Annotated in this window: 70 protein-coding genes and 2 tRNA genes (2 of these 72 running past the window's edge); 60 read left to right on the forward strand and 12 right to left on the reverse strand. The window is 40.0% G+C overall.

From position 1 onward, the window contains the following. The 37 genes from rpoB to EHQ31_RS02090 all read left to right on the forward strand — a co-directional run. Positions 1-1,799, forward strand: the end of a protein-coding gene (gene rpoB, locus EHQ31_RS01910) for a DNA-directed RNA polymerase subunit beta (protein WP_135569103.1). Its footprint begins 1,888 nt before the window's first position; only the last 1,799 of its 3,687 coding nucleotides appear in the window; its start codon lies off the left edge, out of view; it ends in the stop codon at positions 1,797-1,799. A gap of 14 nt (positions 1,800-1,813) precedes the next feature. Then, positions 1,814-6,115, forward strand: coding sequence for a DNA-directed RNA polymerase subunit beta' (rpoC, locus tag EHQ31_RS01915; protein WP_135569105.1), 4,302 nt, complete (start codon positions 1,814-1,816; stop codon positions 6,113-6,115). 140 nt (positions 6,116-6,255) lie between these two features. Beyond that, entirely contained in the window at positions 6,256-6,630 is a 375-nt protein-coding gene (rpsL, locus tag EHQ31_RS01920; protein WP_135569107.1) for a 30S ribosomal protein S12, read from the forward strand. Between the two features lie 14 nt (positions 6,631-6,644). Further along, positions 6,645-7,118: a 30S ribosomal protein S7 gene (gene rpsG / locus EHQ31_RS01925; RefSeq protein ID WP_015678186.1), complete on the forward strand. Its 474-nt coding sequence runs from the start codon at positions 6,645-6,647 to the stop codon at positions 7,116-7,118. 73 nt (positions 7,119-7,191) lie between these two features. Continuing rightward, positions 7,192-9,138 carry an elongation factor G-like protein gene (locus EHQ31_RS01930; protein ID WP_135569109.1) on the forward strand — a complete coding sequence of 649 codons (1,947 nt, stop codon included), beginning with the start codon at positions 7,192-7,194 and terminating at the stop codon, positions 9,136-9,138. Positions 9,139-9,187: 49 nt separating this feature from the next. Then, a complete protein-coding gene (gene tuf / locus EHQ31_RS01935) occupies positions 9,188-10,393 on the forward strand; it encodes an elongation factor Tu (protein ID WP_002974170.1) in 1,206 nt (401 codons plus the stop codon). 5 nt (positions 10,394-10,398) lie between these two features. Next, complete coding sequence (gene rpsJ / locus EHQ31_RS01940; RefSeq protein WP_002974412.1) at positions 10,399-10,707, forward strand: 30S ribosomal protein S10; 309 nt, start codon at positions 10,399-10,401, stop codon at positions 10,705-10,707. A gap of 11 nt (positions 10,708-10,718) precedes the next feature. After that, positions 10,719-11,342, forward strand: a complete 624-nt coding sequence (gene rplC / locus EHQ31_RS01945; protein ID WP_002974191.1) for a 50S ribosomal protein L3 — start codon at positions 10,719-10,721, stop codon at positions 11,340-11,342. A 15-nt stretch (positions 11,343-11,357) separates the two neighbouring features. After that, positions 11,358-11,993: a 50S ribosomal protein L4 gene (gene rplD / locus EHQ31_RS01950; RefSeq protein WP_002973655.1), complete on the forward strand. Its 636-nt coding sequence runs from the start codon at positions 11,358-11,360 to the stop codon at positions 11,991-11,993. 4 nt (positions 11,994-11,997) lie between these two features. Further along, a complete protein-coding gene (locus tag EHQ31_RS01955; protein WP_100790764.1) occupies positions 11,998-12,303 on the forward strand; it encodes a 50S ribosomal protein L23 in 306 nt (101 codons plus the stop codon). A 2-nt stretch (positions 12,304-12,305) separates the two neighbouring features. After that, a complete protein-coding gene (gene rplB / locus EHQ31_RS01960) occupies positions 12,306-13,142 on the forward strand; it encodes a 50S ribosomal protein L2 (protein WP_100721553.1) in 837 nt (278 codons plus the stop codon). Between the two features lie 13 nt (positions 13,143-13,155). Continuing rightward, positions 13,156-13,434, forward strand: a complete 279-nt coding sequence (rpsS, locus tag EHQ31_RS01965) for a 30S ribosomal protein S19 (protein ID WP_100743125.1) — start codon at positions 13,156-13,158, stop codon at positions 13,432-13,434. 8 nt (positions 13,435-13,442) lie between these two features. Further along, positions 13,443-13,793: a 50S ribosomal protein L22 gene (gene rplV / locus EHQ31_RS01970; RefSeq protein ID WP_004783773.1), complete on the forward strand. Its 351-nt coding sequence runs from the start codon at positions 13,443-13,445 to the stop codon at positions 13,791-13,793. A 3-nt stretch (positions 13,794-13,796) separates the two neighbouring features. Continuing rightward, positions 13,797-14,477 (forward strand): 30S ribosomal protein S3, encoded by a 681-nt coding sequence (gene rpsC / locus EHQ31_RS01975; protein WP_135569111.1) that lies wholly within the window; start codon positions 13,797-13,799, stop codon positions 14,475-14,477. Positions 14,478-14,499: 22 nt separating this feature from the next. After that, entirely contained in the window at positions 14,500-14,913 is a 414-nt protein-coding gene (rplP, locus tag EHQ31_RS01980; RefSeq protein WP_002974545.1) for a 50S ribosomal protein L16, read from the forward strand. Continuing rightward, positions 14,910-15,182, forward strand: a complete 273-nt coding sequence (gene rpmC / locus EHQ31_RS01985) for a 50S ribosomal protein L29 (RefSeq protein WP_100729137.1) — start codon at positions 14,910-14,912, stop codon at positions 15,180-15,182. Before rplP ends, rpmC begins: the two co-directional genes overlap by 4 nt. Before the next feature lie 3 nt (positions 15,183-15,185). After that, positions 15,186-15,455 (forward strand): 30S ribosomal protein S17, encoded by a 270-nt coding sequence (gene rpsQ, locus EHQ31_RS01990; RefSeq protein ID WP_012388932.1) that lies wholly within the window; start codon positions 15,186-15,188, stop codon positions 15,453-15,455. Beyond that, positions 15,452-15,844 carry a 50S ribosomal protein L14 gene (gene rplN, locus EHQ31_RS01995; RefSeq protein WP_002974152.1) on the forward strand — a complete coding sequence of 131 codons (393 nt, stop codon included), beginning with the start codon at positions 15,452-15,454 and terminating at the stop codon, positions 15,842-15,844. Before rpsQ ends, rplN begins: the two co-directional genes overlap by 4 nt. 1 nt (position 15,845) lies before the next feature. Further along, positions 15,846-16,229 (forward strand): 50S ribosomal protein L24, encoded by a 384-nt coding sequence (gene rplX, locus EHQ31_RS02000; RefSeq protein ID WP_135569113.1) that lies wholly within the window; start codon positions 15,846-15,848, stop codon positions 16,227-16,229. 2 nt (positions 16,230-16,231) lie between these two features. Next, complete coding sequence (rplE, locus tag EHQ31_RS02005; protein ID WP_135569115.1) at positions 16,232-16,783, forward strand: 50S ribosomal protein L5; 552 nt, start codon at positions 16,232-16,234, stop codon at positions 16,781-16,783. A 10-nt stretch (positions 16,784-16,793) separates the two neighbouring features. Next, complete coding sequence (locus EHQ31_RS02010; protein ID WP_012476296.1) at positions 16,794-16,979, forward strand: type Z 30S ribosomal protein S14; 186 nt, start codon at positions 16,794-16,796, stop codon at positions 16,977-16,979. 16 nt (positions 16,980-16,995) lie between these two features. Then, positions 16,996-17,394 (forward strand): 30S ribosomal protein S8, encoded by a 399-nt coding sequence (gene rpsH, locus EHQ31_RS02015; protein WP_002973604.1) that lies wholly within the window; start codon positions 16,996-16,998, stop codon positions 17,392-17,394. Positions 17,395-17,408: 14 nt separating this feature from the next. Beyond that, positions 17,409-17,948 carry a 50S ribosomal protein L6 gene (gene rplF, locus EHQ31_RS02020; RefSeq protein ID WP_135569117.1) on the forward strand — a complete coding sequence of 180 codons (540 nt, stop codon included), beginning with the start codon at positions 17,409-17,411 and terminating at the stop codon, positions 17,946-17,948. 6 nt (positions 17,949-17,954) lie between these two features. Then, positions 17,955-18,323 (forward strand): 50S ribosomal protein L18, encoded by a 369-nt coding sequence (gene rplR / locus EHQ31_RS02025; RefSeq protein WP_100743118.1) that lies wholly within the window; start codon positions 17,955-17,957, stop codon positions 18,321-18,323. A 3-nt stretch (positions 18,324-18,326) separates the two neighbouring features. Further along, on the forward strand, positions 18,327-18,830 hold the full coding sequence (rpsE, locus tag EHQ31_RS02030; protein ID WP_002973816.1) for a 30S ribosomal protein S5: 504 nt from the start codon (positions 18,327-18,329) through the stop codon (positions 18,828-18,830). A gap of 13 nt (positions 18,831-18,843) precedes the next feature. Next, entirely contained in the window at positions 18,844-19,023 is a 180-nt protein-coding gene (gene rpmD, locus EHQ31_RS02035; RefSeq protein WP_135569118.1) for a 50S ribosomal protein L30, read from the forward strand. 4 nt (positions 19,024-19,027) lie between these two features. Beyond that, positions 19,028-19,561, forward strand: coding sequence for a 50S ribosomal protein L15 (rplO, locus tag EHQ31_RS02040; protein WP_135569120.1), 534 nt, complete (start codon positions 19,028-19,030; stop codon positions 19,559-19,561). 7 nt (positions 19,562-19,568) lie between these two features. Further along, positions 19,569-20,948, forward strand: coding sequence for a preprotein translocase subunit SecY (secY, locus tag EHQ31_RS02045; protein ID WP_004783927.1), 1,380 nt, complete (start codon positions 19,569-19,571; stop codon positions 20,946-20,948). 3 nt (positions 20,949-20,951) lie between these two features. Continuing rightward, positions 20,952-21,512 (forward strand): adenylate kinase, encoded by a 561-nt coding sequence (locus EHQ31_RS02050; RefSeq protein ID WP_015680141.1) that lies wholly within the window; start codon positions 20,952-20,954, stop codon positions 21,510-21,512. A gap of 13 nt (positions 21,513-21,525) precedes the next feature. After that, positions 21,526-21,744 carry a translation initiation factor IF-1 gene (gene infA / locus EHQ31_RS02055; RefSeq protein ID WP_012476295.1) on the forward strand — a complete coding sequence of 73 codons (219 nt, stop codon included), beginning with the start codon at positions 21,526-21,528 and terminating at the stop codon, positions 21,742-21,744. A 9-nt stretch (positions 21,745-21,753) separates the two neighbouring features. Continuing rightward, a complete protein-coding gene (gene rpmJ / locus EHQ31_RS02060) occupies positions 21,754-21,867 on the forward strand; it encodes a 50S ribosomal protein L36 (RefSeq protein WP_002974084.1) in 114 nt (37 codons plus the stop codon). 6 nt (positions 21,868-21,873) lie between these two features. Beyond that, positions 21,874-22,251 carry a 30S ribosomal protein S13 gene (rpsM, locus tag EHQ31_RS02065; RefSeq protein ID WP_035983662.1) on the forward strand — a complete coding sequence of 126 codons (378 nt, stop codon included), beginning with the start codon at positions 21,874-21,876 and terminating at the stop codon, positions 22,249-22,251. An 11-nt stretch (positions 22,252-22,262) separates the two neighbouring features. After that, complete coding sequence (rpsK, locus tag EHQ31_RS02070) at positions 22,263-22,676, forward strand: 30S ribosomal protein S11 (protein WP_004783964.1); 414 nt, start codon at positions 22,263-22,265, stop codon at positions 22,674-22,676. A 9-nt stretch (positions 22,677-22,685) separates the two neighbouring features. Next, positions 22,686-23,318 carry a 30S ribosomal protein S4 gene (gene rpsD / locus EHQ31_RS02075; RefSeq protein WP_135569122.1) on the forward strand — a complete coding sequence of 211 codons (633 nt, stop codon included), beginning with the start codon at positions 22,686-22,688 and terminating at the stop codon, positions 23,316-23,318. Between the two features lie 25 nt (positions 23,319-23,343). Beyond that, entirely contained in the window at positions 23,344-24,321 is a 978-nt protein-coding gene (locus tag EHQ31_RS02080) for a DNA-directed RNA polymerase subunit alpha (RefSeq protein ID WP_002974165.1), read from the forward strand. A 1-nt stretch (position 24,322) separates the two neighbouring features. After that, positions 24,323-24,838: a 50S ribosomal protein L17 gene (rplQ, locus tag EHQ31_RS02085; RefSeq protein WP_135569123.1), complete on the forward strand. Its 516-nt coding sequence runs from the start codon at positions 24,323-24,325 to the stop codon at positions 24,836-24,838. Positions 24,839-24,942: 104 nt separating this feature from the next. Continuing rightward, complete coding sequence (locus tag EHQ31_RS02090; protein ID WP_135569125.1) at positions 24,943-26,763, forward strand: PAS domain-containing sensor histidine kinase; 1,821 nt, start codon at positions 24,943-24,945, stop codon at positions 26,761-26,763. Here EHQ31_RS02090 and EHQ31_RS02095 read toward each other — a convergent pair. Then, complete coding sequence (locus EHQ31_RS02095; protein ID WP_135569127.1) at positions 26,760-28,775, reverse strand: 1-acyl-sn-glycerol-3-phosphate acyltransferase; 2,016 nt, start codon at positions 28,773-28,775, stop codon at positions 26,760-26,762. The genes EHQ31_RS02090 and EHQ31_RS02095 overlap by 4 nt on opposite strands. Before the next feature lie 122 nt (positions 28,776-28,897). Between EHQ31_RS02095 and EHQ31_RS02100 the strand changes: the two genes are divergently transcribed. The 4 genes from EHQ31_RS02100 to EHQ31_RS02115 all read left to right on the forward strand — a co-directional run bounded on the left by EHQ31_RS02100 (position 28,898) and on the right by EHQ31_RS02115 (position 31,471). Further along, entirely contained in the window at positions 28,898-29,923 is a 1,026-nt protein-coding gene (locus tag EHQ31_RS02100; protein ID WP_135569129.1) for an ATP phosphoribosyltransferase regulatory subunit, read from the forward strand. A gap of 7 nt (positions 29,924-29,930) precedes the next feature. After that, entirely contained in the window at positions 29,931-31,205 is a 1,275-nt protein-coding gene (locus tag EHQ31_RS02105; protein ID WP_135569131.1) for an adenylosuccinate synthase, read from the forward strand. A 79-nt stretch (positions 31,206-31,284) separates the two neighbouring features. Beyond that, positions 31,285-31,357, forward strand: a tRNA-Lys gene (locus EHQ31_RS02110). A gap of 39 nt (positions 31,358-31,396) precedes the next feature. Next, positions 31,397-31,471: transfer RNA gene (locus EHQ31_RS02115), tRNA-Glu, on the forward strand. On the opposite strand, the gene EHQ31_RS02120 is transcribed toward EHQ31_RS02115, so the two are convergent. Continuing rightward, positions 31,450-32,334, reverse strand: coding sequence for a TIGR02757 family protein (locus EHQ31_RS02120; protein WP_244247236.1), 885 nt, complete (start codon positions 32,332-32,334; stop codon positions 31,450-31,452). The genes EHQ31_RS02115 and EHQ31_RS02120 overlap by 22 nt on opposite strands. Then, the gene (locus tag EHQ31_RS02125) at positions 32,324-33,223 is read right to left on the reverse strand and encodes a hydroxymethylglutaryl-CoA lyase (protein ID WP_135569133.1); all 900 of its coding nucleotides are present in this window, start codon (positions 33,221-33,223) and stop codon (positions 32,324-32,326) included. Before EHQ31_RS02125 ends, EHQ31_RS02120 begins: the two co-directional genes overlap by 11 nt. A 71-nt stretch (positions 33,224-33,294) precedes the next feature. Here EHQ31_RS02125 and EHQ31_RS02130 point away from each other — a divergent pair, with 71 nt between their 5' ends. Beyond that, positions 33,295-34,083, forward strand: coding sequence for an ABC transporter ATP-binding protein (locus tag EHQ31_RS02130; RefSeq protein WP_135569135.1), 789 nt, complete (start codon positions 33,295-33,297; stop codon positions 34,081-34,083). Here the strand turns inward: EHQ31_RS02130 and EHQ31_RS02135 are convergent. After that, positions 34,038-35,054 carry a tetratricopeptide repeat protein gene (locus tag EHQ31_RS02135; RefSeq protein WP_135569137.1) on the reverse strand — a complete coding sequence of 339 codons (1,017 nt, stop codon included), beginning with the start codon at positions 35,052-35,054 and terminating at the stop codon, positions 34,038-34,040. The genes EHQ31_RS02130 and EHQ31_RS02135 overlap by 46 nt on opposite strands. An 8-nt stretch (positions 35,055-35,062) precedes the next feature. Between EHQ31_RS02135 and EHQ31_RS02140 the strand changes: the two genes are divergently transcribed. From EHQ31_RS02140 to gshAB, 18 genes are all read left to right on the forward strand, one after another. Next, positions 35,063-35,683 (forward strand): ABC transporter ATP-binding protein, encoded by a 621-nt coding sequence (locus EHQ31_RS02140; RefSeq protein ID WP_135569139.1) that lies wholly within the window; start codon positions 35,063-35,065, stop codon positions 35,681-35,683. Continuing rightward, positions 35,664-36,320 (forward strand): heme exporter protein CcmB, encoded by a 657-nt coding sequence (locus EHQ31_RS02145; protein WP_135569141.1) that lies wholly within the window; start codon positions 35,664-35,666, stop codon positions 36,318-36,320. The genes EHQ31_RS02140 and EHQ31_RS02145 overlap by 20 nt, the downstream gene beginning before the upstream one ends. A 51-nt stretch (positions 36,321-36,371) precedes the next feature. Beyond that, on the forward strand, positions 36,372-37,070 hold the full coding sequence (gene ccsA / locus EHQ31_RS02150) for a cytochrome c biogenesis protein CcsA (RefSeq protein WP_135569143.1): 699 nt from the start codon (positions 36,372-36,374) through the stop codon (positions 37,068-37,070). A 3-nt stretch (positions 37,071-37,073) separates the two neighbouring features. Next, entirely contained in the window at positions 37,074-38,201 is a 1,128-nt protein-coding gene (locus EHQ31_RS02155; RefSeq protein WP_135569145.1) for a PP2C family protein-serine/threonine phosphatase, read from the forward strand. Beyond that, entirely contained in the window at positions 38,198-39,055 is an 858-nt protein-coding gene (locus EHQ31_RS02160; RefSeq protein WP_135569147.1) for a phosphoribosylaminoimidazolesuccinocarboxamide synthase, read from the forward strand. Before EHQ31_RS02155 ends, EHQ31_RS02160 begins: the two co-directional genes overlap by 4 nt. Further along, entirely contained in the window at positions 39,037-39,285 is a 249-nt protein-coding gene (gene purS / locus EHQ31_RS02165; protein WP_135569149.1) for a phosphoribosylformylglycinamidine synthase subunit PurS, read from the forward strand. The genes EHQ31_RS02160 and purS overlap by 19 nt, the downstream gene beginning before the upstream one ends. Continuing rightward, entirely contained in the window at positions 39,282-39,929 is a 648-nt protein-coding gene (gene purQ, locus EHQ31_RS02170) for a phosphoribosylformylglycinamidine synthase subunit PurQ (RefSeq protein ID WP_135569151.1), read from the forward strand. Before purS ends, purQ begins: the two co-directional genes overlap by 4 nt. 54 nt (positions 39,930-39,983) lie before the next feature. After that, a complete protein-coding gene (locus tag EHQ31_RS02175) occupies positions 39,984-41,267 on the forward strand; it encodes a sugar phosphate nucleotidyltransferase (protein WP_135569153.1) in 1,284 nt (427 codons plus the stop codon). Positions 41,268-41,382: 115 nt separating this feature from the next. Beyond that, positions 41,383-42,621 (forward strand): EAL domain-containing protein, encoded by a 1,239-nt coding sequence (locus EHQ31_RS02180; RefSeq protein WP_135569155.1) that lies wholly within the window; start codon positions 41,383-41,385, stop codon positions 42,619-42,621. 94 nt (positions 42,622-42,715) lie between these two features. Next, positions 42,716-43,468: a Fe-S cluster assembly ATPase SufC gene (gene sufC / locus EHQ31_RS02185; protein ID WP_135569157.1), complete on the forward strand. Its 753-nt coding sequence runs from the start codon at positions 42,716-42,718 to the stop codon at positions 43,466-43,468. Further along, entirely contained in the window at positions 43,465-44,622 is a 1,158-nt protein-coding gene (locus EHQ31_RS02190; RefSeq protein ID WP_135569159.1) for a SufD family Fe-S cluster assembly protein, read from the forward strand. Before sufC ends, EHQ31_RS02190 begins: the two co-directional genes overlap by 4 nt. After that, a complete protein-coding gene (locus tag EHQ31_RS02195) occupies positions 44,622-44,936 on the forward strand; it encodes a Rieske (2Fe-2S) protein (protein ID WP_135569161.1) in 315 nt (104 codons plus the stop codon). The genes EHQ31_RS02190 and EHQ31_RS02195 overlap by 1 nt, the downstream gene beginning before the upstream one ends. Next, positions 44,933-46,177, forward strand: coding sequence for a cysteine desulfurase (locus EHQ31_RS02200; RefSeq protein WP_135569162.1), 1,245 nt, complete (start codon positions 44,933-44,935; stop codon positions 46,175-46,177). Before EHQ31_RS02195 ends, EHQ31_RS02200 begins: the two co-directional genes overlap by 4 nt. Further along, entirely contained in the window at positions 46,161-46,583 is a 423-nt protein-coding gene (locus EHQ31_RS02205) for an iron-sulfur cluster assembly scaffold protein (RefSeq protein WP_135569164.1), read from the forward strand. The genes EHQ31_RS02200 and EHQ31_RS02205 overlap by 17 nt, the downstream gene beginning before the upstream one ends. Beyond that, positions 46,580-46,903, forward strand: coding sequence for a metal-sulfur cluster assembly factor (locus tag EHQ31_RS02210; RefSeq protein WP_135569166.1), 324 nt, complete (start codon positions 46,580-46,582; stop codon positions 46,901-46,903). The genes EHQ31_RS02205 and EHQ31_RS02210 overlap by 4 nt, the downstream gene beginning before the upstream one ends. After that, entirely contained in the window at positions 46,900-48,660 is a 1,761-nt protein-coding gene (ggt, locus tag EHQ31_RS02215; RefSeq protein ID WP_135569168.1) for a gamma-glutamyltransferase, read from the forward strand. Before EHQ31_RS02210 ends, ggt begins: the two co-directional genes overlap by 4 nt. Before the next feature lie 13 nt (positions 48,661-48,673). Beyond that, positions 48,674-50,266: a glutamate--cysteine ligase gene (gshA, locus tag EHQ31_RS02220; protein WP_135569170.1), complete on the forward strand. Its 1,593-nt coding sequence runs from the start codon at positions 48,674-48,676 to the stop codon at positions 50,264-50,266. 1 nt (position 50,267) lies between these two features. Further along, positions 50,268-51,275 carry a bifunctional glutamate--cysteine ligase GshA/glutathione synthetase GshB gene (gene gshAB / locus EHQ31_RS02225; RefSeq protein ID WP_135569172.1) on the forward strand — a complete coding sequence of 336 codons (1,008 nt, stop codon included), beginning with the start codon at positions 50,268-50,270 and terminating at the stop codon, positions 51,273-51,275. A 138-nt stretch (positions 51,276-51,413) separates the two neighbouring features. On the opposite strand, the gene EHQ31_RS02230 is transcribed toward gshAB, so the two are convergent. The 8 genes in view from EHQ31_RS02230 to trhO are tightly spaced (at most 15 nt apart) and all read right to left on the reverse strand, a layout consistent with a single transcriptional unit that may run on beyond the window. Beyond that, positions 51,414-51,656: a glutathione S-transferase N-terminal domain-containing protein gene (locus EHQ31_RS02230; protein ID WP_135569173.1), complete on the reverse strand. Its 243-nt coding sequence runs from the start codon at positions 51,654-51,656 to the stop codon at positions 51,414-51,416. A gap of 3 nt (positions 51,657-51,659) precedes the next feature. Further along, positions 51,660-51,968, reverse strand: a complete 309-nt coding sequence (gene grxD, locus EHQ31_RS02235; RefSeq protein WP_135569175.1) for a Grx4 family monothiol glutaredoxin — start codon at positions 51,966-51,968, stop codon at positions 51,660-51,662. Positions 51,969-51,970: 2 nt separating this feature from the next. Further along, the gene (locus EHQ31_RS02240) at positions 51,971-52,195 is read right to left on the reverse strand and encodes a BolA/IbaG family iron-sulfur metabolism protein (protein ID WP_135569176.1); all 225 of its coding nucleotides are present in this window, start codon (positions 52,193-52,195) and stop codon (positions 51,971-51,973) included. Position 52,196: 1 nt separating this feature from the next. Then, complete coding sequence (locus tag EHQ31_RS02245; protein WP_135569178.1) at positions 52,197-52,868, reverse strand: glutathione S-transferase family protein; 672 nt, start codon at positions 52,866-52,868, stop codon at positions 52,197-52,199. A gap of 15 nt (positions 52,869-52,883) precedes the next feature. Continuing rightward, on the reverse strand, positions 52,884-53,165 hold the full coding sequence (locus EHQ31_RS02250) for a BolA family protein (protein ID WP_135569180.1): 282 nt from the start codon (positions 53,163-53,165) through the stop codon (positions 52,884-52,886). Continuing rightward, positions 53,149-53,919 (reverse strand): ABC transporter permease, encoded by a 771-nt coding sequence (locus tag EHQ31_RS02255; RefSeq protein WP_135569181.1) that lies wholly within the window; start codon positions 53,917-53,919, stop codon positions 53,149-53,151. The genes EHQ31_RS02250 and EHQ31_RS02255 overlap by 17 nt, the downstream gene beginning before the upstream one ends. A gap of 2 nt (positions 53,920-53,921) precedes the next feature. After that, positions 53,922-54,839 carry an ABC transporter ATP-binding protein gene (locus EHQ31_RS02260; protein ID WP_135569183.1) on the reverse strand — a complete coding sequence of 306 codons (918 nt, stop codon included), beginning with the start codon at positions 54,837-54,839 and terminating at the stop codon, positions 53,922-53,924. Continuing rightward, positions 54,840-55,198, reverse strand: partial view of an oxygen-dependent tRNA uridine(34) hydroxylase TrhO gene (gene trhO, locus EHQ31_RS02265; protein ID WP_135569185.1) — the final stretch only. Its footprint extends 673 nt past the window's final position; only the last 359 of its 1,032 coding nucleotides appear in the window; its start codon lies off the right edge, out of view; the stop codon is at positions 54,840-54,842.

The raw sequence follows: 55,198 nt of genomic DNA on the forward strand, positions 1-55,198 counted from the left end.
TGGGTTCGAACATGCAACGCCAAGCGGTGCCTCTTCTCACAGAAGAAGCTCCATTTGTCGGAACAGGGATGGAAGCTCGTGCGGCTTATGACGCAGGGGTTTGTATTGTTGCCAAAAAAGATGGTGTGGTTTCTAAAGTGGATGCCACAGGTGTTTGGATCAAAGAAGACCAATCCAAAGAGATTGTTCATTACCCACTGATTAAATTCAAAAAAACCAATCAAGGAACTTGTTTTAACCAAAAACCAAACGTTTCTATGTTACACACAACGACTGGTGGTAAGGTAAGTAAGGTTTCTAAAGAACGTGTGGAGATAACAACTCCTAACGGTGAAAAAGAAACTCATGAACTTTTTCACTCAGAAGAAGTGCAATTTGTCGCAGTAGTGAAGGAAGGCCAAGACTTAGGAATTGGTGCACCGGTTGCTGGACAAATCATCAAAGGGGAAAAATACGGTGAGTTCGGACAAATCCTCCAAAAAGGAACTGTCCTTGCGAACGGTCCTTCCACAGACGCAGGTTATTTGGCACTAGGACGTAATGTTCTTGTGGCCTTTATGCCTTGGGAAGGTTACAACTTTGAGGATGCGATTTTAATTTCAGAACGAATCATCAAAGACGATGTTTTCTCTTCGATCCACATTGAAGAATTCGAAATCCAAGCTCGCGAAACGAAACTTGGACAAGAACAAATCACTCGTGACATTCCAAACCTTTCGGACAAAGCGTTCCGTGATTTGGATGAATCAGGTGTGATCCGTGTGGGTGCAGAAGTAAAACCTGGGGACATCCTTGTAGGTATGGTCACTCCTAAAGGGGAAACTGACCTCACTCCAGAATATAAATTATTACACTCCATCTTTGGAGAAAAAGCAAAAGAAGTAAGGGATTCCTCACTTCGTATGCCAAACGGTTTTGAAGGAACTGTGATCGATATCAAACGTTATTCCCGTGAAACTGGCGATGAACTCGCTGCTGGCGTGGAAGAAATGGTGAAAGTGTATGTCGCTCGTAAACGTAAACTCCTCGTGGGTGATAAGATGGCGGGTCGTCACGGAAACAAAGGGGTCGTGGCTCGAGTGATGGCACAAGAAGATATGCCATACATGGAAGATGGAACTCCTGTTGATATCGTGCTTAACCCTTTGGGTGTTCCTTCTCGTATGAACCTCGGTCAGATTTTTGAAACACAACTTGGTTTCGCTGCAAAAAAACTAGGAATCAATTTTGAAACTCCTGTGTTTGATGGAGCTACCGAAGGTGATGTTCATGACTTCTGCAAAAAAGCAGGATTACCAGAAAACAGCAAATTTCAGTTATACGACGGAAGAACGGGAGAGAAATTCATCAACCAAGTATTCTGTGGATACATTTACATGTTGAAACTGGCCCACTTAGTGGATGACAAAATCCATGCAAGATCTACTGGACCTTACTCACTCGTAACGCAACAACCACTCGGTGGTAAAGCGCAGTTCGGGGGACAAAGGTTAGGGGAGATGGAAGTTTGGGCTCTTGAGGCTTATGGTGCATCACACACCTTACAAGAGTTACTCACCATTAAGTCAGACGACATGTTGGGACGTGCAAGAATTTACGAAGCGATTGTAAAAGGAATCCACTCGATCAAACCGGGAATTCCTGAATCCTTCAACGTTCTTGTGCAAGAACTCCGAGGACTAGCTCTTGATATCATCATCAAAGACTCCGAAGGATTGGAAGTGGATATCTCTGATTACGAAGATGAATTCTCGAAAAACAAAAAGAAAATCAAATTCGAGACCATTGAAAACGTTTAGGGAAGGGAAAAAGTATGAGAAATTACAATAGTTTTGAATCGATTACGATCCGTTTGGCATCACCCGAACGGATCAAAGAGTGGTCGTTTGGGGAAGTTAAAAAACCTGAAACGATCAACTACCGGACCCTAAAACCGGAACGAGATGGTCTTTTTTGTGAAAAAATCTTCGGAACCACAAAGGATTGGGAATGTTACTGCGGTAAATTCAAATCCATCCGTTATAAGGGAGTGGTTTGCGACAAATGCGGGGTTGAGGTAACTCACTCCAAAGTGCGTCGTGAAAGAATGGGGCATATAGAACTTGCGGCCCCAGTTTCACATATTTGGTACTACCGTTCGGTTCCATCTCGTATGGGACTCCTTCTTGATATGACGATCAACCAACTCAAAAGTGTTCTATACTTTGAGAAGTATGTGATCATTGACCCAGCTGATTCCGGAAGGAACAGAGGGGAACTCATCGATGAAGATGAATACCACAATTATTTAGATGAATACGGTGATAAGTTTATCGCAGGGATCGGTGGGGACGCCATCAAAGAACTTCTCGCACGCATTGATGTGGATGCAGAAGCTCGTGTGATCCGCCAAAAAATCCAAGATAAAAATAAAATCTCCGACAAACGTATTTTTAAACGCCTAGAAGTTTTAGAAGCGTTCCGCGATTCCGGTAACCGTCCTGAATGGATGGTTCTGGATGTAGTTCCGGTCATCCCACCAGAACTTCGTCCGATGGTACAGCTAGAGGGGGGACGTTTTGCCACTTCCGACCTTAACGATTTGTATCGCCGTGTGATCAACCGTAACAACCGACTCAAACGTCTCCTTGCATTGAAAGCTCCTGAGATCATCGTTCGTAACGAAAAACGTATGTTACAAGAAGCAGTAGATGCTCTTTTTGATAACAGCCGTCGCAAACGTACTGTGAAAGGAAAAGGAAATAGACCATTAAAATCTATCTCCGATATGCTCAAAGGAAAACAAGGCCGGTTCCGCCAAAACCTACTCGGAAAACGGGTGGATTACTCTGGTCGTTCGGTAATCGTTGTGGGTCCTGAACTTAAATACCACCAAATGGGTCTTCCTAAAAAAATGGCTTTGGAACTTTTCAAACCATTCATTATGAAACGCCTTGTGGATTTGGAACTAGCACCAAACATCAAATCTGCGAAGAAAAAAATCGAAGCAGAAGACAAAGAAGTTTTTGATGTATTGGAAACAGTCGTCAAAGAACACCCAGTTCTTCTCAACCGTGCGCCAACTCTTCACAGACTTGGGATCCAAGCATTTTTACCAGTCCTTGTAGAAGGTAAGGCAATCAAACTCCACCCACTCGTATGTCACGCGTTTAACGCCGACTTCGACGGGGACCAAATGGCAATCCACGTTCCACTGGCTCCAAAAGCACAGCTCGAAACTTGGATGCTTATGTTATCACCGCATAACATTTTGAATCCTGCGAATGGACAACCAATTTGTGGACCTACACAAGATATCGTTCTTGGAATTTATTACCTCACTTCCGAAGTGAAAGACGCGAAAGGAGAAGGTAAATTCTTCACAGGTCTGGAAGAAGTGATGTATGCGATTGAAACAAAAACCGTAGAAATTCGCTCTAAAATTTCCGTTCTACACGAAGGGAAAATCATCGAAACCACACCTGGAAGACTTATCTTCAACCAAGTGATGCCAAAAGGCTATGTTTATATCAACAGAACCCTCGGTGATAAAGAAACAAACAAAATCATTGCAGACGTATACGAGAAGTTTGGACCAGGGATCACTGTTGTGATGCTTGATGAAATCAAACGACTTGGTTACCGTTACGCGACTGTATTTGCTCCTACCATCTCTATTGATGACATCCGAGTTTCTCCTCAAAAAGAGGGACTTGTAAACGATGCCAACAAAGAAGTAGAAAAAGCGGATATGGAGTATCGTAAAGGTATCATTACGAACGAAGAACGTCGTAAAAAAGTAATCGAGATTTGGACGAAAACCAATGACCGCATTACAGACGGGATGTTTAAGGAATTGGAAAAAGACCAAGGTGGATTCAATCCCGTATTCGTCATGGCAGCTTCTGGTGCTCGTGGTTCCAAACAACAGATCCGTCAGCTTGCTGGGATGCGGGGCCTTATGGCGAAACCATCTGGGGAAATCATCGAACTTGCGATTCGTTCCAACTTCCGTGAAGGTCTCGGGGTATTAGAATTTTTTATCTCTACACATGGTGCGAGAAAGGGTCTTGCGGATACGGCATTAAAAACTGCCGATGCCGGTTACCTCACGCGTCGTCTTGTAGATATTTCACAAGATGTGATCGTATCGGAAGATGATTGCGGAACCAAAGCAAACATCACTCTCGGAATCGTAAAAGAAGGGGAAAACGTAATCGTTTCTCTTGCGGACAGAGTGTTCGGTCGTTATACGGCAGAAGACCTTGTGGATCCCGTTTCTGAAAAAGTCGTATTCCCGAAAGACACTCTCATCACAAGAGTCATTGGACAACAAATTGAAAACCTTGGTTACGATAAAATTAAAGTAAGATCACCTCTTACTTGTAGGTCTCGCCACGGAATTTGTACAAAATGTTACGGAATGGACATGGCTCGTCTTGTGCCAGCTGAGATTGGGGAAGCAGTGGGAACCATTGCGGCTCAGTCCATCGGTCAACCGGGAACACAGCTAACGATGAGAACTTTCCACGTGGGTGGTGCGGCCTCTGCTACCATTTCTGAAAGAGAACATAAAGTTCCTTATCGCTCTATCGTAAAATCAATTAACGGACGTCTTGTGACGAATGCAAACTCTGCAAAAGTATTTGCTCGTCGCGGAACCATCATCGTCAACAGGCTGATCCAGGAATTCAATACAGATTCACTTTCCAGTGTTCGTGTTGTGGATGGACAAAGATTGGAAAAAGGGGAAGTATTTGCGACCCAAGTTGGCGAATCAACAGAACAACGAATCACTTCCGACCAAGCGGGAACGGTTTCTCTTGTAGGAACAACTCTTCGTATTCTCGGGGATGACTTTGTAATTCCAGTAAAAATCGGAACCATCTTAAAAGCAGAAGAAGGCCAAATCGTAGAAGAGAACAAGGCACTCGCTGAGTTTGACCCTTTTAACGAAGTGGCAGTATCCGAAACCGCTGGAACCATCCAATGGGAAGATTTAGAAATTGGTAAAAACGTTCGTCGTGACGTAGATCCAAAAACTTCCAATATCATTTTGAAAGTTGTGGAACAAAAGAAAGATCGACTCGTTCCGAAAGTCATAGTTGGATCAGACGGATATTCCGTTCCAGTAGATGCTCTTCTCCAGTTCCAAAATGGAGACAAAGTAAGAGAAGGGGATATTATTTTCAAAATCCCATCGGTTGCAGAAAAAACTCGTGATATCACGGGTGGACTTCCAAGGGTAGATGAACTTTTTGAAGCTCGTCGTCCGAAAGATGCCTGCACACTTGCTGAAATTGACGGAAAGATTGAAGACAAAGGGGAAATCGTAAAAGAAAAACGAATTCTCTACATCATTCCAGAAACGGCAGAACAAGAAAAAGTTAAAGTAGCCATCCCAGTCGGAAAACAAATCCGTGTGCGCCAAGGTGACTTTGTGAAACGAGGAGACCAGTTGGATGAAGGAAACTTTGACCCGCATGATATCCTTGCGATCAAAGGACCAAATGCTCTTCACGAGTATTTGGTTTCTGAAGTGCAAGAAGTTTACCGTCTGCAAGGGGTTCATATCAATGATAAACATATCGAAGTTGTAGTTCGCTCTATGCTTCGTAAAGTGATCATCACTGATAGTGGGGACACATCTTTTGTGAACCAACAACAAGTGGATAAATTCCTCTTTGATGAAGAAAACGACCGAGTGGAAAAAGAAGGGGGATCTCCTGCGCAAGGAACTCCTGTCCTTCTCGGACTTACAAAGGCATCGCTCAACACTGAGTCTTATTTCTCAGCAGCTTCCTTCCAAGAAACCACAAAGGTTTTAACAGATGCTGCCATCAAAGGAAAAACAGACAATTTAGTGGGTCTCAAAGAGAACGTTATCATCGGTCATATGATTCCTGCGGGAACCGGTATGAAAAAATACCGTGACATTGAAGTTTTCAAAGACCTTCCAGGTGATTTGGATTGGGATTTAGAAACCGAAGAAGAGGTAGAAGAAGTTTCGGAACTTTCCGAAGCGGCTCCTGTTTCCACTGCCACACTTTCCAGACTTGTTGCTGAAGAGGACGAGGATGAGGATGAGTTGGAAGAAGAAGCGGACGACTCTGATGATGAGGACGACGACGATTAAATTAAAACTTTGTCCTTAGAGACTTTTCGCGAGTTTCTGGGGACAAAATCATGTTTTCGTTTACAAAATGTCCCTATCTGGAATTTTGGACGAAAACGTCATTATTTTTTTAAAGACAGAGAAGTAGAAGAAGGAATCGAATGCCTACAATTAACCAGCTCATCCGCAGAGGAAGAGAAGACCAAAAGAAAAGAACTAAATCTCCTGCCCTAAAGGCTTGCCCACAAAGACGTGGAGTATGCACAAGGGTAATGACCTTTACTCCGAAGAAACCTAACTCAGCTCTTCGTAAAGTAGCAAGGGTTCGCCTTACTACAGGAATTGAAGTGACTGCTTACATTCCTGGAGAAGGTCACAACCTCCAAGAACACAACGTGGTTCTCATCCGTGGGGGAAGGGTAAAAGATTTACCTGGGGTTCGTTATCATATCATTCGTGGAACACTGGATACACTCGGTGTGGACAAACGTCGCAAAGGACGTTCTAAATACGGCGCTAAGCGTCCTAAAGCGTAATCGGAGAAAGGTATATGTCTAGAAGAAGAGGAAAAGTTGAACCACGCCACATCGAAGGCGATCCTAAATACAATGACAAAGTGATTTCAAAGTTTATCAACTGCCTAATGGTAGATGGTAAAAAGAGTGTTGCTGAAGCCGTTTTCTACGATGCGTTAGAAGTCATTGCGAAAAAAACAGGACAAGATCCTTTTGCGGTTTTCCAAGAAGCATTGGAAAACGCAAAACCACAAGTGGAAGTAAAATCTCGACGTGTGGGTGGGGTGACTTACCAAGTTCCGATTGAAGTTCGTCCAGAAAGACGGTTGGCGCTAGGAATCAGATGGCTTATCAAATATAGCCGTGGCAGAAACGAAAAATCAATGAAAAACAAATTGGCTGCAGAATTCATGGAAGCACAAAAAGGCACGGGATCTGCAATCAAGAAGAAAGAAGATATCAGAAAGATGGCAGACGCCAACAAGGCATTCTCCCACTACCGCTGGTAGTCACATCCATTCGATTCCAATCATTGATAAGCCAGGTTCATACCTGGCTTTTTTATTTTAACCAAACAAATTTATGAAATACCGAACTATTGGAATTTTTGCACATATTGATTCGGGGAAAACGACTCTTACCGAACGGATCTTATTTGAGGCCGGCAAAATTTCCGCTGTGGGCTCCATTGAAGATGGAAATACAGAATCGGATTCCTTACAGGAAGAAATCGAAAGGGGAATTTCCATTCGAACTACCTTTCATTCCCTTAATTGGAAAACTACTTTCGGTGATTTTCAAATCCAACTTGTGGACACACCGGGCCATATTGACTTTCGAAACCAAGTGACAGACCTTTTGCCTGCTATGGAAACTGCGATTGTAGTTTTAGAAGCAGGCACTGTGGTCCAGTCCCAAGCGCGCCTTGTCATTGAAGAACTAACGAAAGCCTCTGTTCCTATGGTATTTTTTATCAACAAACTGGACAGGTTCGCAGATGAATATCTAGATACTCTTGTCTCTTTAGAAGAAATTTTGGGCGGAGCTCCTGTAGCCCTCTTTCAAAAAAATGAATTTGGAAAATTGGAATTCTATTTTCATGAACCATCCTCTTTCCCAAAAACAATAAAAGAAGAATTAATTTCATGGAGTGATGATCTCTTGATTTCCTCCTGGAACGATCTTTCGGCCCAAACGGACTTTTCGCTGATTGGCTTACAAACAGGTCCGAAAGCTGGAAAACTATATCCCGTGTACGGAGGTTCCGCCAAAACAGGGGAGGGTGTTCGGGAACTTTTGGATTTGGTGCTTTGGACGGAACCAAAGGAAACCGAGAATTCCTCTTCTCAGGATCTACCGCTTCTTGTTCTTTCTAGAAGGACAAACCCAGAGTTTGGCCGGTATGCAGTCATATACCCTACACGGGAAATACAATGGAATGAGCTCCACTCGCTTTGGAGTCGTCATGTTACTAATGGCGACAAAGACTTCACGTTTTCCACAAAGGATGATCTTACAGGGGAAAACCCTTTTCATTTCCTAGATCCAGAATCAGAGGAAACCTTAACGAGACTAGAGAAAGGAAAATTGGTTTTCCTAAAAAATCACCCAGGGTTAGTTCTATTGCCAGGCCAAACTGTGACTCATCCAAAAGGCATTCTTTTTGAAGAAGAAGGTCTAATGTCCGGTAGGGCCCAAAGTCCCTTTTCGGTTCTTATGGAACCTGAAGAATCTTCGGAAAAAGAATTTTGGTTATGTCGTTTAGAGGAACTAGTATGGGAAGATCCGGGGTATCGGGTCCAAAAGAAAGAAGATACCGGACAGTTGGTACTTCTAGGTAGGGGGGAACTCCATTTAGAAATCGGAATCCGGCGAATCACCGAGAGAACGGAAAAAAAACTCACAATTAGTTCTATAAACATTGCCAAATTAGAGCATCTTAAAAAAATGTCTCATAAGGTTGCCCTAGAGCATCGTGCCTTTGAAGACCAAAAATCAAGCGGCGCGCTCATCGCAGTCCTGGAAGATACTGCCGACTTTTCGAAGCAAATTGCCTTCGAGGTAAGTCTTCCGGAAGAAGTAAAAAATTCGATAGAAACGTCCTTTTTGGAAGCCTGCTTACACGGGTTCTACGGTGAGGAAGTTGTAGGTCTCAAGTTCCGTGTCCTCTCGTATGAGATGCCGAAGGGAGACTTACAAACCACTTTAACGCTTTTGAAAGTAGCGATACTTGCGGGCGTAAGGGAATTGTTTCCTTCAAACACATATTTGGTCGGACCCCTCACAGAAGTAGAAGTGATGGTGGACGCAGACCATTTAGGTGTAGTTCTTTCTGATCTAAGTCGCAGAAGCGCTAAGGTGGTCTCCATCTTGGAAGCTGTGGCAGGGAAGAGTCACTTAAAAGCCAATGCACCGGCCCAAAACCTGCTTGGCTTTTCAGGGGCTCTTAGAAACATGACCAAAGGCATCGGCATTTCTTGGGAAAGGACTGCTTTTACCTATGAATTTCATGCATTTTTAAAGGAGTAAAGAACCGAGGATCGGGTCTTGCACCACGATTGAGGAGTAGATTCTAACAATGGCTAAAGAAAAATTTGACCGTTCAAAACCACACTTAAACATCGGAACAATTGGTCACGTTGACCACGGTAAAACAACCCTAACAGCAGCGATCACAACGACGCTTGCGAAGTTAGTGGGTGGAAAAAACAAAGCGATTGCTTACGACCAAATCGACAACGCGCCCGAAGAAAAGGCTCGTGGGATTACTATTGCAACGTCTCACCAGGAGTATGAAACTCCAAACCGTCACTACGCACACGTAGATTGCCCGGGACACGCGGACTATGTTAAAAACATGATTACTGGTGCTGCTCAGATGGACGCTGCGATTCTCGTAGTATCTGCAACTGACGGTGCTATGCCACAAACTAAAGAACACATCCTTCTTGCTCGCCAAGTAGGGGTTCCTTACATCGTGGTTTACCTCAACAAAGCGGACATGCTTGCTGCTGATGAAAGAGACGATATGGTTGAGATGGTTAAAGAGGAAATCAAAGACCTTCTTAACAAATACAACTTTCCTGGTGATAAAACACCTTTCATCTCTGGTTCTGCATTAAAAGCTCTTGAAGGTGAAGATTCCGACCTAGGAATGAAATCCATTTTGAAACTTATGGAAGCTGTTGATACTTACGTTCCAAACCCTACACGTATTGTTGATAAACCTTTCCTTATGCCAGTTGAGGACGTATTCTCAATCACTGGTCGTGGAACTGTTGCAACTGGTCGTGTGGAGCAAGGTGTTCTTAAGATCAACGACGAGATCGAAATCGTTGGTATCCGTGATACATCTAAATCAGTTGTTACTGGTATCGAGATGTTCCGTAAACTACTCGATCAAGCAGAAGCAGGAGACAATATTGGTGCTCTTCTTCGCGGAACTAAAAAAGAAGACATCGAAAGAGGTCAAGTTCTTGCGAAACCGGGTACTATCACTCCACACAGAAAATTTAAAGCGGAAGTTTACGTTCTTACTAAAGACGAAGGTGGACGTCATACTCCATTCTTTAACAACTACCGTCCTCAATTCTATTTCAGAACTACAGACATCACCGGTGTTTGTAACCTTCCTGGTGGAATGGAGATGGTTATGCCGGGAGATAACGTTACGATGTCAATCGAACTTATCCACCCAATTGCTATGGACCAAGGTTTGAAGTTCGCTATCCGTGAGGGTGGAAGAACAATTGGTTCTGGTGTTGTTGCGGAGATCGTTGAGTAATCGCAATGGCTGGACAAAGAATTCGCGTTAAGTTAAAAGCTTTCGATCATCGGTTGATTGACCAATCAACCTTTGAAATCGTTGCGACTGCGAAGAGGACCGGAGCTACTGTCTCCGGTCCAATCCCGCTTCCAACGAAAAAAGAAATCTACACGGTATTACGTTCTCCGCACGTGAATAAAAAAGCTAGAGAACAATTTGAAATGAGAACTCATAAGAGACTCATAGATATTTTAAATACGAATGAAGATACGGTAGAAGCCCTGATGAAGCTTCAACTCCCTGCTGGAGTTTCCGTAGATATTAAATCCTAAGGATAGGATCCATGGCTAAAGGTTTAATCGGCGAAAAATTGGGCATGGCCCACATATTCAATAACGAAGGTAAGATGGTTACTGTAACCGTTTTACGCGTGGGTCCTTGTTTTGTGTCCCAGGTAAAAACATCTGCGAATGACGGCTACGAAGCGGTTCAATTAGCATTTGGTGATGCCAAGGAAAAACACATGACGAAGGCCGAAGTTGGACACATTAAAAAAGCTAACATTGCCGCTCCTAAAAAAACTCTGATTGAATTCAAAGGTTTTGAAGATGTAGCAGTTGGTGCTGAGGTAAAACTCGCTGATGTGTTTGCTTTAAACGACACGGTGAAAGTGACCGGAACATCTAAGGGAAAGGGAACACAAGGTGTTGTAAAACGCCACGGTTTTGCTGGTGGTCCTGCTGGACATGGTTCCAGATTCCAAAGACATCCTGGTTCGATTGGTTCTAATACAACTCCTGGACGTGTGTTCAAGGGTTTGAAGATGGGCGGAAGAATGGGTTCTGAACAGAGCACTGTTCGAAACCTGAAAGTAGTAAAAATTGATGCAGACGCCAATTTGGTATTTGTATCCGGTCCAGTTCCAGGAAGGGAACGCGGTATCGTTACGATAGAAAAAATCGGATAAATAGATAGGTAGAACATGAAAGCGCGTAAATACAATAAAGAAGGCGTATTCGTAAGCGAAGTTGAACTTCCGGCAGAATTATTTGCTACCGGCATTTCGCTTGGAGCCATCTATGATGCGGTTAAAGCTGAAAATGCGAACAACAGACAAGGAACACATTCTACTAAGGATCGTTCCGAAGTTCGCGGTGGGGGAATCAAACCTTGGGCTCAAAAAGGAACTGGTCGTGCAAGACAAGGATCCATCAGAGCTCCACATTTCGTTGGTGGTGGTATCATTCATGGACCAAAACCAAGAGATTATTCCTCTAACTTGTCACGCAGCGTTAAGAAAAAGGCTGTTCTCTCTATCCTTAACAAAAAGGCAGAAGAAAACAGAATCGCGATCATAGAAGACGTAGAACCTTCTTCTTACTCTACAAAATCCATCTACAACATTTTGAAGAACATGGAAATTGCAGAGAAGGGTAACGTGGGTTTTGTGGTAGCTGGTGAAAACCAATTCCTCAAAAAATCCACTCGCAATATAGAGAACCTCAAATATGTGAACAGCAAACGAGTCGTTTGCCGAGACATCCTCTATAATAACAATTTAGTAATCTCTGAAAGCGCTTTAAAAGAGCTTCAGGCTCAGTATTCTAAGAAAGGATAAGACAGTGAACCTAGAGAATGTAATCTTATCACCAGTTGTTACAGAAAAGTCGCAAGACCTTCAAACAATTGGAGAACGTATGGGAAAAAGAACTGTCAAGTATACGTTCAAAGTCCACCCGGATGCGAACAAAACTTTGATCAAACAGGCTCTGAAACAAATGTATAACGTCGTTCCAACAAATGTAAACGTAGCCGTTTACCGTGGGAAAATGAAACGTTTTAGAAACATGCCGTCCCCAAGACCTCACTACAAAAAAGCTGTAGTGACCTTTGCTGACGGAGCAAATTTGGATTTTGCTAAGGTTTAATTATGGGAATTAGAAAACTTAAACCCACAACGCAGTCTAGCCGGTATTATTCGGTCCTAGATTTCAAAGAAATCACAGAAGTGGTGCCTTACAAACCGCTCACAGCCAACATTTCTTATAAAGCTGGTCGTGACAATAAGGGACGTATCGCTGTTAGACGCAAAGGTGGACGTAACAAAAGAAAGTTCCGTATCATCGATTTCAAACGTAACAAGTTCGGAATCCCTGCGACTGTAAAAACAATCGAATACGATCCAAACCGTTCAGCATTTATTGCGCTTATCTGTTACGCAGATGGGGAATACCGATACATTTTGGCTCCTAACGGTTTAAAAGTTGGGGACAAAATCGAATCTGGTGCAAATGCAGAGATCAAACTAGGGAACACACTTCCTTTAGATAAAATCCCTGCAGGAACTAACGTTCACAACATTGAACTACATATCGGAAAAGGCGGCCAAATCGCTCGCACGGCAGGATCTTTTGCTGTGATCTCCGCTAAAGATGGTGACTATGTATCTCTTAAACTCCCTTCTTCGGAAATCCGAAAAGTGCGTAAAGAGTGTTTAGCGACTATCGGAGAACTTTCCAATAAAGACCATAACTTGGTAATCATTGGTAAAGCGGGACGTAACCGTTGGTTAGGAAAAAGACCGAAAGTAAGAGGGGTCGTTATGAACCCTGTGGACCACCCACTCGGTGGTGGTGAAGGTAGAACTTCCGGAGGTCGTCACCCTGTGACTCCTTGGGGTAAACCTACGAAAGGATTTAAAACACGTAAGACTAGACCGTCTGACCGTTTTATTGTCCAAAGACGTAAGAAAAACAGGAATAGGTAGGGTCTAGATAATCATGGCTAGAAGCTTAAAAAAAGGTCCGTTCATTGACGACCACCTCATGAAAAAAATTACGAGCCTAAACTCTGAAGGGAAAAAAACGCCCTTCAAGTCTTGGTCCAGAAGAAGTACCATTTATCCAGATATGATTGGTCATACAGTCATGATTCATAATGGCAAAGCGTTTGTTCCTGTTTATGTGAATGAAAACATGATCGGTCACAAACTCGGTGAATTTGCTCCCACTAGAACCTTCAAAGGTCACGGTGGAGACAAAAAAGTAGCGAAGAAATAGGTAGAGAGATGGAAGCAAAAGCAGTAGGAAAACACCTCAGAATTTCTGCCAGAAAAGCTCGCCTGGTTGCTGATGAAGTTCGTGGATACGATTATAAAGAAGCCATTGATATCTTACGTTTTACAAACAAAGCGGCAAGTTCAATGATCATCAACTTGTTAAACTCGGCAGTTGCGAACGCAGTACAAATGAATGAAAGTTTGGATCCAAGTTCACTTTATGTTAAAAAAATCTATGTGGACGACGGCCCAATCATGAAACGTTTCCGTCCGAGAGCACGTGGTCGTGCTTCTAGGATCCGTAAACGCCTAAGTCACATCACTGTTGTCGTATCTGAAATCGAAAAGAAGGTTAGCTAATTTATGGGTCAGAAAGTAAATCCAATCGGACTACGAATCGGAATCACACGTAATTGGGATTCTATTTGGTATTCCAAACAAGATTACATCAAAAATCTTCACGAAGATATCAAGATCCGTAGATTCCTTCAGAAGAAATTTAAAAATGCATCCGTTGTAAAAATCGTAATCGAAAGATTCCCGGAAAAAATCAACGTAAACCTCCATACTTCTAAACCTGGTATGGTCATTGGTCAAAAAGGCCAAAACATCGAAGCGGTAAAACAAGAGCTAAAAAAATACGCTGATAAACCGATTGGGATGAACATCATCGAAGTGAAAAAACCAGAAGTAATTGCTCAAGCGATTGCTGAAACGGTTGCCCTTCAAATCGAACAAAGGATGCCATTCCGACGAGTGATGAAAGCAGAACTTCGTCGTGCTATGCGCGGTGGAGTGGAAGGTGTGAAAATCCAAATCTCCGGACGACTTAACGGAGCAGATATGGCGAGAACTGAGAAGTATATGGAAGGACGAGTTCCCCTTCATACTCTTCGTGCCAAAATTGACTTTGGATTCAAAGAAGCCCTTACCACTTTCGGTCAAATCGGTGTGAAAGTTTGGACTTATACTGGTGACTACTTCCCTACAAATAAGGAAGAGACCGATGAAGATAAATACGCTGTAAAACGTAGAACGAGTTAAGAAGTACTAAAGAGAAACTATCATGTTAGCACCTAAACGAGTAAAATTTAGAAAACGCCAAAGAGGGCGCTTAAAAGGTAAGGACGAAAGAGGTTCTTACGTTGCGTTCGGTGAGTATGGTTTAAAAGCCATTTCTTCCGGTCGTATCACTGCGCGCCAAATCGAAGCTGCAAGGATCACTATCAACCGCCAAGTAAAACGAGGTGGGAAATTGTGGATCAGGATCTTCCCTCATTTACCAATCACTAAAAAACCTGCTGAAACTCGTATGGGTAAAGGTAAAGGTAACCCGGAATTTTGGATTGCTGAAATCCGTCCAGGTCGCGTTCTTTTTGAGATGGCTGGTATTGATGAAGAAACAGCAAGAAAGGCACTTCACCTAGCAGCATTTAAATTGCCAGTAGAAACTTCATTTGTTAAGAGGAACGTTCTATGAAAGACGATTTTAAATCACTTTCTCCAGAAGATTTGAAGAAAGAAATTCTTTCCTCTTCCGAAGAAGTAAGAAAAGCAAGATTCCAATTTGGTGTCACAAGATCACTTGAGAACCCAAAAGTTATCCGCAATCATAAGAAGAGAATTGCCCAAGCATTAACTGTCCTTCGTGAGAAGGAATTATCTGCTAAAGGTAAACTCAAACAAATCGCACCGAAAGCTGGTTCGGCTCCAAAAGTCGCTAAAACAAGCAAAGGTAAGAAGAAGTAGGTTATGGAAGATAAAAACTCTAAAAAGTCTTTAACCATTCAAGGTGTAGTTGTGAGCGATGCTATGGATAAAACTGTAGTGATCGAAATCATCACAAGAAAAGTACACCCACGGTTTAAGAAGATTATGACCAGAACTTCCCGCGTGAAAATTCACGACGAGAAGAACGAGTGTCAAGTTGGTGATCGAGTCATCGCTGTGGAAACAAGACCACTTTCTAAGCAGAAACACCATAAACTTGTAAAGGTAATTGAGAAGGCGAAATTAGTATGATTCAACAAGAAACTATTTTACAAGTAGCCGATAACTCGGGTGTGAAAAAAGTCATGTGCGTGAAAGTGCTTGGCGGTTCCAAAAAACGCTACGCAACGCTTGGTGACGAGATTATCGTCGCTGTGAAAGAAGCACAACCTGCATACGGTCTTCGTGACGGGCAAGGGAAAAAAGTGCATAACAAAGCGGTTCAAAGAGCAGTTGTTGTGAGAACGAAAAAAGAAGTTCGTCGTCCCGATGGAACTTACATTCGTTTCGATGACAATGCCGTTGCCATCATTGATGACAAAGGGAATCCAAAAGGAACCAGGATCTTCGGACCTGTTGCCCGTGAACTACGCGATAAAAAATACATGAAAATTATATCTCTAGCTCCGGAGGTTCTCTAAAATGGCGACTAAGTTAGCATATAGAGGCTCCGAGCCCACTAAATTCAAAAAAACGAAAATCAAAAAGGACGATGAAGTTCTTGTGATTTCCGGTAAAGAAAAAGGAAAAAAAGGGAAAGTTCTAGCAATCGATAAACGCAAAGATCGTGTTTATATCGAAGGTGTGAACAAAAGAAAAAGATTCGTTCGCCCAACCCAAGAGAACCCTCAAGGTGGTGCGATTGAAATCGAATTCCCAATCCATATTTCCAATGTGATGTTTCACGACGCAAAAGCAGAGAACAAAGCGAAGCCAAAGAAGAAAATTAAGGCTGTACGATTGGGCTTTGCCAAGAAGGATGGTAAATCCGTACGAGTGACTCGACCAGAAGGGAAAGAAGTATAGTTATGGTACCTAGGCTTAAATCAAAATACGAAGCGGAAATCCGCCCTACACTACAAAAGTCACTCGGCTTTCAAAGTGTGATGCGAGTTCCCAAACTAGAAAAAATCGTGATCAACGTTGGTATGGGCGAAGCTCACACGAACCCAAAAGCGATGGAAGCATGTCTTATCGAAATTGGTCAAATCACAGGCCAAAGACCAGTGAAAACATTCGCTAAGAAATCCATTGCGGGTTTCAAAGTGAGAGAAGGGATGGTGCTTGGTTGCAAAGTTACCCTTCGTGGTCATCATATGTATGAGTTCCTTGACAGATTCATTAACGTGGCTCTTCCACGGGTTCGTGACTTTCGCGGAGTAAATCCGAAAGGTTTCGACGGTCGAGGAAATTACAACCTGTCCGTAAAAGAACAGATCATCTTCCCTGAGATTCATTTTGATAAAATCAATACTATCTATGGGATCAATATCACTTTCGTAACGAACACGGAAGTGGACAAAGAAGCGTTCGAATTATTCCAAGCCTTCGGTATGCCTTACCGAACGGCAGGTAAGTAGGAGAATTATCATGGCGAAAAAATCAATGATGGAACGCCACGCCAAAGAGCAAAAATTCAAAGTGAGAGAGTACAATCGTTGCCCTCTTTGTGGTCGATCACGCGCTTATTTGCGCCGCTTTGATATGTGTCGTCTTTGCTTCCGGGACCTTGCTAGCAAGGCTCAGATCCCCGGTGTGAAAAAGTCCTCCTGGTAATTAGGTTAAGGTAAGTATGAGTCTTTCAGATCCAATCGCAGATATGCTAACAAGAATCAGAAACGCACAACAAGCTAAACATGAGCTTTGTGTGATTCCTGGTAGCAAAATCAAAAAGTCCATCCTAGATCTTCTTAAAGAAGAAGGTTTTGTAGATGATGTTCAAACTGTAAAAAATGGAAGTTTTGATGACTTCCAAGTGAAATTAAAATACGACACGGAAAAAAAACCGGTAATTCGTATGATCGAGAGAGTATCCACTCCTGGTCGTCGAGTTTATATCCAATCCGGTGAAATCCGCCCGTTCCGAAATAACATCGGAACTCTCATCCTTTCGACTTCGAAAGGTGTGATGACTGGGAAACGTGCTCGCAAACTCAGAGTAGGAGGGGAAGTTCTCTGTAAGGTATTCTAGAGAACGATAACGCCATGTCTCGAGTTGGAAAAAGTATTATCAAATTGCCTGCAAAGGTAGAAGTGAAAGCAGAAGCGGAAGCCCTTACCATCAAAGGGCCATTAGGGGAATTGAAAACTCCTCTATACGAAGGTGTTAGTGCCAATGTGGAAAACGGCGAATTGGTTTTTACTCGTAAAAGCGAAGACCAAAAGACTGTCGCTCTCCACGGTCTAGTGCGTTCCCTTGCGATGAACTGCGTAAAAGGTGTCACCACTGGTTGGGAGAAAAACCTAGAAATTACTGGGGTTGGTTACCGTGCACAAAAACGCGGTAAAGATCTAGTGATGGCTCTTGGGTATTCTCACGAAGTGGTATTCCCTGAGCCTAACGGTATCAAAATCGATGTTGCAGATCAGCTTAAAATCAAAGTATCGGGAATTGACCGACAACTGGTTGGACAAGTTGCGGCTGACATTCGTTCCAAAAGACCTCCTGAACCTTACAAAGGGAAAGGGATCAAATATCAGAACGAATACATCCGTAGAAAGGCCGGAAAAACCGGTAAGAAGTAGAACGTCATGATCAACAAGACAGCTAAAAATACGAAAAGATTGAGAAGAGCGGAACGAGTTAGATACAAACTCCGCTCCACATCGGAAAGACCCCGGTTGGTTTTTAATAAAACAAATCGTTACCTCACCGCACAGATCATTGATGATGCGAAAGGTGTAACGCTTGTTTATGCAACCACTTTAGAGAAAGATTTTCCGAAACATGAAAATTCTAAGAAGAGTAAATCGGCTGCGACCGAACTCGGTAAAGTAGTCGCTGAGAAAGCGAAAAAAGCAGGAGTTTCCCAAGTGGTTCTCGACAGATCTGGGATGGTTTACCACGGAAAGATCGCTGCTTTTGCTGATTCTGCCCGCGAAGGTGGATTGGAGTTCTAAATGATGTTAGAAGAAGAAACAAAAGAATTTACTGAGAAGGTCGTAAAAATCGACCGAGTTGCCAAAGTAGTGAAGGGGGGACGTCGTTTCTCCTTCAACGCACTATCTGTAGTTGGCGACTCTAAAGGAAAAGTAGGAATTGGTTTTGGAAAAGCAAATGAAGTTCCAGATGCCATCCGAAAGTCCATTGAATCGGCAAAAAAGAATTTAAAATCCATTCACTATATCGGTCATACCGTTCCTCACGATGTTGTGGGACAGTTCAAATCCGCTCGAGTGATTTTGAAGCCGGCTTCTCCGGGAACGGGGATCATCGCAGGAGCTTCTGTTCGTTCCGTATTGGAAAGAGCAGGAATTCAAGATGTTCTTACAAAGTCATGGGGTTCTTCAAATCCGATGAACATTGTGAAGGCGACTATGGATGCATTACAACAGTTGGAAACTCCGTCAATGGCGGTGAAACGACGTGGTGTTAGCCTCAAACATTTGTTTGGGCAAGATCTATAAAAGGTAACTGACTATGGAAGAAGTGATCGTAACGCAAGAAAGAAGTTCTATTGGTATCATTCCGGTACACAAAAAAACTCTGATTGCACTCGGCCTTAAAAAGAAAGGTCAATCCAAAAAACACAAAATGACTCCCCAATTGAAAGGGATGTTAAGACAAGTAGGTTACTTGTTGAAAGTGGAAAAGGTATAATTGTATGGCACAAGATAGAATCGAACAAGGCCGTGGATTTGGGGCAAAACGTCCCAAAAAATCCACATCCCTCGGCAACAAAAACTTGGTTCCCGTTCCTGAAGGTGCAAAAACCTCTCCGAAACGAGTAGGCCAAGGTCCAGGATCTGGAATGGGAAAAACTTCCACTCGCGGTTCCAAAGGACAAAGAGCGCGTGCGGCTTCGATGAGACGTGGATTTGAAGGGGGACAGCTTCCTCTTCATAGACGTTTACCAAAACGTGGTTTTACTAATATTTTCTCTGTGGAATTCCAACCAGTCAATTTGATCTCTTTGTCAAAAGCAGGTCTTTCTGGGGAAGTAACTCCTGCCATTCTCAAAGCAAAGTCTTTGATTAAGTCCGAAGTAGGACCAATCAAACTACTTGGGACTGGAGAAGTGACCACTGCCATCACCATTACGGTAGATGCTTTTTCTGTCTCTGCAAAAGAGAAAATCGAAAAAGCTGGTGGAAAAGTCATCATTAGAGAAAAGAAAAAAGAAGAGAAAAAAAACTAGATAACCTATGTTTCAAACCATCGCTAACATCTTTCGAATCCCGGAATTAAGATCTAAAATCCTATTTACCATAGGTATGTTGTTACTTTTTAGAATGGGAACTCATGTGACCATTCCTGGTATCAATAGTTTGATTGTGACGGGCATTACTGCCGATCCGAGCGAAGGTTTCCTCGGAATGGTAGATTTGTTTGCTGGTGGTGCTCTTTTAAAATTTTCGATTTTTGCACTAGGGATTATGCCTTATATCTCTTCTTCGATCATTATGCAACTTGTGATGGTTCTCATTCCTAGTTTGCAAAAAATGCAAAAAGAAGGGGAAGAGGGCAGAAAAAAGATCCAACAGTACACTAAGTACGGAACTTTGATTCTTTGTGCAATCCAGTCTCTTGCTGTGATCCAACTTGCTAATTCTTGGTCTACTGGATCGGGAACTGCGCAAGCGAAATACCCTGGGCTCATCAACCCATCTGTAGAAGGATATTTTTTACCGATTGCGATGTTATCCATCACAACGGGAACAGTTCTTCTTATTTGGCTCGGGGAACAGATCACGGAACGTGGGATCGGTAACGGAATTTCTCTCATTATCTTTGCAGGTATCATTGGTCGTATGCCAGAAGCACTCATTGCTATGTTTACTTCTGATACTTCGGATGCACTTAGTATCCTGATTCTTATCATCATATTTATTGTTCTCATTGCCTTGACTGTGATTTTAACGCAAGGCGTACGCCGGGTACCTTTAAATTACGGAAAACAAATGGTGGGAAGAAAGATGGTTCAGGCACGTAGCCAATCCATTCCTTTCAAAGTGAATAGTGCCAATGTAATGCCAATCATCTTTGCATCCTCACTCATTCTTTTTCCACAAACAATTGTTCAGTGGTTGTCCTCTAAAGGCGGTCAGTGGGCTGGTTGGGCAGTGATTATGGACTATTTTAATCCATTTTCGCAAATTTGGTACCATGCCCTTTTCTACTATGTAATTTATACTTCTCTAATCATTTTCTTTGCGTATTTTTATACAGCGATTCAGTTCAACCCACAGGAGCTCGCTGATAACCTAAAAAAATACGGTGGGTTCATTCCAGGTGTTCGCCCTGGTAGTCAAACCAAAGATATGATCGAGAAAATCTTGAATCGAATCACTTTACCGGGTGCTCTTTTCCTTGCTGGTCTTGCTCTTGCTCCGTATCTTATCATCAAGTTTTTAAACCTCGGTTCTAACACCGGTGGGGGAACTTTGGTGTATACATTCGGAGGAACTTCGCTGCTCATTATGGTGGGTGTGGCTCTTGAAACTTTAAAACAAATCGAAGCCCAACTACTCATGAGAAACTATGAAGGTTTCATGAAGAAGACAAAAATCAAGGGAAGAGTGTAACGAATGAAGAGACTCATATTTATGGGACCTCCAGGTGCTGGAAAAGGGACCCAAGCTGACATCATCAAAGAGAAATACCAAATTCCGCAGATTTCTACAGGAGACATTCTCCGTGCTGCCGTAAAAAACGGTACCCCTATGGGGATAGAAGCAAAAAAATATATGGACGCTGGAGACCTTGTTCCAGATGCTGTCGTTATAGGCATAATTCGCGACCGTTTGGTCGAATCTGATTGTGCAAATGGATTCATTCTGGATGGATTTCCTAGGACGGTGGAGCAAGCAAAGGCTCTCTCGGAAATCCTCAAAGAGCTTCGCATGGAGCTCGACTCCGTTGTCAACCTAGACGTTCCTGACGAAGAACTCGTCAAACGGTTGCTAGGTAGAGCGATCAAAGAAGGACGCTCGGATGACAACGAAGAGACCATCAAAAACCGTCTGCATACTTACAACACCAAGACGTTGCCCCTAATAGACTTTTATAAAGGCTCTGGGATCCTTCGGCAAATTAATGGTTTGGGAAGTATGGAAGAAATCACTAACACTATTTTAAAATCGATCTAGTAGGAGATAGACCCTGGCTAAGGAAGAAGCAATCACGATTGACGGAACCGTTCTTGAACCGTTGCCGAACGCTATGTTCCGTGTGGAACTAGAGAATGGACATAAGGTTTTAGCACATATTTCAGGAAAGATGCGTATGCATTACATTCGTATTTTACCTGGAGATAAAGTCACAGTGGAACTTTCTCCTTATGACTTAACCAAGGGCCGTATTACCTACAGAAAGAAATAGGAAACTATAATGAAAGTTAGAGCATCAGTTAAAAAAATCTGTCCAGAATGCAAAGTCATTCGCAGAAAAGGTGTAATCCGAGTGATTTGCACGAACCCAAAACACAAACAAAGGCAAAGATAGAAAGATATGGCACGTATCGCGGGTGTTGATTTACCATCAAACAAAAGAATAGTGATCGGTCTTACATACGTATTTGGTATTGGCAAGACTTCCTCTCAAAACATCCTGAAAAAAGCAGGAATTGACGAATCTATCCGGGTGAAGGACCTTTCGGACGAACAAGAAGCCGCGATCCGAAGAGTTATAGAAGAATCATACCAGGTAGAAGGGGATCTTCGTTCTGAAGTCAACCTTAACATCAAACGATTGATGGACGTAGGTTGTTACAGAGGTTTCCGTCATAGACGTGGACTTCCGGTTAACGGACAAAGAACAAGAACCAACGCAAGAACCCGTAAGGGAGTCAAGAAAACTGTAGCCAATAAGAAAAAGGCTACTAAGTAGAGGATTGCTTCATGGCTGAAAAAGACGCTAAGAATAAAAAAGATACCAAAAAGGTTAAGAAAAAAGAAAAGAAAAACGTTCCACGAGGTAAGGTTTATATCCAAGCATCGTTTAACAATACAATCGTATCCATTACGGATATGGCAGGAAACGTTCTTTCTTGGTCTTCTTCTGGAATGATGGGTTTTCGTGGATCAAAAAAATCCACTCCGTATGCAGCACAAGTTGCTGCAACAAACGCAGCAGAAAAAGCAATCGAAGCTGCTGGTCTTTCGGAAGTAGATGTAATGGTTTCAGGTCCAGGAATTGGTCGTGAATCTGCCATTCGTTCTTTGACTACGAAAGGGATTGCAATCAAACTCATTAAAGACGTAACTCCGCTCCCTCACAATGGGTGCCGACCACGCAAAAGAAGAAGGGTGTAGGAATTAGATATGGCACGTTACCGAGGTCCAGTTGTTAAATTGATGAGAAGAGAGGGTCTTAACCTCTTTCTCAAAAATAGTCATACATTACATAAAGAAAAATCTTCCCTAGAAAAGAGAAAGTACCCACCAGGTCTTCCTCCTAAGAAAAAAGGAAAGATCACTGAATACGGGGCACAGCTTCGTGAAAAACAAAAAGTAAAACGCGCATACGGTGTTTTAGAAAAACAATTCCGTAGATACTTTGAAGAGGCAGCTCATACTCCGGGAATTCCTGGGGAGAACTTACTACAATTCCTCGAAAGAAGATTGGATAACGTTCTTTACCGTATGGGTTTTGCAGTCACTAGAAGACAAGCTCGTAACTTCGTAGCACATAGACATATTCTTGTGAATGGTCACCGTGTGGACATTTGTTCTTATCGTGTGAATGTTGGTGATAAAATCGAAATTCGTGAGAAATTTCAAAAGTCTCCGTTTATCGAAGAAAATATCAAACTAGCTCAAGCAATCAATCGTACTGCTTCTTGGGTAAGTGTAGATTATATCAAGTTCTCAGGAGAAGTGACTTCACTTCCAACAAGAGAGCATATTGATATTCCTGTGAAAGAACAGGTAATCGTAGAGTTGTACTCGAAGTAAGAATTTAGAGAAGAAGGATACGACATTGTCTCCAAAGAATTTATTAAAAGGTTTTAAAAGACCCAAAAAAATCGAATTCACTACCGATGTGAATACACCAAACTACGGTAAGTTTGTTGCAGAACCTTTCGAAAGAGGAATTGGTACTACGATCGGTAACTCCCTTCGTCGTACGCTCATGTCTTCTATTGAAGGGGCAGCAATCTCCGCGATTCGGATTGAAGGAGTCTCACACGAGTTTTCCTATATCGAAGGTGTAGCCGAAGACGTAACTCGTATCATTCTTAACTTAAAACAAGTTCGAATCAAATACGAGCCTGAAGACAAAGAAGCAAGCAAAGTAATCCACCTTGAACTAAAAGGGGCAGGTTACTTCCGTGCTGCTGATTTAGCTGTTGACTCTTCGATTGAAATCATGAATCCAGATCTTCATATTGCTACTCTCAATGAAGATGCTAATTTGATTATGGATTTGGAAATCCAAAGAGGACGTGGTTACGTTCCTGCGGAAGATAAAAAGAAAGACATCGAAGTTTTGGGAACGATCCCAATCGATTCTATTTTTTCACCAATCCAAAAGGTCTTGTTTGAAGTATCAGAAACTCGTGTGGCTCAACGTTCTGATTACGAAAAACTAACTATGGAAGTTTGGACTGATGGATCTGTTTCTCCAGAAGATGCAGTAGCACAAGCAGCGAAAATTCTAAAAGACCACCTAACTGTTTTTATTAACTTTGAAGAAGAGATTGAAGAAGAAGAAGAAGAGTTGGATGAAGCTGATGAAAAACTCAAAGCAGCTTTATCGAAACACGTAGAAGAATTGGAACTTTCTGTTCGTTCAACTAACGTTCTTCGTAGTTTGGAAATTGACTTCATTGGTGAGCTCGTTAAGAGATCAGAAGACGAAATGACTAAATCAAAACATTTCAGCGAACAAAGTTTACAAGAGTTAAAAGCAAAACTTTCCTCTATGGGGCTTTCGTTCGGTATGAGAGATTTTTAAGATGAATAAACGTAATAAAGTTAAACAACTCAACAGATCCGCAGATCATAGAAAAGCTATGATACAAAATATGGTAATCTCTCTACTTCGCCACGAAAGAATTGAATCTTCAGTAGCGAAGTTAAAGGTGGCTCGTTCTTATGCAGAACGAATCATCACTAGAGCGAAAAAAAATCTAGATGCAAATCTAGCAAACCTTGACGAACAAAAGAAAAATGCAGCGATTTTGCACAATACAAGATATCTTTATAGCCATCTTGGTGATCAGGAAATCGTTACAAAACTTTTGAAAGACTTAGCAAATCGTTATGCGGAAAGAGTCGGTGGTTACACAAGAATCATTCGTTTGGTAAACCGTCCTTCTGACAATACAGCTATGGGAATTTTGGAACTTGTAGATCGCAAAACTCAAGATGAGTTAAAAGCGGAATCAAAAGCAAAACGTGAAGAAAAGAAACCTGCCAAAAAAGAAGATAAACCTAAAAAGGCAAAAAAAGAAAAAGTAGCTACTAAGTAGTCTATTTTCTGGTTCAATTCTTTCGCAAAAGCCTACTTGTATAAGTAGGCTTTTTTTTTATTGCATTCGTCCGATATTCCATTAAAATTCTACATTCCGAACGAATGACTCCTTATCTCTCCACATCAGATTCTATTTGGCACACTGCTTTTAGTTCGAGTCCCATTGGCATGGCTTTGACTGATATGCAAACAGGCCTTTACGTTGAGGCCAATGAAGTATACTGTTCATGGCTTGGTCGGACGAAGGAAGAGGTAATTGGCAAGTCTACCTTAGATTTAGGAATTTATTCGAATGTCAATGATAGAGATTCTATTTTATCAAAGTTAAAGACAGATGGAATTGTGCTCAATTTGGAAGTACCTCTGCTAACCAAACATGGTTCTACTGTAACAATCCTTTTAAGTGGGCGCATTGTCGAAAATGGAAAGTATCTTCTTTCTGCAGGACAAAATATTTCTGCCCTAAAAGAGAAAGAATACCTAGCCGCGGTTTTACAAAGTGAACTTGTGATCAGCAAAGAACTATTCGAAAGTGTTTTCCGTTTAAATCCTGCCGCAGTTAGTTTATCCAATGCGGAAACTGCCGTATACGATGATGTTAACGAAGCATATTGTCGTTTGGTTGGTTTTTCTCGTGAAGAAATTATTGGTCGAACTTCTTACGACCTGAATATATGGATTACCAAATTTGATAGGGAAAGATTAAAATCAGAACTTCTCAAAAAAGGTTGGAGCACTGGAATGGAGGCGAGTATTCGCACTAAGTCTGGCGAAATACGTCATGTGGTATCTGGTAATACCATTTTACAGACGAAAGGTCGACCAACTTTACTTGCGATTCTGATCGATGTCACTGAATCCAAACAAAACAAAGAAGCTCTTGAATATGCAGTGAAAGAAAGGACAAAGGAATTAAATCGAATTCTGGAAGACTTACAGAAAACGCAAGACCAATTGATTTTGTCGGAAAAAATGGCCACCTTGGGACAGTTAGTTGCTGGTGTTGCACACGAAATCAATAACCCACTAGCAGCAATTGCTGCCTTTAGTGATCAAATTTACAATCGAATGGGAAATTTCGGTAATAGGTTATTTCAAATTAAAGAGTGTTTTTCTAAATATTCTGAAAAGGAAATTAATGAAATTATTTCTTGGGTAATTGAATTATTTACGATTAAACCAAAAACCTATGTATTTGCAGAATCAAGAAAGGCCAAAAAAACTTTGGAATTAGAATTTATTGAGTTAGGAATTGATCCTGCTTATGATCTGGCAGATAGAATTGTTGATTTAGGTGTATCCGATTTTATTTTGGAAAATAAAAACCTATTATCACATTTTAAATTTTCCCCCTTACTTGAGTTAGTATTATCGGAATTAAACACACTTCGTAGTGTGGAATCCATTCGTTTAGCGGTTGAAAGAACTTCCAAAATCGTTTATAGCTTGAAGAGTTATGGGCGATTTGACCGACACGAAGCCAAGTCTGAAATTAACTTGGTTGATACTATTGAAACAGTTCTGACTCTTTATCAAAACAAGATGAAATCTGGAATTGAATGTGTTCGTTTGTACAATGCAAATCCAAATATTTCAGGTTATCCAGATGAATTGATTCAAATTTGGACTAATCTTATATACAATGCCTTACAAGCTATGTCCTTTAAAGGCACACTCACCATTCAAATAGATGAATCAGAGAATGAAGTGGTGGTTCGGGTGAAAGATAATGGTCCTGGAATTCCCTTAAACATTCAAAAAAGAATTTTTGAACCATTTTATACGACTAAGGAAAAAGGAGAAGGAACAGGGCTTGGGCTCGGGATAGTCAAACAATCGGTAGAAGAAAGACACCGTGGCCGGATCCAGTTCCAATCAGAACCCGGGCGCACAGAGTTTTCGGTGTATCTTCCTAAATTCTAACGAGCTAGCTGCATTTGTAGTTTTTCAGCAATCAAATCAAAGTCTTCGTTTTGAATCACAGTTCTGTAAGCTGCTGTCACAATCGGATGCCTTTTCTCATCCAGTTGGATTAGGTTTGGTAATACCTTTAATCCGTAAAAACCATTTGTGATTTTTTCTGGTCTTGTCCCATAAGCTAAATCATAACCATACTTTCGATCTCTTGTGTCCGAACCGAAACATGCCAACATAAAATCTGTCATTCCAGAAAGGCCATTGAAAGTAGTAGGATCTCCACCGAGTAAGACGCCAATGGATACCATCTCATTAAAAAACCGGTTACTTAAATGAAAGAGTGTATTATCGACATTGCCACCTAACTCTCGTTTAAAGTATCCTTCCACAAGTCCCATAGCTAATGCATAAACTGTTTTTAAAGCTCCACCTAGTTGAACACCTTTTGTGTCCCGAGAATTGATGGCAGTTCTTGTAAAAACATAATTGTTTGTTAGAAGTTCTTTTAGTTTGGGAATGAGTGAATCTTCAAAGGCAGAAATTTCAAATCCGGAAATTTTTCTTTCCATGATTTGGTCGGGGTAACAAGCACCAGATACAACCGCTAGGCGGTCCCTTTCGATAAGCAGTAATTCATGTAAATCTTCGAGAATTAGCCCTTTTTTAGAGCCAGTGAATCCTTTTATGACATTCACCATCGGTGATTTGTTTTTCTGTAAATGGGTTCTGATTTTAGAATATATTCCATCAAATTCCCAAGGGTTGGTACCTTGGATAAATAGGGTTGCTGTATCTAATACTTCAGGTTTGTCGGAGAATTCAATATTTGGTGGGAGTTTGTAGATTGGATAATGAACTACATCACGTTTCTCTTCATTACTTTGTTTTACCATTTCTGAATCAGGACTGTAGATTGTGACTTTTACATTTTTATTTGCCATCACACAAGCAAAAGCCACTGACATATTGGAAGATCCAATGATGACCACATGTTCCTCTGGTTTTTTGGGGATAGAAATGAGTTGGTTTGTTTCCCTGACATCACCCTTGTAAAGGTTACGATAAGTTCCGTGTTTGTGTTTGTTTAGATTACTTCCTACAAGAAGTGCAAGGTTATCAATGATAAATTGTTTTTTATCGCCTGTTCCTGGAAAGGATATCTGTTCAATATGAGATGGAAAAGATTCCATTTCTCTTTTCGTAAGTTCCCCAACAAGCACAGGTTTGCCGATAACAAGTTTTCCTACGGCTTGGTTAAAAAGAAGTCCTTCGATGGGAAGAATTTTTTCTGTTCCCTCTAGTGAGATTGGAAGAATCACTTTGTTTGCTACATAATGGTACACTGTGTCCACAAATGGCATTAACCTTCCATCCCGCGAACGAGTGCCCTCAGGAAAAATAGAAATCACTTTTCCATCGGATTGTAATTTCTGCGAATTTCGAAAGGCCCGCATGTTAATTTTGGTCATCACATCCGAAAGAGAGGGGTTGTCTGCCATATCCTTTTTGGAACAAACAAGAAGAGTCCCAAACATATAGAGACCAAGGCGAGTGAAGTCAGGTTCAAAAGCGAGCCTTCCCGCAATAAAGACGAGTGACTCAGCAATTTTTCTTCCTTCCGGACCTGAGTTGTACAAAAGAGTAAAGATGGCAGGTGCATCTAAATGGCTCAAGTGGTTAGAAATTAAAGTGACTGGGTATTTGCCAATCACACCATCTAAGAGTTTTAGATTTTCTGTTCCCTCAACCTTGAATTTCTTCATGATGGGGTCTAGAAACTTTAACATAAAGTCACGAGGTTCGGGACGGATGTCGGTGTACACTCCGATTTCTTCCAAACGTTCTGGTTCTTGGAAGATTTCCATAACCTTTGGTTTTGGAGTGCTTTGTGAAAGAACTAAAAACTCTTCTAAAATGGACTTTGCTTCGGACTCGGTCAGTCCCGATTTTACAAATAAGTGGATGTTCTCAAAAAATTCTTTATGCCAGCGTCCCAAAGTGGCTTCTTTTTCTGTCATGTATGCCTCTAAACCGACATTAAATTACTGAAAACTTTCGATTTGTCTATTCGATTTTTACAATTGATTGCGTAAATCCAGGATTTCTCTAAACTGACTTCTTGGGTGATCGAGATCCCGGTATGAATCAAAAAAACAAATCAATTTCCTCGGAACAAAAATGGATTCCGGATGGATTTCATTTTTTAGGCCCCGAAGAAAGCAAAAACCGGCGGATTTTACTACAAAGTTTTTCAGAACTCTTCGAAAGAGAAGGGTATTCTGAAATTACCCTTCCTTCTTTTGATTATTCGAATTCCTTTCGTTCCCATTTGGATCACGGAGTTGAGAGTTTACTTGTTTCAAAGGACTGGGATGGAAACGAACTCTCTCCAGGCGTGGACCTAACACTACAAGTGGTGAAAGGAATGGCCGCACGTTCTCACTGGGAAGAAAACCAAAATGTATTTTATTTTGCACGTAAGATTCGTGACCACAAAAAACGCAATGCGTCAAGACGTGAAATTTTGCAAGTGGGTGTGGAGTCACTAGGTAAGAGCGATACAAACCATATCATTTCCCAAATTCAAATTCTGAATCGACTTTGGAAAGTTGCGGTCCCTACCGAGCCATTTACAATTGTATTTGGTCACTCTTCTTTTTTTCGTTCTATTTTAGAAATTCTTGGTTGGAATGAGGAACAAACAAAAGTTTTACGCCAACTTTTATATACAAAGAACTTACCAGAGTTAGTCTCTCTTGCTGCTAGGGAAAATACTTCGGAGTCTCATATGGAAATGATCCAGATATTACTGCGTCCCATTCCTGTTAGTGAGATGCTGAAATTTCAAAACTCATTACAAAAGACATTAACTAATACCGAATGGGATACATTGAAAGGGGATTTGGAATCAATCACGTCATTTTTTGGTGAGTGGACAAAGGTTCTCAGTGCGATTCCTTGTATTTGGGATCCTTCTCTTGTGAGAGATTTGTCTTATTATACTGGATTTATGTTTCAAGGTTATGTGGAAGCGGATCCAGAACCGGTATTTGCCGGTGGTGTTTATAATGAATTGTTTGAAAGTTTTACGGGAATTAAGAAGGATGCCTGTGGTTTTGCACTGCATCTTGATTCTATTGAAGAAATTGTAAATAAGGTGAAATGAGGGAATTATGCCTGCAAATTTAGTTGTCGGAGCACAATGGGGTGATGAAGGAAAGGCTAAGGTAATAGATTACCTTTCCAAAGATACAGATATTATTGTACGTTACCAAGGTGGCGCTAATGCCGGTCATACGGTGGTTGTGGGTGGGAAAAAGTATATTTTCCATTTAGTTCCATCAGGAATTATCTATGACAATACTACCTGTGTGATTGGAAACGGTGTGGTTCTGGATCCAGAATATTTCTTAAAAGAATGTGCTGATTTAGAATCACATGGATTTAAAGTTAAAGAAAAGCTTTTGATTAGTGATTCTTGTCATATTTTACTTCCATACCATCGTTTGATTGATGAGGCAAGAGAAGCCGGGTCCTCTCCTGAAAGAAAAATAGGGACCACGAAAAAAGGGATTGGGATGTGTTATGCGGACAAAATGCTTCGTAATGGAGTCCGTGCAGGAGACCTTTTAGACAAAGAAAATTTAAAAAGAAAACTCACACATATCTTGGAAGTCAAAAATCAGGAACTAGTAAAATATTATGATTTAGAACCTGTGAATATCAATGAAATGTATGACCACCTGCTTGACTTTGCTGATAAAATCGGTAAAAATATTGTAAACACAGTATACTACCTTAATTCAGAATTGGAAAAAGGCAAACGTGTTCTATTGGAAGGCGCCCAAGGTACAGGACTAGACATTGATTTTGGAACCTATCCATATGTTACCAGTTCCAATCCGACTACCGGAGGTGCCTTGGCTGGTTCCGGAGTGAGTTTTCGGTATTTACAAGATGTAATTGGAATTACTAAAGCCTATGCTACTCGGGTAGGTGAAGGACCATTTCCATCGGAAATTTTAGGAGAAGCAGGTGACGTACTCCGGAAGTTAGGTGGAGAGTACGGTTCTACAACGGGAAGACCAAGACGTTGTGGTTGGTTTGATGTACAAATGATCAAACATGCTGTGACTGTCAACGGGATCAACTCGCTGGTTCTCACAAAAATAGATGTACTCAGTCATTATGATTCCATTCCTGTCGTTGTAGGATATGAATACAAAGGTAAAAAGTTAGATTTTTTTCCATCCCAAGGATTAGAAGACGTCAAACCGTTGTTTGCTGAATATAAAGGTTGGAAAGATGATATTTCAGGAATTAATTCTTTCTCTAAATTGCCAACACTTTGTCAGTCATACATTAAGTCCTTACAAGACCTAGTGAATACAAAGATTGGAATTGTTTCCACAGGGCCTGATCGTGAACACACGATCATCATGGATTAAAAAAAATCAGGAGCTCTAGATCTTTTTTTTAAGTAATTGTTGACCGACAAAGGTGGTTCGATATTCTTGGCTACAGAACGAGTCGTTAGCTCAGCTGGTAGAGCAATTCCCTTTTAAGGAATGGGTCCGGGGTTCGAATCCCCGACGACTCAAAATAGAGTTCCTGTAACTCTTAAACACGTTCTTAAAACGGTGCCATCGTCTAATGGTTAGGACACAAGGTTTTCATCCTTGCAATCGGGGTTCAATTCCCCGTGGCACTACCAAATACCAAACACACTTCCTTCAAAAAACAAACTTCACAGACAACCTTTTGATATTTTGCATTACATCTTTCAATGATTCCAACTCTTGTAAGGTAAAAGTCGTATAACAAAGGATCGTTGGGATTTATTTTTTTAAAAAATTCCTGAATTAGAAATGCTTCTTTTGATCCAAAAGTCTTTCGATCTGTAATTCCTAAAATTTGAATTAGTTTTTGAATGTGTACATCCAAGGGGAAGGGAATTTGGTTTGGATATATCCTTTGGTAAAGTCCAAAATCTGGGTAGGAAGTTCTTACCATCCATCGAAGAAAAAGAGATAATCTTTTTTTCGGAGATTTGGCTGTAGACATTCCGATTAAAAATTGGAGACCGTAACTGAGAGTTTTTTTACCACTTGTCTTTTTGATTTCCTCTTCCCAAAAATTTTGAAACTTTGGTAGAGAATTTTTCTCATTAAATTTTCCAAACTCATCTAAAAGATTTGATTCAAATAGGGGGGATTGAGTCTGCAAGTTTTGCAAAATACGGCTTATTGTTTGGAAGAAGATTTGGTTGTCTTTTTTAGTTTGGAACCTGTAGACATTAAGATTTTTTAAAAAGGGTAATAAGGTTTTGTTTCCTCCACGTAAAGTTTGGTAGGGAGAGGGTCCTAAAGCTTCAAAGATTGGTTTTAAAAAACCTTGGATACTTTTTACATTCCCATAGGCATACAAACAGGAAATGAATGAAACTACTTCTATATCAAGAGGGTCTTTGTATTTTTTTGGAAAACAGATAGGATCGGTATCTAAATACTGAAGATGGTCATATTTGATTCTTAAATCTTCTAACTTGGTGTGAAGGAGTTCTAAATCAATCGGCATTCTTCATGGCTATAAAGGTTCTTGATTCGAGTTTCCTTCCGATTTGTTCTTCCATAAATCGACTGGCAGAGATAAGAGAATCTAATTGGATTCCAGTTTCATAGCCTTCTCTATGAAGAAAATATACTAAATCTTCTGTGGCTACGTTCCCGGCAGCACCTTTGGCATAAGGGCAACCACCGAGTCCACCTGCCGAACTATCAAAACTACGGAGCCCCATCGTGAGCGCTTGTTTGGTATTTGCAATGGCCATTCCATAAGTGTCGTGAAAGTGCCCTGCTAAATTGGTTTTGGGAATCTTTTTCAAGAGGACTTCTAATAATGTTTCTACTTCAGAAGGAACGGCTACACCAATCGTTTCGCCTAGTGAAATTTCATAAGCACCAGCATCGAGCAGCCGTTCGGCGATCTCTAGTGTTTTCTCTGGATTTATTTTTCCTTCATAGGGACAAGCGATCACAGTAGAGATATATCCCCTTACTTTGATTCCATCTGACTTTGCCTGGGTGAAGATGGGTTTAAAAAAATCTAAACTCTCTTGGATGGTCATATTTATATTTTTTTTTGTGAATGTTTCGGAAGTGGCAGTAAAAACAGCGACTTCGGTAAAACCGGCTTCTTTAGCTCCTTCATAACCTTTTGCATTCGGTGTGAGAGCAGAAAACTGGACTTGATTTTGGAACTTAGGAAGGGCGAGTTTAGAGAGTTCGTTGGCATCTCCCATTTGCGGGATTCGATCTTTTCGGACAAAAGAAGTAAGTTCAATATGTTTCACACCGCTTTGTACTAGACGAGATACGAATTCGAATTTATCCTGAGTGGAAAGAATGGTTTTTTCGTTTTGGAGTCCATCTCTTGGTCCTACTTCTGTGATTTTTATTTTTTCCAATTCCCCATTCTCCTTCTTATTTAACATCCAAGTAAAAATGGGAAACGCAATGATTTTATGGACTGAAACTGATGTTTACTCTTAAAAATATTTCGGTAACAGTGGGTGGACGTTCCCTCGTAAAAAATATCAACCTAGTGGCAAAAACCAATGAGATCACTGGACTCATTGGAAAATCTGGATCTGGAAAATCCACCTTGTTTCGATTAGCGTTAGGACTTTTGGATCCAGCAGATGGTTATTTGTGGAGTGGATCGCTCCTTTGGAAAGATACGACTTTACCGAATCGAAAACATCCCAAACTCCAACCGGTTTTCCAGGATCCATTCGGTAGTTTTTCCCATTTGGGGACAATGGGAGAGCTCCTTCTTGAACCGATCAGAATCAAAAATCATTTTTTTTTAAAGGAAACAACGAAAAGAAACGAACGGAATCGAATCGCTACTTTTTGCGATCGCTTTGAATTAGAAAAGGATCTTTTGAATAAAACTAAACAAGAGTTAAGTGGTGGCCAGCTGCAACGTTTTGCAATCTTGCGAGCATTGCTCTCGGAACCTGAATATTTGCTTTTGGATGAACCAGTCACAGCCCTTGATGTTCTTGTACAAAAAAAAATTGCAGAAGAACTCAAACAAATCAACCAAACAGAAAAACTGGGAATGTTTATTGTTTCCCATGATTTAGGTTTTTTATCATATATGTGTGATCAAATATTTGTGTTAGATGGGGGAGAGATTGTGGAATTTGGTAAACCGAAAGAAATACTTTCTAATCCAAAATCAGAGTTATTAAAAACATTAAAGGAAGCAAGAGATCATTCGTTTGGAGGAGCTGTTTCTTCTTCTGAATCATCCAATTGAGTTCGTTTGGCTTCTGCAAATTTTTTCGCAATATCACGCCTTCTTGCGATTACCTTAGATGAAACCGTGGCAAAAAATGGATCATTGGTAAAACTAAGCATCTTTGTATATTGCTCTTCTGCAGTTTCATAGTCAGTGACTTTGGAAGCTGTTTCAGCAAAATAATAATGGAATTTTTTATCATAAGGTTTGGGTTTTCCTTCCGCAGTTGTGAGAGTGGTGCGATTAAAAATTTTGTAAGCGATATGAAAGTTTCCTTTTTCCATTTCAAGTCTTGCAAATCCCAATTTCACATTCGGACTTTCCTCTTCAATTTTCAGTGCTTTGTTTAAATAAAGAAGGGCTCTGTTTTTTAAACCCGTAGCCAAATAATGGTCTGCCAAACGAATTAAAGCTTCTGTATCATAGGGATTTTTTTCGACTGCCAGTTTATAATTCATAATGGCATAATAGACTTGGCGTGTGATTTCAGAAAGAATGGCAATGTGAAGATAGGTTTTGAAGTATTCTGGCATTTCTGCTTTCGCATATTCAAATTCCACTAGAGCTTTTTCGTAATTCATCTCCAATGAATACAAACGTCCTAAATTGTATCGGAAGGGAAAAAATTGAGGATCAAACCGAATCCCAGCTTCCAAACGTTTGATGACTTCGGTTCGCTTGTTTGGTTTTCCTGAGAGTATAAGTTCAATCGTATCGTTATTCCATTTTCCCGAATTGGTGATGGTTTCTTGACCGTAAGTAAAACTTCCGTTGGATTTCGGTGGTTCCCCTTGAAAAAGTTTCCCACGTGCGAGGATAAAGTCGTCCTTATGGTAAATAAAAGATCCATTGGGAAAATCGGAGGTATCAAATTCCTGATCTTTGCCCCAAAGGATTTCTGGATATTCCTTGTTTCCAATCAGTTTTTGCCCCCAATTCAGAGTAGGAAAAAAAAACAGAAGTGCGAGAGTAAAGCTACGGAAGAACATGGTGTAGAATGAACCAAACCCTTTTGGAAACAAAAGCGCTTACTATTACTGTCGGCGAAAAAGTCTTACTGAAAGAGATTAATCTTTCTTTTTTTGAGACAGGTCTTGTGGCTGTGCTAGGTGAGAATGGTGCCGGGAAATCTACGCTTTTAAAAGAAATTTACCACAACTCGCTTACTTCTGATCTTTGGCATTGGAACCAAGGAAAAAAGAAAATTACATACCTCGGTCATGAGTTAGGATTTTATTCCTCTCTCAGTTTAGAAGAAAATTTGGAGTATTTTTCTAAGTTAGATGGAATTTATCCTAACATCCAAAAACGAAACAAACTTTTGGAACTCTTTCGTTTACAGAAACGAATTTGGGATCCTATTCATACCTTTTCAAGAGGGATGAAACAAAAAGTTGCAATATTAAGAGCCATACTTTCTTCTGCTGAAATTATATTATTTGATGAACCTTATACGGGCTTAGATGCAGATGCCTCAAAAGTTCTAAGTGAGATTTTAAATGAAGAATCTAAAACAAAACTCATTTTAATTGTACTTCACTCGATCCCTAAAGAATTACAATGTAATACCCAAATTAAAATTGAAAAGGGAGGTGTGTATGTTACTCACCTTACTTAAAAAAGAATTTTATCTGATTGGTCGTTCGCTTGGTGGTGTTGTCTCTCTTTTTACTTTAAGTGTCTCTGTCGTATTTATTTTTTATACTTCGATTGAGGTAAATGAGATCTTGTCTGCACGAAGTATACGTGGAATCAAATGGGCAATCATTTTTATTCTTAACTTTGTCATCGTAAGCCAAAGTTTATGGGAAGAAAGAGAATCAATGGGTTGGGAAGCGAGTCTTTCTTTTGTTAGTCCCATATCTCTGTATTTGGCAAAATCTTTTGCCATTTGGTTTTGTACAATTTTAGTTAATGGGGCACTTGTACTTGTTCTTTCCGTTTTCTTTCAAAATATGAGTTTGGAGCGATATTGGGGAGAATGGCTTTTTGCAAATTTGGGAAGTGGCTCTTTGGTTTTTCTCGGAGTATCACTCGGGCTCATCGCCTTTGAAAGTCGGTTGAAAGAAATCATCATTCCTTTGTTGCAACTCCCATTTTCCATTCCTTTGTTTCTTTTCGGCTTAGAAGCAGAACACAGGTATTGGCAGGAACCTGGGTTTTACCTACCATCTGTAGGTTTACTATTGTTTTTTATGTTATTTTACGCTACACTTGGTTCGGTGATGATTGAGATTCTAAGGAATGAGCATTAGGACCTTGTTTTCTCCTAGAATTTCTTTCCCACTCTGAAAATCTGGAAAAAAATGGAACGTAAGATTCGGATATTTCACCCTGTTTTCGACATTGGTTTTTATCTCGTCGTTTGTACGTCGCTTGTCATTGCTATCATTACATCGCTTGTGTATCCAAACGTCATTTTGGAACAGGGCCTAAGTCACAGGATTTTTTATCTACATGTTCCTGTCGCCTGGGTGGCGTTATATGGACCGATTCTTTCCTTTATTTTTTCATTAATTTTTCTTTTTACTAGAAATTTACTTTGGGACAGGTTTGCCTTTACTGCCAACCAACTTTCCTTTCTGTTTGCCGTGGGAGTTCTGTTTTCTGGTCCCATTTGGGCCTATAGTGCCTGGGGAGTTCCTTGGGATAAAACGGATGCTAGGTTACAGTCCTTTTTTATACTTTGTATTTCCTTGGTAAGTTATTTTATCTTTCGATATTTGGTTTCTTCTAAGGCAAAAAAAGCAATTCTATCCGCTTACTTGTCTGTGCTTTGCGCAGTGAGTGCCATCCTCACTTGGGGTGCCATCCGTTGGATTGAAAATCCAGGAAACCATCCTAGTAGTGTTTTAGGAAAAGGAGGAATGGACTCTGATATGAAACAGAGTATGTGGCTTGGAGTCCTTGCCTTCCATTTTCTATTTCTAATTCTTTTTCTTGTTTCCAATCGTACAGAAAAAATCCAAGATATCAGATCCAAACTGAAAGCGGAATTAGATTAAAACATGGCAAATGAGGAATCTATACATAAAATCCTAATTGTGGATGATGTTCCAGAAAATGTGGAACTTTTGAAATACCTTTTGCAACAAGAGGGTTTTAAAACCTATACAGCTTTCTCCGCAGAAGAAGCACGATTGGTTTTGTTAAATACTGCTATCGATACACTTCTTTTAGATGTGAATATGCCTGTGCAAGATGGATTTTCTTTTTGTCGGGAACTTAGAGCGATGGACCAGTTCAAACTCCTGCCTATTCTTTTTATCACTTCTATCGAAAGAGAAGTGGGTTTTCAAGAAGCTATGAAGAATGGTGGAGACGACTTTATAAACAAACCTTTTAACAAAAGAGAACTTGTTGCAAAAATCCATTCTGTAATACGTCTGAAAGACTTACAGGATGAGTTGTACAGACAAAAAAGTAAATACGAAAAAGAACTCCAAACCGCAAGACGTGTCCAAGACCAATTGATTCCAGAAAAAAGTTTTATTTGGAACGGAATAAAAGCCCAAACTCTATTTCACCCTTATTTACAAATTGGTGGTGACTTTGTCGATTCTTGGATCGAAGAAAAAAAACTTCATATTGTGATCGCCGATTGTTCGGGACATGGGCCAAGTGCAGCCCTTATTGGCGCCATGTTCAAAATGCAATTGTTTAACTTAGTTTCCACAATGGACTTACGGGAAAGAGTGGCGCACTTACGAAAAAATATGGAGTTAGTCCTTCCTGAAGATTATGCGATCACTTTTTGTTATGCGATCCTTGACCAAGACTTAAAACTTTCTTATATTAATGGGGGACATCCCGCTCCCATTGTTTATATGGATGGCGAAACCAAATTTTTAAAAGGGATGAGTCCCATGATTATGGGAATCAATTTTGCAGCAACTGACGAAGTACAAACGGTTCAGTTAAAAACAGGATCAATGTTTTTTATGTATACGGATGGAGCGAGCGAAGCAATGAACCCAAATTCCGAATACATCACAGAGGAAGGTATGAAAGATATCTTTCATGAATCTGTCAAATCAGGAAAAGATATTCTACAATCTGTCCAAAACAAAATTTTAGATTTTTGTGGTTCTTCCACTCCGAATGATGATATGGCTATGGTGTGTATACAATTATGATTCCAACTCCCAGTTATAAGGGTAAAGTTAGAGATGTTTACGATTTAGGAGATTCACTTCTTCTTGTAGCAACCGATCGTATTTCAGCATTTGATGTAGTTTTTGAAGAACCAGTTCTTGACAAAGGTAAGATTCTAACTCGAATTTCCACGGCTTGGTTTCGTCAGTTTCCGACAATCCCAAACCATTTAATCACTGACGATGTATCAAAATTTCCTCCTCCGTTTCAAAACGAAGAATTATTAAAGGGAAGATCTGTACTTGTAAAAAAAGCAAAACGAATCGATTTCGAATGTGTGGTGCGTGGATATTTAACAGGATCTGCTTGGAAGGAATATAAAACAGAAGGAACCATAGCCCATGTCCCTTATCCCAAGGGTATAGAAGAATCTTTCCGATTTGAAACTCCGATTTTTACGCCAGCCAGGAAAAATGATTCGGGTCATGATGAAAACGTGAGTGAATCCGTGATGGAAGGAGAAGTGGGTAAAGAACTCTTTTCGCAACTAAGAGAGATCTCGCTATTTCTCTACAACACAGCCCATAGTTTAATGGCCAAACAAGGAATCCTACTTTGTGATACTAAATTTGAATTCGGACTCGTGGATGGAAAACCAATCCTCATCGATGAAATCTTAACCCCCGATTCCTCGCGGTATTGGGATGCTTCTACTTACGCACTGGGCAAAACTCCCGCTAGTTTTGATAAACAAATTTTAAGGAATTGGTTAGAATCGACCGATTGGGACAAAAATCCTCCCGCTCCCGCTTTGCCCGAATCCTTGATCCTAGAACTACGTAAAAAATACTTGGAATTGGAAGATAAAATCACGTTATGTTTGTCGCAAAAATAAATGTTACTCTCAAAGAATCCGTTCTTGACCCACAAGGCCAAACGGTTCTCCGCACCCTTCATGACCAAGGGAAAAATTCTGTCGCTGATCTAAGGGTCGGAAAATACATCGAAATGAAAATCGATGGCAAATCCCAATTGGAAGCAGAGGCTTTGGCAAAAGAAATTTGTGAATCTGTCCTTGTGAACCAGGTGATCGAAACCTACCGGTTGGTTGTGGAGAAAATATGAAGGTTCGGGTGGTTACCTTTCCTGGTTCTAATTGTGATAAGGATGTAGGATCGGTTTTAGAATCTGAGTTTGGTGCCAAAGTAGAATACACTTGGTACAAGGAGTCCTTTTCGGATACACCAGAACTTGTTGTCTTACCCGGTGGTTTTTCTTTTGGGGACTATTTACGCTGCGGTGCTATGGCTAAATTTTCCAATGCTATGGATTCAGTAGTTTCCTACGCAAAGAAAGGGGGAAAAGTTTTGGGTGTGTGTAATGGATTCCAAATCCTCACCGAATCGGGACTCCTTCCTGGGGCTTTATTACATAACAGAACATTAAAATACATTTGTAAGGATGTGGATCTTGTTCCTGTTTCCGAAAACAGTATCGGCAAAGAAATGAAAGGAACCCTTTCCATTCCCATTGCACATGGAGAAGGGGCTTACTTTGCAGATTCTGATACATTAGAACGATTAGAAAAAAATGGACAAGTTGTCTTTCGTTATAAAGAAAACCCTAACGGATCCTTACATGACATTGCTGGGATTTGTAATGAGTCTGGAAATGTTCTAGGTATGATGCCTCATCCTGAGAGGGCTGTGAATCCTTATACTGGGAAGATGGACGGAAAACAGATTCTCGAAGCTCTCTTAAAAAAATAATAATCTTTTTAACCTTTTCTTGCTTTTTCGTCCAATTGGATTACAAGGGAAGGTATGCGATTTCAAGAAGACTCTATTGATTGTGTGGATTTCATTCTAAAAAAGGATGAAGTTTTGACCATCATCTTAGGTGGGGGGAAGGGAACTCGTTTATTACCTTTAACAGAAAAAAGATCCAAACCTGCTGTTAGTTTTGGCGGAAAATACAGGCTTATTGATATTCCTATTTCCAATTCCCTAAACAGTGGTTTCGAAAAGATTTTTATCCTCACACAATTTAATTCCTATTCTCTAAACCGTCATATTAACCGAACTTATGCGACTAACAATATCCACCAAAAAAGTTTTGTGGAGATCATAGCTGCTGAACAAACCGTTTCTAGTGCCAATTGGTTTGAAGGTACAGCCGATGCCGTAAGGAAAGTTCTTCCTTACATCAGAGAACAAAAACCAAAGTATGTTTTAATCCTTTCTGGTGACCAACTTTATAATATGGATCTTTCTGATTTTATGCAGAGCCATTTGATGGATCCTGAAACAGAAATATCTGTGGCCACCAATGCCATTCCCGAAGACCAAATTTATGGATTGGGAATTGTTAAATCAGGAGTGGGTGGATTTATCCAGGAATTCATTGAAAAACCGCAAGAGGTAAGTCAAGTCGAATCCTGTCGTACAAAAAATGGTAATTTCCTGGCAAATATGGGAATTTATATTTTTAATACATCTACTCTCATTGAAGTATTGGAAGATCGCAATATGGCTGACTTCGGAAAAGAAATTTTACCGAAAGCCATAAAAGAAAGAAAGGTAAAAGCCTACACTTACGACGGTTATTGGGAAGATATTGGAACGATCAAGGCATTCTACGAAGCCAATTTGATGTTAACGGATCATATCCCCAAATTTAATTTATATCTGGAAAAAACACCGATTTATACTAGGGCAAGAGCACTTCCACCTTCCAAAATCAACCAGGCAGTGGTAAACCAGGCACTTATTTCAGAAGGAACCATTTTAAACCAGTGTGAAGTACATAGGTCCATCATCGGTGTGCGCCAACTCATCGCATCCGGAACAAAGATTTATGACTCCATCATTATGGGTCTGGACCACTACGGATACTTTGATAGGAAGTCTGGAAAGATCCCGATTGGAATAGGACCTAACTGCGAAATTCGACGGACAATTGTCGATAAAGACTGCGCCATCGGCGCCAACGTGCGTCTGTTAAACGAACAAAATCTTCAGGAATATGAGGACGAATACATTCGCATTCGCGAGGGAATTATCGTAGTACCTAGACATACTGCCATCCCTGATGGGTATTCCATATAGGTCAAATTGCCACATTTGGGTCAAAAATGAGTCATTTTTCCTTGAAGTTGTCTTAAATTTGTGGATTTTGACTTGTCAGTTTCGAACATAGTTCTAGTTTGGACGAAAGGGAACCATGTTCACAACGGAATCAACGGAAGGAAACCAGTTTTGGAACGAGACATATTTTGTCCCACATTTCCAACCCATTGTCAATGCCATCAATCGATCAATTTCAGCCTATGAAGTGCTCGGTCGACAGTTTAATCCTGAGGAAAACACTTACCATTCTTTGGGAGGACTCTTTCATAACCGGGATCAGGATCCGGTTCCCGTCTATAACATTGACAGGATCCTTAGGGAAAAGGCAGTTCAGACTTTAAAAGAAAGTAATCTTCGCACCAAACTCTTTTTTAATATGATGCCGAACTTTCTTTCTCGTGTGCATCATACAGACTTATTTGCAGAAAATTTCCATATCATCCAACTCATCGAAAAATACGGAATTGATCGTAACCAAGTGGTGATCGAAATCACTGAAGATGAATTTGATGGCTCGATTGACCGACTCATTCAAATTGTTCAAATCTTTCGGGACTATGGATTAAAAATAGCTATCGATGATCTGGGAACTGGATTTTCTAATTTGGAAAGAATTGGATACTTACACCCAGACATTATGAAAGTCGACATCCGCATTATGAGAGAAAGTTTGAATAAAAATTCTTTCAAACAAGTCCTCGGTGCGATTTCAGAAATGTCTCAAAAACTCGGAAGCCAACTTCTTTTTGAAGGGATAGAGACAGAAGAAGAGGTAAACCTTGCCCTTTCGATGGGAGCCAATCTTTTGCAAGGGTTTTATTTTTCGACCCCCAATCCGCATTTTCTCAATCGGAATACTTTCTCTGATAAAATGAAAACGGTTTTGGAAAACTTTTCTAGCGTTCGTTCCAAGGAACTCCGCGAAAAGGGCCTTAGAGAGCAGAAGATCATTGACCAACTCCAAGACTTATTTTACGAACTATCTGACACGAAGGAAGACGAGTTTTCCTACCGGTTTGGCCAGATTCTTAGTTCCTTACCTAGAGAAATCTTAAAAGTCTTTGTTTGTGACGCAGAAGGATACCAAATTACTCCCACTTACGATTTGGATCGAATGAATGGGGGGTACCTTGAAAGGTCCCGACAAATTGGAAACAATTACGCCTGGAAACCATATTTTTTAAAACATAAGGAAGAGTCAGAACGATTCCGCAAAAAATGGGGTGTCACTTATCCACTCTATGACATCTCGAACCAAAACCAATATGTGATTTTTACTTTTTCGCTGATGAATGGTAAGATCCTGATTGCTCAGGTAGGTTGGTCGGAATAGAATCTTGTTTTTTTTGAGTGGTGCTTTTTCCTGGTAGAAGGGATTCGTCTAAAATATAGAATCATTCTAAATATATACAAAACAGGATACCACCTTGTCCGCTATTCTCGAAATTAAATCTCTACATGCCAATGTAGGGGACAAAACGATCCTCCGAGGGGTAAATCTCACGATCGGACCCGGTGAGGTTCATGCCATTATGGGACCCAATGGGTCAGGGAAAAGTACTCTTTCCAATGTCATTCTCGGTCATCCCAAGTATACAGTCACATCAGGGGACATTCTCTTTAAGGGAGAGTCCATCTTAAATAAAACAACCGATGAAAGAGCAAGACTTGGACTTTTTTTATCTTTTCAATATCCGACAGCCTTACCTGGGGTAACCATTGGAAATTTTTTAAAATCCATTCTCAAAGCTCACCGTGGAAAAGAAGTTCCTGTGAAAGAATTCAAACAGGAATTAAAACAATCAATGGATTTATTAGAAGTTCCTCAGTCATTTATCGGCCGTTATGTGAACGATGGATTTTCTGGCGGTGAAAAAAAACGTGCCGAAATTTTACAGATGAGTTTGTTAAAACCAGTTTTATCGATTTTAGACGAAACGGATTCTGGACTGGATATCGATGCACTTCGAATTGTTTCGGAAGGAATTAACGCCAATAAAAATGGAGAACGTTCTATTCTCCTCATTACACACTACCAAAGGATGTTAAACTATATTGTTCCTGATTTTGTACACGTGTTTGCTGACGGAAGAATTTTGGAAACAGGTGGAAAAGATCTTTCCTTAAAATTAGAAGAAGTTGGTTACGATTGGATTTTGGAGAGAGAAGGGGTAAAATGAATTCCTCACTCACAAAAAACCGATTGGTCCTTACAAAAGATAAACATACAGATTTCAAAAATTCTCTTTTAGATATTTGGAACCAATTAGAGATTCCTAAAGAATCGGATGAGTCTTGGCGAAAGTTTCCGATTGCTTCTGTGGATTGGAAAGAACTGCAATTTGATTCTGAAAATATTGCTACAAGCGGTTCTGAGAAGGAATACGAAGAATATTCCTTACCGGAAAAAACCATTGATTCTATCCTTTCTGCGCTTCTAAAATATACTCCAAAAAATTATTTTGCCTACCTTAGTTTGGTGACAGCTCCTTATTATGAGATTATTCTTTTGGATGAAGGTGAATCTATTTTTTCATTTGAGGAAGAAGGTGATGAACCTAGACATTCTGTAAGAATTTTTTATCTTCAAAAAGGCAAAACAAATAAAACAGAAATCCAACTGCAAAATTTTCATACTTCGGAAAACCTTCACATGTCTTCCTCTTTAGATTTTTTTATCGCAGAAGATTCTTCCTATTTAGAAATTTTAGATAGGGAAACAAGTGATATGGATTTATATCGTTTCCGCAATGTTTGTCTTTTAACCCATTCTGATTCAAATATCAAATACCATTATTATCCTATCGGTGGTTTTCGTTCAAAATTATTTTTGGATGCACATTTACTTGGGAAAGGCGCTGAAGTAACGGTAGACGGTGTTTCTGCCCTTGGAGGAAGAAATTTAAAAGATTTGGATATGGAAATGTTTCACCATGCAGACCATACCACAAGTAAAATCAGTTATAAAGCCATAGTTACCGATAAGTCACATCATATTTTTACAGGAAATTTAATCATTCCACCAAACTTAAAGAAGGTGACTGCTCACCAAGAATCTTTTAATCTTTCTTTAAATAAAAAAGCAAGGGCCGAGGCCAATCCGAAATTAGAAGTTTTAGCTGAAGATGTATCTTGCACTCACGGTGCGACTGTGGGTGATATTGATGAAGAACAATACTTTTACCTTTTGTCTCGGGGTTTAACACCAGAAGACTCAAAGGCATTACTTGTGACTGCATTTTATGGTGAAACAATCCATTCCATAGGATTTTCTGAAGATGTGAAATTAGCTTTGGAAACGAGGATCAAAGAGATTCTAGTGGGAGGAAAATAATGGCCTTTAAAAAGTTAATCTCTATTTCGGAAGTTGGTGAAGGTAAGATGGCTGTTGTCAAAACCCGTCATTTTAACGTGGTAGTGACAAAAGTTGACGGCGAATATTTTGCTTTCGAAGATTCTTGTACACATGATGGGGAAGAAATTTCCTGTGGAAAATTGGAAGGTTGTATCATCACTTGCCCAAGACATTTTGCAAAGTTTGATGTTCGTACAGGAAAAGTTTTGGCACTTCCAGCAACAGAACCATTGGTAATTTTCCCTGTGCGTGTTGTGGGGGAAGATTTGGAAGTGGATTTGGAGGCTGTATGAGTTTAGATCCTTACCAAATCAGAAAAGATTTTCCTATTTTGTCTCGTATTTTGCCAAATGGGAAACCTTTAGTTTATTTAGATAATGGTGCTTCCTCTCAAAAGCCAAAATCGGTAATTGATGCAACGAACGAGTATTATGCTAACGATAATGCCAATATTCATAGAGGAGTGTACTACCTCTCTCAACATGCAACGGAACTTTTTGAACGCACTAGAATTAAAACCTCTCATTTTTTCCAAGCTCAATGTGCCAAGGCTATTATTTTCACTCGGGGTACAACCGATGCTATTAATTTAGTAGCACAGGCCTGGGGTAGAACCAATATTTCTGAAGGGGATGAGATTGTTTTATCCGTTCAGGAACATCATTCCAATTTAGTACCTTGGCAGATGTTAGCTTTAGAAAAAAAAGCCTTTTTGAAATTTATTCCCATTCACGAAGACACTACCTACGACCTGTCCAACTTAAACCAAATCATTACTAAACGTACAAAACTTGTGGCCATTAGTCAAATGTCTAATGTTACAGGAACTGTTCATGATCTAACTGCGATTATTGAAAGGGTGCGCCAGGTGGGTGCAAAAATTTTGGTAGATGGAGCACAGGCTGCTTGTCATATGCCTATTCATTTAGTGGATATGGATGTTGACTTTTATGCATTTTCAGGTCATAAGATGCTCGGGCCTACAGGAGTTGGTGTACTTTTTGGTAAAGAAGAAATTTTAGAAGCTATGCCTCCTTGGTTAGGGGGCGGTGATATGATTGAGTCAGTGGAGTTAGAAAGTTCTACCTATGCCGCACTTCCTGCAAAACTCGAAGCCGGAACTCCCAACATTGCTGGTGTGATTGGATTTAGCCATGCGCTGGATTACTTACAAAAAGTGGGAATGAAGAATATCAAAGAACATGAACGGATGTTAACTGAATATGCTTTGGACCAACTTAATCGAATTGGAGGTCTTCATATTTATGGAACCGAAGATTTGGACAAACGAGGCGGAGTTGTTTCTTTCACAATGGACGGAATCCATCCCCACGATGTAGGATCAATATTAGATGAAGAAGGCGTGGCTATACGAGTAGGTCACCACTGTTGCCAACCTTTAATGAAACAGTTATCTATTCCTGGAACATGTCGTGCCTCTTTTTATCTTTATAACACTAAGGAAGATATTGATGCGTTAGTTCATGCAATTGACAAGGTGAAATCAATATTTGGTCGTGTCGCAAGAAAGTAGTTTTTCAGACTACCTCCGTTGGAAGTCCTTAGCGGTTTGGGAAAAACCTACTTCCGAACATCAGATGGTGAAGGGATTAAATCCCCTTTGCGGTGATGAAATCATAATCTACTATTGCCTTTCCGAAAATAATACGATCGAAATTTTGGGTTTAGGCGGTGAGTCTTGTTCTATTTGTTCTGCGGCAGCTGGTTTTCTTTTTAGAAATCAAAATCATTTTCAGAGAAACCAGATCCAGTCTTACCTAACAGAAAGGAAAAAATTTTTGGATGGAGAGGATTCTAGCTTGTTTCAAGATTTTGAAGAGGTATCCTTTTTTAGAACCTTACGTTCTCATCCTGGTCGATATCGTTGTGGGCTTTTGCCCTGGCAAACTTTAGTAAAATTGAATGAGGAAAAGAAATGATTCGTGATCCTGAAACAGAAAAAGAATGGGAAGTATACCACAGTGTTCGTATGGTAGAAGATCCAGAAATCGGTATTTCTCTCATTGAGCTTGGATTGATTTATGATATCAAAGTTGAAGGAGAAAAAGCTGATATCACAATGACTTATACATCCCTTGCTTGCCCGGCTGGCCCTCAAATGAAACAAGACATTGAAAACCACAGTCTTCGGGTGGATGGGATTAGCGAAGTGGTTGTTAACGTAGTTTGGAATCCCAAATGGGATCCACGTATGATGGCTAGCGAAGAAGCCAAAATGCAAATGGGGATTTTCGATTGAGTTTCCTATTACGACCAAGTTATTGGTTGGTAATTTTATTTTTATTTAACGGCTGTGAATCGATTCCCTTCCTCAAAGGTTCCTACACAGAAAAATTAGAATCCAGTGTTACAGTTCCTCAAATTGAAGGTGCTTCTGAAAAACGTGATAGATATGAATTTTCAGGAAAAGAAATCATCATTTCTTCTGACCATCCCTTGGCTTCACAAGCGGGTATGGAAGTTTGGAAACAGGGTGGTAATGTAGTCGATGTTTTTACTGCCTCTAGTTTTGCCATCTCTGTCCTTCGGCCCCATTCAACAGGCCTTTTGGGTGGAGGATTTGCAATCGTTTATTTGCCATCCAAAGGTAAATGGGCCTATGACTTTCGAGAACGTTCCCCCAAAAAAGGAACTGCTTCTTTTTTCTTAAACGAAGATGGAACCGTCATTCCAGGAAAAACTTTAAAAGGAGCATATAGTGCCGCAGTTCCTGGTAATGTTCAGGGGATCTTACAAATCCAAAAACAACATGGAAAGTTACCACTCAGTGTAGTCATTGCACCAGCGCTTCGTTATGCGAAATCTGGTTTTTCTGTTTATGGAGATTTGGCTGGGGCCGTAACCAAAACTTGGCCCTCTATGAATCAAACCATGCAAAAAGTATTTGGGATTGACAACCGCCCCATCAGGGAGGGTGAACTTCTCATCCAGGAAGACCTTTCAAAAACATTAGATAGAATTATTCAAAACGATAAACTTGAATTTCTGGAAGGGGAAACTATACAAAAGATATCCGAGTATTATACTGCTTATGAAAATTTTATCAGTACAGAGGATTTTAAAAATTACCAAGTTAAGGTAAGTGAACCTCTCATGAGTTCCGTTTGGGGACATACGATTTTGACAATGCCTCCTCCTAGTTCTGGGGTTCATCTTGTTACCATGATGAATTTGTATTCAGAGATGCAAAAAAGGAATACCTTTCCCAAAGGTGATGTTGGTGAAATGATTCGTATTACGGAAGCTATGCGAGTTGCCTACAGGGACCGAGCAGAACTTGGAGGAGATCCTGTTTATACGAATGTCCCTGTTCCTAAACTTTTGTCGCAAGGTTATTCTAAAGAAGAAACGAATGAGATAGAAAAGAAAGTGGTGTCAGGAAGTTGGCCAGCCGTTCAAGAAGAAGGAAAGAAACCAGAGTCATATAATACGACTCATATTTCAATTTTAGATAAAGACGGAAATGCAGTTTCCACAACTCAGTCCGTGAACGGGATTTTTGGTGCCGGTCAAATGGTACCAGAAACAGGTCTTGTTCTTAATAATACAATGGATGATTTTGCGGTCGCTCCCGGTGTCCCGAACCTTTATGGCCTTGTTGGATCCAAAGCCAATGCCATTGAACCTGGTAAAACTCCACTTTCGAGTATGTGTCCAACGATCCTAATTGATGGCTCGGGCAAAACTAAAATGGTGATTGGTGCCCCGGGAGGTTCCCAAATCCCAACTTCGATTTTTAACACTTTGTATCGCTATCTAATTAAAAAACACGATCTTTATGAGAGTGTCTCCTACCCAAGAATCCACCATCAATTTAGCCCTGATCGTCTTTTTTTGGATCCTGAAATAAAACCTACGTATCCCCAGTCGGATTTACCCTTTTATCAAGTCCAATATATTAGGCATCGTGCTAAAGTATTTGCCGTAACAAGGGAAGGAGACCTCTTAATTGGGGTGTCGGATCCCAAAGGGGAAGGAGTCCCTTTAGGTTTTTAAACCATTCTAAAACATGAAACGTAAGTTACTAACATCAACAAAAAAAAATTCCACACGTAGTTTATTGTCAGAAGAGTATCGGTCTTGTTTACTTAGCGCCAAACATGGATTAGAGAGAGAAAGTGTGAGAGTTGATGGTAGATCAATTTTATCTAACACTCCTCATCCAAAAGCTTTGGGTTCGAGTCTTACTCATCCACTCATCAAAACAGATTTTGCAGAAGCACAAATTGAATATGCAACTAATATCCATAAATCCATACCAGATGCTTTAAATGAACTTACGGAGTTACATGCTTTTACTGCACGCAATTTAGGATCGGAATACCTTTGGCCTTTTAGTATGCCGCCGGTTTTACCCGCTGAAAATAAAATTGAAGTGGGAAATTACGGAACTTCAACAGAAGGAAGGAAAAAAATAATATATCGAAATGGACTTGGACATCGTTACGGAAAAAAGATGCAAACCATTTCGGGAGTACACTACAACATCTCATTTGATACTTGTATGTTATCTGTTGTTTCAGAAAAAAGATTTAAGAAACCACTTACTCGTGAAACAAAATCTCAAATATATTTTGATACCATTCGAAATTTCTATCGCATATCCCCAGCACTTTTATATTTATTTGGATCCTCAAGTTTAACAGACATTACCTTTACCGATGAAAACAAGTTAATTCGTAAAACTGACTCTAAAACGCTGAAAGCTCCCTATGCAACGACACTTCGGTTGTCTAGCATTGGTTATACGAGTAAAGTTCAAGGTAAATATCCGATTTCTGTAAATTCATTGGAAGAATACGCAAAAAATATGTGTCATGTGGTTTCGAAGTCATATTCTGCTTATAAACAGTTTAATGGCAAACCTACAAACCAATTGAATGATCATATTTTGCAATTAGAAAATGAATATTATTCATTAGTTCGCCCTAAACAAGTTCCTAAAGGTGAGGAAAGAGTTGTGGATGCTCTTATGGAAAGAGGGGTCGAATATTTAGAAATTAGGCTTTTGGATTTAGATCCATTTTCTGCTATTGGAGTAGAAGAAAACCGTCTCTATTTTTTACATATGGTTTTGTTATATTGTATGTTAAATGAATCACCTAAAGCCGATTTGTTGGAAATGGCAGATTGGCGGAAAAATCAGGAATTAACTACTTGGTTTGGTAGGAAAGAGGAAACCAAAATTAAGTTTTTTGGCGAAGAGGTGCCTTTACGTGAACTTGTTTACCAACTCTTTGTTGAAATCCAACCTATCGCTGACCTATTAGATGAAAATGATGCGAGTGGCCCTTTTAGTAAAGCTTGGGAAGCACAATGGGAAAAGTGGATCGATCCTAGCCAATTGGGTTCAGGAATGTCCGAGTTAGATTTAGAAATCCATAAATCTAGTTTTCGTGAGTTTGGACTCACTTTAGCAAAATCTCATAAAGAAGAACTGTTAAGTTATCCACTTTCTCCAAACAAAATCAAATATTACGAAGACCTCAGTATCCAGTCAATTTATGAGCAACAGAAAATTGAAACATTAGAAGGCAGTCATTTAAAGAAAAATCAAAAGCCCATTCAGATTAAACCTTTAAAACTATGTAGTGGAGTTTGAAGTGACGGAAACAAAACCTTTACCATCCGGCTTTGAGGATTTAGAAATTTCAACCCAAATCATTATTCGTGATGCACTCGCACGTGGGATCAAAATAGAAATAGTGGACCGTAAGGAAAATTTTTTGCGGCTTATTCAAGGGAACCACTCTGAATTTGTTAAGGAAGCAAGTAAAACGAGACTTGATAGTTTGATCACCTATCTTGTGATGGAGAACAAAATTGCCTCCAAATTAGTGTTAAATGACAACGGAATTCGTGTTCCCGTTGGTAGGAACTATTCTTCATTCGATGATGCAATAAAAGATTATACCTTCTTTTTGGATAAAAAGAAAGTGATCAAACCTGTTACCACAAATTTTGGACTTGGTATTGGAATTTCAGAACCCGGTGATAGTTTAGAAAAGTATGAATCATTTCTAAAGGTTGCGTTTTCATTATCCAATTCTATCATCATTGAAGAGTTTATTGAAGGTCCTGAATATCGATTTTTAGTTTTAGGTGATGAAGTTGTTGCAGTATGCAACAGGGTTCCTGCAAACGTAGTGGGTGATGGGAAAAGTTCGGTTCGTGATCTGATCCAAAAAAAGAATGAAGACCCAAGACGTGGTGAGGGACATAAAACTGCATTAGAAAAAATTCAGATGACAGAGGTGGAATTACAGATTTTAAAGGACCAAGGTTTAAATTTTGATTCAATCTCTGAATTAGGAAAACAAATTTTCCTTAGAAAAAATTCAAACATTTCGACTGGAGGGGATTCTCTGGATGTGACAGATATGGTGCATCCAGATTTTAAATCCATTGCAGTTTCTTCTGCGAAAGCAGCCGGTGCGGTCATTTGTGGGATCGATATCATTTCTTCTGAAATTGCATTGAAACCAAATCCTAAAACCTATGGTGTTTTAGAAATTAATTTTAATCCGGTTCTATATATCCATGAATTTCCATATAGCGGCAAACCAAGGTTTGTTGGGGATAAAATACTGGATTTACTAGGATTTAAATGAAAATCTAAGATTTGTCTTCTGTAAAAAATATTTAAAGTATTTATGAGGGAATGTCGCTTGAAAATAAACGTTCAGAGATTTTACAACAGTCTTCTGAAAATTTAAAGATTTTTGAGATCGGAAATTGGAAAAAGTAAATTAAGAATATTTGGATCTTAAAAAGGCAATGATGTCTGCAGATTCGTACATTTGAACATCACCGTCTATGAGAAAGGGCACCTGGGAAACTCCACCTAACCGAACAACTTCGGCTCGGCCGGGGGTTCCATAGGACGCCTCTACAAATTCAATATCTTTTCCCAAAACCAAACCTAGAGATTCAACGGTTCGTATCACCCTTTGGCAGTAGGGACAGGTATCATATTGGTAGAGACGGATCATAGGTTAACCTACTTTTTTAAGAAGTTCGCCTGACTGTGCCATTTGGACTGCGATATCATGACCACCTACAAATTCCCCTTTGATATAAAGTTGTGGAATGGTTGGCCAGTTGGTATATTCTTTAATTCCTTCTCTGATTTTCATATCAGAAAGAACATTAAACGAACCAAAAGGAATTCCCAGTTGTTTGAGAGTTGTTACAACTCCAGCTGAAAACCCGCATTGAGGCATTTCCGGTGTTCCTTTCATAAACAGAAACACGTTTTCTGATTTAATTAAGGATTCAATTTTATCCTTTAACTCTTGTTCCATGATTATTCGCTCCTAGTTTCCAATGCTAATGCATGGATTTCTTCTTTTAATTCATCTTTTAAAGTGGCATAGACCATACGGTGTTGTTCCAGTAGACCCTTACCTGCGAAACCCGTAAAGGTTACGACAGCTTTGATATGAACTCCGTCCCGGTAAGGATCTAAAATTTCCACTTTGCAGCCCGGAAGGCCATCTTCAATTTTCTTTTGGATTTCAGGGATTGTCATCCTATAGTGTTCCTCCCAACCAGGAATGGTGGGCTTTGATAAATTCAAGATATTCTTTCGGCACTTCCGGTAAAACAGAATTCTTTACCGAAGGCAGGGAAAGTAAAGTTTCACTCCATTTCTGGATTTTTGGAAATCCTTTTAGCAAATTTAGTTCTGGTTTGTGGTCTGCCAAAAATTGTAACCGCATAAAAAATGGGGCAAACGCTGTGTCCACTAAATGCATTTGCGATCCAGAAAAGAAAAGAGTATTTCCAGTCGGCGAAGGTAAACCTGCTTCTAACGTTTGAAATTTTGAAAGAAGTTCTTCTCTTTTTTTATCAGAGTCCGATTTTTCTTTTGTCATCGTCCATACGTACTGGTCAACAAGGAGTGCACTTGCAAATTCAGTCCAGGATCTATGTTTTGCTTTTTGTATGGGATCTTTTGGGTGTAGTGCCGGCGGATAAACTTCATCTAAATATTCATTGATGACCGCAGATTCGAAGATAACATCGTCTCCTACTTGTAAGACGGGAACTTTTCCAAAAGGAGAAATTTTTAAAAACCAATCGGGTTTATTTGCGAGGTCAATGTATTTGATATCGTAATCTACTTTTTTTTCCAAAAGATTGATTACCGAACGTTGCACATAAGGACAAAGTTTGAAACTTACAAGAACAGGTTTAGTCATAATATTTAGACACCTCTAAGGGGAAGAAAGATCCATTTCTAAAGCATGAAGGCCTTTTTTAAATTCTGCACCAAGTTCCGCGTAGACCAATCGGTGGTTTTCCACAGTCGACTTTCCCAAAAAAACAGAGGAAACCATCTGCAATCGGAAATGAGTTTCTTTCGAATCTTTTGTCATTCCGGGATGCCCTGCATGTTCTAGAGATACATCGGTTAATTTTATTTCCTTTGGCGAAAATTTTTCCTTCAATACCTTTTCCATCCTACTGAGTCTAGATTCTTTAATTTCTGATTCCATAACCAATTTTCATTAACCTCACATTTATATAAAAAAGAAGGGCGGAAAGTAAAATGATAAACCCAAAGGAAAAATACAGGTTCACATCGGTAACACCGATAAATCCATACCGGAATAAGTTCACCATATAAAGGATGGGATTACAATAGGAGACGGTTTGCCAAAAACCTGGGAGATTTTTTACTGAATAGAAAACTCCACCAAGATATGTAAGTGGAGTTAAAATAAATGTAGGGATGATGGTCACATCATCAAATTTTTTTGCAAACAGAGCATTAAAAAATCCTCCGAGGGAAAACAAAATAGAGGTCATTAAAACTGTAAAGAGAATCACAAATGGATTATGGAACCTTAAATTAGTAAAAAATAAGGAAGTAAACGTGACTAGAATTCCCACAAAGATTCCACGAACAACTCCACCAAAAGTATAACCGATCACAATGGTATAGGGAGAAGTAGGGGAAACAAGTAGTTCCTCAATATTCTTTTGAAACTTACTAGAGAAAAAGGACGAAACTACATTGTTATAGGAATTGGTGATGACACTCATCATAATGAGACCCGGCACAATGAACTCTATATAACTAAATTCTCCAATTTTTCCGATTTGGCGACCAACAAGTTCACCAAAAATTAAAAAATACAAGGCCATAGTAATCACAGGAGGAATGAGTGTTTGAACCCAAATGCGAATGATTCTGATCCACTCTCGTCTAATGATTGTTTGTAAAGCTGTAAAATTTTGTTTCCACATAATTAGTTTTTTCCTGTAAGAGACAAAAAAAGTTCTTCTAGTCGATTTGATTTGTTTCTAAGACTTAATACGTCCAATTTAAGTTTCGTAAGTTCCGTAAACAATTGGTTAACAGAATCGTTTTTATCTAATTGTACTTCTAAACTATGGTCATCTAACCATTCCCAAGTGAACTTTTTGGACATAGGTTTTGATTTTACCGATTTTTTTAAATCAATGATTAACGTTTCTTTGTCCAGTCTCTGTAGGAGCTTTTTCATCGAAGTATTTTCTACAATCTCTCCTTTATCTATGATGGCAATGTTCTTACAAAGAGATTCTGCTTCTTCTAGGTAATGTGTGGTAAGAATGATGGTTTTACCTGCTTGGTTGAGTTCTTTTAAAAATTCCCACATAGAGCGGCGAATTTCGATATCCACACCCGCTGTTGGTTCATCCAAGATCAGAAGTTTAGGATCATGTACAAGAGCTCTCGCAATCATAAGTCTACGTTTCATTCCTCCACTCAGTTGGCCGGCAGCTGACTTTCGTTTGTCGATGAGAGACAATTTTTCTAAATAGTATTCAACTTTTCCCTTAGCTTCCTTGTATGGGATTCCATAAAATCCAGCTTGGTTGATTAGGATTTGTTCAACGGCTTCAAAAATTCCAAAATTAAACTCTTGGGGAACAATTCCTAGATAGGTTTTGGCAAGGTCAGGATTTGTGTCGATATCAGTTCCGAAGATTTTGACTTTCCCACCTGTTTTACCTATCAGAGAACTTAAAATTCCAATGGTAGTGGATTTTCCTGCACCGTTTGGTCCAAGTAAGGCAAAAAAATCGCCTGATTCAACTTTGAGATTGATCGAGCGAAGGGCCTTCACTCCACTCCCGTATGTTTTTTCTAATCCTTCTAATTCGATGGCATATTTTTGCATTTATTTTCCTACTAGTTTTCTTGTTAGGTGGTGTGTTGGATACTTTTTGTTTTTGATATTTTCTTTTCTTAGGTTTTTTTGTGTTTCTTCGGGAAGTAAGACGATATTTTTACATTCATCCGAACAACATCCTAAAAGTTGATTTGCACATTCTTCACATTGCACAAGTAGGACATGACAACCGAGATTCGCGCAGTTGGTATGTCGGTCACTGGGTTTTCCACAAACATAACAAACGGTTAGCACATCATCAGTCACACGTTCTCCTAGCCTGTCATCAAACACAAAATTTTTACCTTTGAATTTGGAGGGAATACCAGCATCTTGTACTGCCTTTGCATAGTTGATGATTCCACCCC

The sequence above is a fragment of the Leptospira montravelensis genome (assembly GCF_004770045.1).
GTDB classification, from domain to species: Bacteria; Spirochaetota; Leptospiria; order Leptospirales; family Leptospiraceae; genus Leptospira_A; species Leptospira_A montravelensis.

Coding starts and splice junctions, on each gene's coding strand:
- rpoC (WP_135569105.1), top strand. CDS start 1,814: ATGAGAAATTACAATAGTTTTGAATCGATTACGATCCGTTTGGCATCA.
- rpsL (WP_135569107.1), top strand. CDS start 6,256: ATGCCTACAATTAACCAGCTCATCCGCAGAGGAAGAGAAGACCAAAAG.
- rpsG (WP_015678186.1), top strand. CDS start 6,645: ATGTCTAGAAGAAGAGGAAAAGTTGAACCACGCCACATCGAAGGCGAT.
- EHQ31_RS01930 (WP_135569109.1), top strand. CDS start 7,192: ATGAAATACCGAACTATTGGAATTTTTGCACATATTGATTCGGGGAAA.
- tuf (WP_002974170.1), top strand. CDS start 9,188: ATGGCTAAAGAAAAATTTGACCGTTCAAAACCACACTTAAACATCGGA.
- rpsJ (WP_002974412.1), top strand. CDS start 10,399: ATGGCTGGACAAAGAATTCGCGTTAAGTTAAAAGCTTTCGATCATCGG.
- rplC (WP_002974191.1), top strand. CDS start 10,719: ATGGCTAAAGGTTTAATCGGCGAAAAATTGGGCATGGCCCACATATTC.
- rplD (WP_002973655.1), top strand. CDS start 11,358: ATGAAAGCGCGTAAATACAATAAAGAAGGCGTATTCGTAAGCGAAGTT.
- rplB (WP_100721553.1), top strand. CDS start 12,306: ATGGGAATTAGAAAACTTAAACCCACAACGCAGTCTAGCCGGTATTAT.
- rpsS (WP_100743125.1), top strand. CDS start 13,156: ATGGCTAGAAGCTTAAAAAAAGGTCCGTTCATTGACGACCACCTCATG.
- rplV (WP_004783773.1), top strand. CDS start 13,443: ATGGAAGCAAAAGCAGTAGGAAAACACCTCAGAATTTCTGCCAGAAAA.
- rpsC (WP_135569111.1), top strand. CDS start 13,797: ATGGGTCAGAAAGTAAATCCAATCGGACTACGAATCGGAATCACACGT.
- rplP (WP_002974545.1), top strand. CDS start 14,500: ATGTTAGCACCTAAACGAGTAAAATTTAGAAAACGCCAAAGAGGGCGC.
- rpmC (WP_100729137.1), top strand. CDS start 14,910: ATGAAAGACGATTTTAAATCACTTTCTCCAGAAGATTTGAAGAAAGAA.
- rpsQ (WP_012388932.1), top strand. CDS start 15,186: ATGGAAGATAAAAACTCTAAAAAGTCTTTAACCATTCAAGGTGTAGTT.
- rplN (WP_002974152.1), top strand. CDS start 15,452: ATGATTCAACAAGAAACTATTTTACAAGTAGCCGATAACTCGGGTGTG.
- rplX (WP_135569113.1), top strand. CDS start 15,846: ATGGCGACTAAGTTAGCATATAGAGGCTCCGAGCCCACTAAATTCAAA.
- rplE (WP_135569115.1), top strand. CDS start 16,232: ATGGTACCTAGGCTTAAATCAAAATACGAAGCGGAAATCCGCCCTACA.
- EHQ31_RS02010 (WP_012476296.1), top strand. CDS start 16,794: ATGGCGAAAAAATCAATGATGGAACGCCACGCCAAAGAGCAAAAATTC.
- rpsH (WP_002973604.1), top strand. CDS start 16,996: ATGAGTCTTTCAGATCCAATCGCAGATATGCTAACAAGAATCAGAAAC.
- rplF (WP_135569117.1), top strand. CDS start 17,409: ATGTCTCGAGTTGGAAAAAGTATTATCAAATTGCCTGCAAAGGTAGAA.
- rplR (WP_100743118.1), top strand. CDS start 17,955: ATGATCAACAAGACAGCTAAAAATACGAAAAGATTGAGAAGAGCGGAA.
- rpsE (WP_002973816.1), top strand. CDS start 18,327: ATGTTAGAAGAAGAAACAAAAGAATTTACTGAGAAGGTCGTAAAAATC.
- rpmD (WP_135569118.1), top strand. CDS start 18,844: ATGGAAGAAGTGATCGTAACGCAAGAAAGAAGTTCTATTGGTATCATT.
- rplO (WP_135569120.1), top strand. CDS start 19,028: ATGGCACAAGATAGAATCGAACAAGGCCGTGGATTTGGGGCAAAACGT.
- secY (WP_004783927.1), top strand. CDS start 19,569: ATGTTTCAAACCATCGCTAACATCTTTCGAATCCCGGAATTAAGATCT.
- EHQ31_RS02050 (WP_015680141.1), top strand. CDS start 20,952: ATGAAGAGACTCATATTTATGGGACCTCCAGGTGCTGGAAAAGGGACC.
- rpmJ (WP_002974084.1), top strand. CDS start 21,754: ATGAAAGTTAGAGCATCAGTTAAAAAAATCTGTCCAGAATGCAAAGTC.
- rpsM (WP_035983662.1), top strand. CDS start 21,874: ATGGCACGTATCGCGGGTGTTGATTTACCATCAAACAAAAGAATAGTG.
- rpsK (WP_004783964.1), top strand. CDS start 22,263: ATGGCTGAAAAAGACGCTAAGAATAAAAAAGATACCAAAAAGGTTAAG.
- rpsD (WP_135569122.1), top strand. CDS start 22,686: ATGGCACGTTACCGAGGTCCAGTTGTTAAATTGATGAGAAGAGAGGGT.
- rplQ (WP_135569123.1), top strand. CDS start 24,323: ATGAATAAACGTAATAAAGTTAAACAACTCAACAGATCCGCAGATCAT.
- EHQ31_RS02090 (WP_135569125.1), top strand. CDS start 24,943: ATGACTCCTTATCTCTCCACATCAGATTCTATTTGGCACACTGCTTTT.
- EHQ31_RS02095 (WP_135569127.1), bottom strand. CDS start 28,775: ATGACAGAAAAAGAAGCCACTTTGGGACGCTGGCATAAAGAATTTTTT.
- EHQ31_RS02100 (WP_135569129.1), top strand. CDS start 28,898: ATGAATCAAAAAAACAAATCAATTTCCTCGGAACAAAAATGGATTCCG.
- EHQ31_RS02105 (WP_135569131.1), top strand. CDS start 29,931: ATGCCTGCAAATTTAGTTGTCGGAGCACAATGGGGTGATGAAGGAAAG.
- EHQ31_RS02120 (WP_244247236.1), bottom strand. CDS start 32,334: ATGCCGATTGATTTAGAACTCCTTCACACCAAGTTAGAAGATTTAAGA.
- EHQ31_RS02130 (WP_135569135.1), top strand. CDS start 33,295: ATGTTTACTCTTAAAAATATTTCGGTAACAGTGGGTGGACGTTCCCTC.
- EHQ31_RS02135 (WP_135569137.1), bottom strand. CDS start 35,054: ATGTTCTTCCGTAGCTTTACTCTCGCACTTCTGTTTTTTTTTCCTACT.
- EHQ31_RS02140 (WP_135569139.1), top strand. CDS start 35,063: ATGAACCAAACCCTTTTGGAAACAAAAGCGCTTACTATTACTGTCGGC.
- EHQ31_RS02145 (WP_135569141.1), top strand. CDS start 35,664: ATGTTACTCACCTTACTTAAAAAAGAATTTTATCTGATTGGTCGTTCG.
- ccsA (WP_135569143.1), top strand. CDS start 36,372: ATGGAACGTAAGATTCGGATATTTCACCCTGTTTTCGACATTGGTTTT.
- EHQ31_RS02155 (WP_135569145.1), top strand. CDS start 37,074: ATGGCAAATGAGGAATCTATACATAAAATCCTAATTGTGGATGATGTT.
- EHQ31_RS02160 (WP_135569147.1), top strand. CDS start 38,198: ATGATTCCAACTCCCAGTTATAAGGGTAAAGTTAGAGATGTTTACGAT.
- purS (WP_135569149.1), top strand. CDS start 39,037: ATGTTTGTCGCAAAAATAAATGTTACTCTCAAAGAATCCGTTCTTGAC.
- purQ (WP_135569151.1), top strand. CDS start 39,282: ATGAAGGTTCGGGTGGTTACCTTTCCTGGTTCTAATTGTGATAAGGAT.
- EHQ31_RS02175 (WP_135569153.1), top strand. CDS start 39,984: ATGCGATTTCAAGAAGACTCTATTGATTGTGTGGATTTCATTCTAAAA.
- EHQ31_RS02180 (WP_135569155.1), top strand. CDS start 41,383: ATGTTCACAACGGAATCAACGGAAGGAAACCAGTTTTGGAACGAGACA.
- EHQ31_RS02190 (WP_135569159.1), top strand. CDS start 43,465: ATGAATTCCTCACTCACAAAAAACCGATTGGTCCTTACAAAAGATAAA.
- EHQ31_RS02195 (WP_135569161.1), top strand. CDS start 44,622: ATGGCCTTTAAAAAGTTAATCTCTATTTCGGAAGTTGGTGAAGGTAAG.
- EHQ31_RS02200 (WP_135569162.1), top strand. CDS start 44,933: ATGAGTTTAGATCCTTACCAAATCAGAAAAGATTTTCCTATTTTGTCT.
- EHQ31_RS02210 (WP_135569166.1), top strand. CDS start 46,580: ATGATTCGTGATCCTGAAACAGAAAAAGAATGGGAAGTATACCACAGT.
- gshA (WP_135569170.1), top strand. CDS start 48,674: ATGAAACGTAAGTTACTAACATCAACAAAAAAAAATTCCACACGTAGT.
- EHQ31_RS02230 (WP_135569173.1), bottom strand. CDS start 51,656: ATGATCCGTCTCTACCAATATGATACCTGTCCCTACTGCCAAAGGGTG.
- grxD (WP_135569175.1), bottom strand. CDS start 51,968: ATGGAACAAGAGTTAAAGGATAAAATTGAATCCTTAATTAAATCAGAA.
- EHQ31_RS02240 (WP_135569176.1), bottom strand. CDS start 52,195: ATGACAATCCCTGAAATCCAAAAGAAAATTGAAGATGGCCTTCCGGGC.
- EHQ31_RS02245 (WP_135569178.1), bottom strand. CDS start 52,868: ATGACTAAACCTGTTCTTGTAAGTTTCAAACTTTGTCCTTATGTGCAA.
- EHQ31_RS02250 (WP_135569180.1), bottom strand. CDS start 53,165: ATGGAATCAGAAATTAAAGAATCTAGACTCAGTAGGATGGAAAAGGTA.
- EHQ31_RS02255 (WP_135569181.1), bottom strand. CDS start 53,919: ATGTGGAAACAAAATTTTACAGCTTTACAAACAATCATTAGACGAGAG.
- EHQ31_RS02260 (WP_135569183.1), bottom strand. CDS start 54,839: ATGCAAAAATATGCCATCGAATTAGAAGGATTAGAAAAAACATACGGG.